Annotated in this window: 51 protein-coding genes and 1 pseudogene (1 of these 52 running past the window's edge); 22 read left to right on the forward strand and 30 right to left on the reverse strand. The window is 54.1% G+C overall.

What is annotated here, in order from left to right:
• From VFO10_RS20975 to VFO10_RS20985, 3 genes and pseudogenes are all read right to left on the reverse strand, one after another.
• Positions 1 to 539: pseudogene (locus VFO10_RS20975) on the reverse strand (ABC transporter permease); the annotation flags it as partial.
• A 13-nt stretch (positions 540 to 552) separates the two neighbouring features.
• Positions 553 to 1,221, reverse strand: coding sequence for an ABC transporter ATP-binding protein (locus tag VFO10_RS20980; RefSeq protein ID WP_325143872.1), 669 nt, complete (start codon positions 1,219 to 1,221; stop codon positions 553 to 555).
• A gap of 26 nt (positions 1,222 to 1,247) precedes the next feature.
• Positions 1,248 to 1,871, reverse strand: coding sequence for an arylesterase (locus VFO10_RS20985; protein ID WP_325143874.1), 624 nt, complete (start codon positions 1,869 to 1,871; stop codon positions 1,248 to 1,250).
• Positions 1,872 to 2,008: 137 nt separating this feature from the next.
• On the opposite strand from VFO10_RS20985, the gene lysA reads away from it, so the two are divergent.
• Positions 2,009 to 3,247, forward strand: coding sequence for a diaminopimelate decarboxylase (gene lysA / locus VFO10_RS20990; protein WP_325143875.1), 1,239 nt, complete (start codon positions 2,009 to 2,011; stop codon positions 3,245 to 3,247).
• Positions 3,248 to 3,304: 57 nt separating this feature from the next.
• Positions 3,305 to 4,288 (forward strand): YhdH/YhfP family quinone oxidoreductase, encoded by a 984-nt coding sequence (locus VFO10_RS20995; RefSeq protein ID WP_325143877.1) that lies wholly within the window; start codon positions 3,305 to 3,307, stop codon positions 4,286 to 4,288.
• Here VFO10_RS20995 and VFO10_RS21000 read toward each other — a convergent pair.
• The gene (locus VFO10_RS21000) at positions 4,281 to 4,697 is read right to left on the reverse strand and encodes a hypothetical protein (RefSeq protein WP_325143879.1); all 417 of its coding nucleotides are present in this window, start codon (positions 4,695 to 4,697) and stop codon (positions 4,281 to 4,283) included. The two genes, VFO10_RS20995 and VFO10_RS21000, sit on opposite strands and share 8 nt — an antisense overlap.
• 172 nt (positions 4,698 to 4,869) lie before the next feature.
• On the opposite strand from VFO10_RS21000, the gene VFO10_RS21005 reads away from it, so the two are divergent.
• Entirely contained in the window at positions 4,870 to 6,981 is a 2,112-nt protein-coding gene (locus tag VFO10_RS21005; protein ID WP_325143881.1) for an ATP-binding protein, read from the forward strand.
• A gap of 6 nt (positions 6,982 to 6,987) precedes the next feature.
• Here the strand turns inward: VFO10_RS21005 and pepN are convergent, their stop codons facing one another.
• From pepN to VFO10_RS21020, 3 genes are all read right to left on the reverse strand, one after another.
• Positions 6,988 to 9,600: an aminopeptidase N gene (gene pepN / locus VFO10_RS21010; protein ID WP_325143883.1), complete on the reverse strand. Its 2,613-nt coding sequence runs from the start codon at positions 9,598 to 9,600 to the stop codon at positions 6,988 to 6,990.
• A 30-nt stretch (positions 9,601 to 9,630) separates the two neighbouring features.
• Positions 9,631 to 11,037: a CFI-box-CTERM domain-containing protein gene (locus VFO10_RS21015; protein WP_325143885.1), complete on the reverse strand. Its 1,407-nt coding sequence runs from the start codon at positions 11,035 to 11,037 to the stop codon at positions 9,631 to 9,633.
• 158 nt (positions 11,038 to 11,195) lie between these two features.
• Positions 11,196 to 12,215 (reverse strand): MBL fold metallo-hydrolase, encoded by a 1,020-nt coding sequence (locus VFO10_RS21020; protein WP_325143887.1) that lies wholly within the window; start codon positions 12,213 to 12,215, stop codon positions 11,196 to 11,198.
• Positions 12,216 to 12,544: 329 nt separating this feature from the next.
• Here VFO10_RS21020 and rpsP point away from each other — a divergent pair, with 329 nt between their 5' ends.
• Genes rpsP through trmD form a run of 3 tightly spaced genes read left to right on the forward strand, consistent with a single transcriptional unit; the run spans position 12,545 to position 14,040 of the window.
• Positions 12,545 to 12,814: a 30S ribosomal protein S16 gene (gene rpsP / locus VFO10_RS21025; RefSeq protein ID WP_325143889.1), complete on the forward strand. Its 270-nt coding sequence runs from the start codon at positions 12,545 to 12,547 to the stop codon at positions 12,812 to 12,814.
• A 6-nt stretch (positions 12,815 to 12,820) separates the two neighbouring features.
• Entirely contained in the window at positions 12,821 to 13,351 is a 531-nt protein-coding gene (gene rimM / locus VFO10_RS21030) for a ribosome maturation factor RimM (RefSeq protein ID WP_325143891.1), read from the forward strand.
• Entirely contained in the window at positions 13,348 to 14,040 is a 693-nt protein-coding gene (gene trmD, locus VFO10_RS21035) for a tRNA (guanosine(37)-N1)-methyltransferase TrmD (protein ID WP_325143893.1), read from the forward strand. Before rimM ends, trmD begins: the two co-directional genes overlap by 4 nt.
• Here the strand turns inward: trmD and VFO10_RS21040 are convergent.
• Together VFO10_RS21040 and VFO10_RS21045 are read right to left on the reverse strand one after the other, a co-directional pair.
• The gene (locus VFO10_RS21040) at positions 14,037 to 15,392 is read right to left on the reverse strand and encodes a class I SAM-dependent methyltransferase (protein WP_325143895.1); all 1,356 of its coding nucleotides are present in this window, start codon (positions 15,390 to 15,392) and stop codon (positions 14,037 to 14,039) included. The two genes, trmD and VFO10_RS21040, sit on opposite strands and share 4 nt — an antisense overlap.
• Complete coding sequence (locus VFO10_RS21045) at positions 15,385 to 16,530, reverse strand: ABC transporter substrate-binding protein (RefSeq protein ID WP_325143897.1); 1,146 nt, start codon at positions 16,528 to 16,530, stop codon at positions 15,385 to 15,387. The genes VFO10_RS21040 and VFO10_RS21045 overlap by 8 nt, the downstream gene beginning before the upstream one ends.
• Positions 16,531 to 16,664: 134 nt before the next feature.
• Between VFO10_RS21045 and VFO10_RS21050 the strand changes: the two genes are divergently transcribed.
• The 5 genes from VFO10_RS21050 to galE are packed head-to-tail and all read left to right on the forward strand — an operon-like array spanning position 16,665 to position 22,706.
• Positions 16,665 to 17,288 (forward strand): methyltransferase domain-containing protein, encoded by a 624-nt coding sequence (locus VFO10_RS21050; protein WP_325143900.1) that lies wholly within the window; start codon positions 16,665 to 16,667, stop codon positions 17,286 to 17,288.
• Between the two features lie 2 nt (positions 17,289 to 17,290).
• Positions 17,291 to 19,219, forward strand: coding sequence for an NAD-dependent DNA ligase LigA (gene ligA / locus VFO10_RS21055; RefSeq protein WP_325143902.1), 1,929 nt, complete (start codon positions 17,291 to 17,293; stop codon positions 19,217 to 19,219).
• A gap of 6 nt (positions 19,220 to 19,225) precedes the next feature.
• Entirely contained in the window at positions 19,226 to 20,068 is an 843-nt protein-coding gene (locus tag VFO10_RS21060; protein WP_325143904.1) for a prephenate dehydratase, read from the forward strand.
• A 42-nt stretch (positions 20,069 to 20,110) separates the two neighbouring features.
• Positions 20,111 to 21,694, forward strand: coding sequence for a thioredoxin family protein (locus tag VFO10_RS21065; protein ID WP_325143906.1), 1,584 nt, complete (start codon positions 20,111 to 20,113; stop codon positions 21,692 to 21,694).
• A gap of 19 nt (positions 21,695 to 21,713) precedes the next feature.
• The gene (gene galE / locus VFO10_RS21070) at positions 21,714 to 22,706 is read left to right on the forward strand and encodes a UDP-glucose 4-epimerase GalE (protein WP_325143908.1); all 993 of its coding nucleotides are present in this window, start codon (positions 21,714 to 21,716) and stop codon (positions 22,704 to 22,706) included.
• A gap of 3 nt (positions 22,707 to 22,709) precedes the next feature.
• On the opposite strand, the gene VFO10_RS21075 is transcribed toward galE, so the two are convergent.
• The 8 genes from VFO10_RS21075 to VFO10_RS21110 form a co-directional block, all read right to left on the reverse strand.
• Positions 22,710 to 24,413 carry a phosphoethanolamine transferase gene (locus tag VFO10_RS21075; RefSeq protein WP_325143910.1) on the reverse strand — a complete coding sequence of 568 codons (1,704 nt, stop codon included), beginning with the start codon at positions 24,411 to 24,413 and terminating at the stop codon, positions 22,710 to 22,712.
• Between the two features lie 146 nt (positions 24,414 to 24,559).
• The gene (locus VFO10_RS21080) at positions 24,560 to 26,614 is read right to left on the reverse strand and encodes a M12 family metallopeptidase (protein WP_325143912.1); all 2,055 of its coding nucleotides are present in this window, start codon (positions 26,612 to 26,614) and stop codon (positions 24,560 to 24,562) included.
• A 214-nt stretch (positions 26,615 to 26,828) separates the two neighbouring features.
• Positions 26,829 to 27,710: an N-carbamoylputrescine amidase gene (gene aguB, locus VFO10_RS21085; RefSeq protein ID WP_325143914.1), complete on the reverse strand. Its 882-nt coding sequence runs from the start codon at positions 27,708 to 27,710 to the stop codon at positions 26,829 to 26,831.
• Between the two features lie 4 nt (positions 27,711 to 27,714).
• Positions 27,715 to 28,773 carry an agmatine deiminase family protein gene (locus tag VFO10_RS21090; RefSeq protein ID WP_325143916.1) on the reverse strand — a complete coding sequence of 353 codons (1,059 nt, stop codon included), beginning with the start codon at positions 28,771 to 28,773 and terminating at the stop codon, positions 27,715 to 27,717.
• A gap of 147 nt (positions 28,774 to 28,920) precedes the next feature.
• Positions 28,921 to 29,328, reverse strand: a complete 408-nt coding sequence (locus tag VFO10_RS21095; RefSeq protein ID WP_325143918.1) for a hypothetical protein — start codon at positions 29,326 to 29,328, stop codon at positions 28,921 to 28,923.
• Between the two features lie 21 nt (positions 29,329 to 29,349).
• A complete protein-coding gene (locus VFO10_RS21100; RefSeq protein ID WP_325143920.1) occupies positions 29,350 to 31,710 on the reverse strand; it encodes a bifunctional (p)ppGpp synthetase/guanosine-3',5'-bis(diphosphate) 3'-pyrophosphohydrolase in 2,361 nt (786 codons plus the stop codon).
• Positions 31,711 to 32,364: a guanylate kinase gene (gene gmk / locus VFO10_RS21105; protein ID WP_325143922.1), complete on the reverse strand. Its 654-nt coding sequence runs from the start codon at positions 32,362 to 32,364 to the stop codon at positions 31,711 to 31,713. It abuts the gene before it with no gap.
• A 35-nt stretch (positions 32,365 to 32,399) separates the two neighbouring features.
• Positions 32,400 to 33,320: a YicC/YloC family endoribonuclease gene (locus VFO10_RS21110; RefSeq protein ID WP_325143924.1), complete on the reverse strand. Its 921-nt coding sequence runs from the start codon at positions 33,318 to 33,320 to the stop codon at positions 32,400 to 32,402.
• Between the two features lie 208 nt (positions 33,321 to 33,528).
• Between VFO10_RS21110 and VFO10_RS21115 the strand changes: the two genes are divergently transcribed.
• Together VFO10_RS21115 and VFO10_RS21120 are read left to right on the forward strand one after the other, a co-directional pair.
• Complete coding sequence (locus VFO10_RS21115; RefSeq protein ID WP_325143926.1) at positions 33,529 to 33,945, forward strand: hypothetical protein; 417 nt, start codon at positions 33,529 to 33,531, stop codon at positions 33,943 to 33,945.
• 23 nt (positions 33,946 to 33,968) lie between these two features.
• Entirely contained in the window at positions 33,969 to 34,988 is a 1,020-nt protein-coding gene (locus VFO10_RS21120) for a hypothetical protein (RefSeq protein WP_325143928.1), read from the forward strand.
• On the opposite strand, the gene VFO10_RS21125 is transcribed toward VFO10_RS21120, so the two are convergent.
• Complete coding sequence (locus tag VFO10_RS21125; protein ID WP_325143929.1) at positions 34,957 to 35,853, reverse strand: alpha/beta hydrolase; 897 nt, start codon at positions 35,851 to 35,853, stop codon at positions 34,957 to 34,959. The two genes, VFO10_RS21120 and VFO10_RS21125, sit on opposite strands and share 32 nt — an antisense overlap.
• A gap of 88 nt (positions 35,854 to 35,941) precedes the next feature.
• Here VFO10_RS21125 and VFO10_RS21130 point away from each other — a divergent pair, with 88 nt between their 5' ends.
• Both VFO10_RS21130 and VFO10_RS21135 read left to right on the forward strand, forming a co-directional pair.
• On the forward strand, positions 35,942 to 36,385 hold the full coding sequence (locus VFO10_RS21130) for a hypothetical protein (RefSeq protein ID WP_325143931.1): 444 nt from the start codon (positions 35,942 to 35,944) through the stop codon (positions 36,383 to 36,385).
• Positions 36,386 to 36,487: 102 nt separating this feature from the next.
• Positions 36,488 to 37,426: a serine/threonine-protein kinase gene (locus VFO10_RS21135; protein WP_325143933.1), complete on the forward strand. Its 939-nt coding sequence runs from the start codon at positions 36,488 to 36,490 to the stop codon at positions 37,424 to 37,426.
• A gap of 25 nt (positions 37,427 to 37,451) precedes the next feature.
• Here VFO10_RS21135 and VFO10_RS21140 read toward each other — a convergent pair whose 3' ends face one another.
• Entirely contained in the window at positions 37,452 to 39,155 is a 1,704-nt protein-coding gene (locus tag VFO10_RS21140) for an acyl-CoA dehydrogenase (protein WP_325143935.1), read from the reverse strand.
• Between the two features lie 145 nt (positions 39,156 to 39,300).
• A complete protein-coding gene (locus tag VFO10_RS21145) occupies positions 39,301 to 40,155 on the reverse strand; it encodes a TIGR02147 family protein (protein WP_325143937.1) in 855 nt (284 codons plus the stop codon).
• Between the two features lie 227 nt (positions 40,156 to 40,382).
• Here VFO10_RS21145 and VFO10_RS21150 point away from each other — a divergent pair, with 227 nt between their 5' ends.
• From VFO10_RS21150 to VFO10_RS21165, 4 genes are all read left to right on the forward strand, one after another.
• Complete coding sequence (locus VFO10_RS21150) at positions 40,383 to 40,745, forward strand: hypothetical protein (protein WP_325143939.1); 363 nt, start codon at positions 40,383 to 40,385, stop codon at positions 40,743 to 40,745.
• Between the two features lie 192 nt (positions 40,746 to 40,937).
• Entirely contained in the window at positions 40,938 to 41,525 is a 588-nt protein-coding gene (locus tag VFO10_RS21155) for a hypothetical protein (RefSeq protein WP_325143941.1), read from the forward strand.
• A gap of 56 nt (positions 41,526 to 41,581) precedes the next feature.
• Positions 41,582 to 42,199: a DUF5819 family protein gene (locus VFO10_RS21160; protein ID WP_325143943.1), complete on the forward strand. Its 618-nt coding sequence runs from the start codon at positions 41,582 to 41,584 to the stop codon at positions 42,197 to 42,199.
• Positions 42,177 to 43,415, forward strand: coding sequence for a DCC1-like thiol-disulfide oxidoreductase family protein (locus tag VFO10_RS21165; RefSeq protein WP_325143945.1), 1,239 nt, complete (start codon positions 42,177 to 42,179; stop codon positions 43,413 to 43,415). The genes VFO10_RS21160 and VFO10_RS21165 overlap by 23 nt, the downstream gene beginning before the upstream one ends.
• A gap of 92 nt (positions 43,416 to 43,507) precedes the next feature.
• On the opposite strand, the gene VFO10_RS21170 is transcribed toward VFO10_RS21165, so the two are convergent.
• Positions 43,508 to 44,461: a hypothetical protein gene (locus tag VFO10_RS21170; RefSeq protein ID WP_325143947.1), complete on the reverse strand. Its 954-nt coding sequence runs from the start codon at positions 44,459 to 44,461 to the stop codon at positions 43,508 to 43,510.
• Between the two features lie 239 nt (positions 44,462 to 44,700).
• On the opposite strand from VFO10_RS21170, the gene VFO10_RS21175 reads away from it, so the two are divergent.
• Entirely contained in the window at positions 44,701 to 45,855 is a 1,155-nt protein-coding gene (locus tag VFO10_RS21175; RefSeq protein ID WP_325143949.1) for a hypothetical protein, read from the forward strand.
• Between the two features lie 208 nt (positions 45,856 to 46,063).
• Here the strand turns inward: VFO10_RS21175 and VFO10_RS21180 are convergent, their stop codons facing one another.
• The 3 genes from VFO10_RS21180 to VFO10_RS21190 form a co-directional block, all read right to left on the reverse strand.
• Complete coding sequence (locus VFO10_RS21180; RefSeq protein WP_325143951.1) at positions 46,064 to 46,960, reverse strand: hypothetical protein; 897 nt, start codon at positions 46,958 to 46,960, stop codon at positions 46,064 to 46,066.
• 208 nt (positions 46,961 to 47,168) lie between these two features.
• Complete coding sequence (locus VFO10_RS21185; RefSeq protein ID WP_325143953.1) at positions 47,169 to 48,779, reverse strand: ArnT family glycosyltransferase; 1,611 nt, start codon at positions 48,777 to 48,779, stop codon at positions 47,169 to 47,171.
• A gap of 15 nt (positions 48,780 to 48,794) precedes the next feature.
• Positions 48,795 to 51,011: an ATP-dependent RecD-like DNA helicase gene (locus VFO10_RS21190; RefSeq protein ID WP_325143955.1), complete on the reverse strand. Its 2,217-nt coding sequence runs from the start codon at positions 51,009 to 51,011 to the stop codon at positions 48,795 to 48,797.
• Positions 51,012 to 51,278: 267 nt separating this feature from the next.
• Between VFO10_RS21190 and hpf the strand changes: the two genes are divergently transcribed.
• The gene (hpf, locus tag VFO10_RS21195) at positions 51,279 to 51,689 is read left to right on the forward strand and encodes a ribosome hibernation-promoting factor, HPF/YfiA family (protein ID WP_325143957.1); all 411 of its coding nucleotides are present in this window, start codon (positions 51,279 to 51,281) and stop codon (positions 51,687 to 51,689) included.
• Positions 51,690 to 51,828: 139 nt separating this feature from the next.
• Positions 51,829 to 52,452: a molybdenum cofactor guanylyltransferase gene (mobA, locus tag VFO10_RS21200; RefSeq protein WP_325143959.1), complete on the forward strand. Its 624-nt coding sequence runs from the start codon at positions 51,829 to 51,831 to the stop codon at positions 52,450 to 52,452.
• On the opposite strand, the gene VFO10_RS21205 is transcribed toward mobA, so the two are convergent.
• The 6 genes from VFO10_RS21205 to tatC form a co-directional block, all read right to left on the reverse strand.
• Positions 52,406 to 53,062, reverse strand: coding sequence for a hypothetical protein (locus VFO10_RS21205; RefSeq protein ID WP_325143961.1), 657 nt, complete (start codon positions 53,060 to 53,062; stop codon positions 52,406 to 52,408). The two genes, mobA and VFO10_RS21205, sit on opposite strands and share 47 nt — an antisense overlap.
• Before the next feature lie 97 nt (positions 53,063 to 53,159).
• Entirely contained in the window at positions 53,160 to 54,074 is a 915-nt protein-coding gene (locus tag VFO10_RS21210) for a DMT family transporter (RefSeq protein WP_325143963.1), read from the reverse strand.
• A gap of 7 nt (positions 54,075 to 54,081) precedes the next feature.
• Entirely contained in the window at positions 54,082 to 55,488 is a 1,407-nt protein-coding gene (locus tag VFO10_RS21215) for a pitrilysin family protein (protein ID WP_325143965.1), read from the reverse strand.
• 13 nt (positions 55,489 to 55,501) lie between these two features.
• Positions 55,502 to 56,839, reverse strand: a complete 1,338-nt coding sequence (locus tag VFO10_RS21220; protein ID WP_325143966.1) for a pitrilysin family protein — start codon at positions 56,837 to 56,839, stop codon at positions 55,502 to 55,504.
• Between the two features lie 66 nt (positions 56,840 to 56,905).
• The gene (locus VFO10_RS21225) at positions 56,906 to 57,652 is read right to left on the reverse strand and encodes a hypothetical protein (protein ID WP_325143968.1); all 747 of its coding nucleotides are present in this window, start codon (positions 57,650 to 57,652) and stop codon (positions 56,906 to 56,908) included.
• A protein-coding gene (tatC, locus tag VFO10_RS21230) for a twin-arginine translocase subunit TatC (protein WP_325143970.1) crosses the window boundary here: on the reverse strand, positions 57,633 to 57,671 show its 3' portion. It continues 756 nt past the right edge of the window; the window shows 39 of its 795 coding nt (coding positions 757–795); its start codon lies off the right edge, out of view; the stop codon is at positions 57,633 to 57,635. The genes VFO10_RS21225 and tatC overlap by 20 nt, the downstream gene beginning before the upstream one ends.

Consider the following 57,671-nt stretch of genomic DNA (forward strand, 5'->3'; position numbering starts at 1 on the left):
CCGATCATGGCCGCGGAGCTATCATCCTGCACGACATCATCTATGACGAAATCCAGACTGCCGATGCGCACCGTCTCACCGGCTTTGACATCGAGCTGCACCAACAGCTCGGGCACCACCCAAACCTTGGGCGCGGCAAGGAGATCAAGGGGCTGGCTGCCCTGATAAATACCCTTCTTTTCCAGGGTCAATTCCCCGTAAAAAGGAAAACCCTGATCGATGCCTTTGAGTTCCACGAGAACGCTGCGCTTGGGACTCGTGACCATCGAATAAAGCGTCAGCATTTCGAGCTGCCGTGTTCCCGAAGGCAGGACCTCCTTCAGCTTTTGACTCTCCTCAGGTTTCAATTCCCGCCGCGCGGAAACTGTCAGGTCCGCAGCCATCATGTTTTTAGCGGACGACTGCAGCTTGTCTTCAAAGCTTCGCTTCATGGCATCAAGGGCGATGAAGCCGGTCAGGCCCAGGGTCATGTTCAAACAGAACAGCAGGCAAAAACGCGGGCTGTTGCGCAGTTCACGGAAAGCGTAACGGAGCAGCATGGATGTTCCTTGCTCAAGGTGTTTGCAGTTGGCCCTGAACCAGAGGCAGACGTTTTTTGCAGCGGGACGCCAGCTGCATATCATGCGTGACGAGGATGAGGGTCATGCCGCGTTGCGCCACGGCATCGAAGAGAAGATTCATCACCTTGTCCCCGGTGGCGGTATCGAGGTTCCCGCTCGGTTCATCCGCCAATAGAATGCGTGGCTCCACGACAAAGGCACGGGCGATCGCCACCCGCTGGCACTCCCCGCCGCTGAGTTGCTGGGGCAGATGCTTGGCGCGGGCTCCGAGTCCCATCAGGGTGAGGGCATCCATCGCTCTTTCTTCGGCGTTGGGAAGTCCGAGGATATCAAGGGGCAAAAGCACGTTTTCCAGAGCCGTGAGACTCCGCATCAGATGAAACTGCTGAAAGATAATCCCGATCGAGCGACCCCGAAAGCGGGTCAATTCATTTTGAGTGAGGCGGCCGAGGTCCTGACCATCGACGGTGATGGTGCCTTGCGTGGGTTGATCCAAACCCGCGAGCATGGACAGCAGCGTGGATTTTCCGGAACCGGATTGCCCGACGATGGCCACGGTGTCTCCGGCCTCAACGCCGAAACTGAGATCACGCAGCACGGGAATCACCGTTTCTCCCTGCTGAAATTGCTTCGATACCTGCCTGACTTCAACCAACGCCATAGAGGGTCCTATTTTTCATGTGAGTGTTAAAGAAGTTCTTTGACCTTGGGATAGATAAGGGCCAGGACCTGTTCATAACCCTTTTCGTTCGGGTGAATGCCATCGGCCTGATTCAGTTCCGCCTTGCCCGCGACGCCTTCCAAAAAGAAAGGAACGAAGGCCGGTTTGTATTTATCCTTCACCTTGATAAAGCTCGACTCGAAATCCTTCGGGAATTTCTCTCCGTAGTTCGGCGGCGCTTTCATGCCGAGGAGCAAGACCTTCACGCCCTGCGCCTGAATCAATTCCATGGCCGTGCTCAGGTTTTTCTGGGTCGTGGCGGGATCGATGCCCCGCAGGCCATCGTTCGCGCCCAGGGCGTAGATGATCAGATCGGGCTTGCCGCGCTTCAAGTGGAACTTCAGCGTGGAAACTCCGAAGGCTGTGGTCGCGCCGCTGGATCCCGCGTTGATGACTTTCACCCCAGGATATCCATCGGCTTTGAGTTTCGCCTCCAAAAGCGCGGGCCAGGTTTTGTCCGCGGGCACCCCAAGGCCAAAGGTCAAAGAATCGCCAACCGATAGAATGACAGGTTTGGCCGCCAGAGGACTGGCAATGGCGACCAAAGCCAGGCCGAGAGCGAACATCAACCTTCGAAAAAGAAGCAGCATGAACATCCCTCCGCATTAACGTTTTGACCTTGTCAAAGGCCCTCGCTATTATCACCAACGCCAGCATACTGATCCATCATTGATTTCAGAAAGCGACGTGCAACCCAAGCCCCTTGTGCTTTTGCAGGAGACGAGAAATGTCAGCATTCCACGACCGAAACGACCAGGCCTATTGCGAGGACCTGGCTTTGTCCACAATAGCCAAGGAAGTGGGAACACCCTGCTACGTTTATTCCAAGAGCAGCATACTGAACCAATGCAAGGCTATCCTTTCTGCCTTTTCGACCTATCCAACGATGCCTTGCTATGCGGTGAAAGCGAACAGCAACCTTTCGATATTAAAAGAGATCTTCAAGGCCGGCTTCGGCGCTGATATCGTCTCGCAGGGCGAGATGGAGCGGGCCCTGCGCGCCGGAGTGGATCCCAAGAAAATCGTGTATTCCGGTGTGGGCAAGCGCGCGGATGAGATCATTGCCGCGCTGCGAACGGGAATACTGGCGTTCAACGTGGAGTCTGTGGCTGAGCTTGAATTGATCGCGACGCTCGCGGCCGAGCGGAATCTGGTCGCCCCTGTGTCCCTGCGGGTGAATCCGAATATTGATGCCAAGACCAATCCCAAGATCACGACCGGACTCTTCAGCACCAAATTCGGCCTGATTGAAAGTGAAGCCCGGGCTTTGGCCGAGCGGGTGCGTCAGCTGCCGTCGCTGCGTTTGGTCGGGGTAGGCTGCCACATAGGAAGCCAAATTGTCGATGTTGCACCTCTTGCGGAAGCGGCCGTGCGCATGACTCAGTTCGCCGCTGGTTTGCGTGAGCTGGGGCATCAGCTTGAATTCATCGACCTTGGCGGCGGCGTGGGCATTCGTTACAAGTCGGAAGTGCCGCCGACCATGGAGAGCTATGCGCAGGCGATTTTAAGCGCTGTGAAACCCACGGGTCTTAAGCTTTTGATCGAGCCGGGACGCGTTGTGGTGGGGAATGCGGGTGTGCTTCTGTGTTCGGTGCTGCTGACCAAGCGCACGCCCGAGAAAAACTTTTTGATCGTCGATGGCGCGATGAATGATCTGGTGCGCCCGACGATGTATGACTCGTATCATGAAATCAAAGCTGTGAAAGCATCGCGTGGACCCACGGAGACCTATGACGTCGTCGGTCCTATTTGCGAGACCGGCGATTACTTCGGCAAGGATCGCGTGCTGCCGCCGTGCGCGCCTGGTGATCTTATCTATCTAGCCAGCTCGGGTGCTTATGGTGCGGCGATGGCTTCGAATTATAATAGCCGTCCACGCGCGCCTGAGGTTCTGGTGGATGGCGCGGATTATCGCGTGATTCGGCGGCGTGAGACGCTGCAGGACCTTTGGGAGCTGGAGCTTTAAGGGCTTCCTGGGACTGGTGATTCTCAACCAGTCCTTATTTCAGGGCAGGGAGGAAACATGACATTTCGTGCGTTGCGCGTTCTTAAAGACGGCGTCAATCAAAGTCAGCTGGTGACCATGGACTGGGATCAACTGGCGCCGGGCAATGTCCTTATCGAAGCGGAGTGGTCGAGCATCAACTACAAGGATGCCCTCGCGATCACCGGCCGCGGAAAAATTCTGAAAAAATTTCCATCCAATCCTGGCATCGATGTCGCCGGTCGTGTGAAGCAGTCGGATGATCCGCGTTATCCCTTGGGCATGCCGGTGCTCGTCACAGGCTGCGGCCTTGGGGAAAATCAGGATGGTGGGCTTGCTCAGTATGTAAAAGTTCCTGCGGAATGGGTGATTCCCCTGCCTCCGGGTTTAAGCCCGCGGGACGCGATGATCTTTGGAACGGCTGGTTTCACGGTCGGCATCTGTCTGCATCGTTTGCTGCGGAATGATCAGACGCCCGATAAAGGCCCCATGGTTGTCACGGGTGCCAGCGGCGGCGTGGGATCTTTGGCTGTCGCCATGCTCGCAAAACTCGGTTTTGAAGTCATCGCGGTCAGCGGCAAGGATGAACAGAAAGAACCGCTGCGGGCTTTGGGCGCTGCCCGTGTGATGCGTCCCGAGGAATTGGAGTTGGGTCAAAAACCACTGGAAACCGTGCGTTTCGGTGGAGCGATTGATAACGTCGGCGGGCCTTTGCTCGAAGGCATTCTGCGGCATGTGAACCTTTGGGGGAACGTGGCTTCGGTGGGATTGGCCGGAGGCCACACTCTTCAGGCAACCGTCATGCCCTTTATTTTAAGGGGCGTGAGCATACTCGGAATCAGTTCCACGAATTGCCCAAGACCCCTGCGGGAAGAGATTTGGAAAAAGCTGGCCGGCGAATGGAAGCCCAGGTCGCTTGATGCTTTTGTGAGCCGCGAGATCACTCTGGATGCGGTGACCATGGCGGCGGAAGAAATGCTCGAACGCAAGACCAGCGGCCGAACTCTCGTGAAACTTACCTGAAGGATTTTTGCAGACGCAGGAATTTGGGGCCGAAACGATCTGAGAATTCAAGACTCAGGGCGTCCCCATCCTGCTGAATGCCGTGAATTTCAAAGTTCATGACGAAGAGCTTGCGTTCCGCATAAAGGTGCAGGTAGCCTTTTTTATAGGACCAGGTGCCCCAGCCATCCCCCAGGCGTTTCAGGTAATAGTGAAAGCGCCCGTCCTTATAAAGCTGCAATTCAATCGGATAGCTTTGATCTTCCAAAACGATTTTGGATGCGCCCGCCTCATCATTCAGGAGGGGCTGAAAAAACCCGGTATCTTTCTCATAGACTTCATAATTCCGCTCGGCCTTGTAAAGGGGCTGACAACCCACGACCAGCCAGCAGGCGAAAAAACCGGAAAGAAAGCGCAGCGTATGGGACATCCCTTGGACTCCAGGTTTGGGTGAAACGGAAGGATCATAGCATGGTGATAAAGGCTGCCAAGGTGAAAAAGCTTCTGTTGCTGTCCGGCAGCAAGGGGCAGGACGACCCTGAACTTTGCGGCGCTCCGTAGTTTATGTATAGTGGATGAGGTACATTTCAGCGGGGGTGAGCGTGAGCTACGTAACTGCACTGGACAAGGATCGGCAGCGGGAACAAATGTTTCTGATTCGTTCTATATGCTTGATTGGCGGTATTGTCTATCCCCTTTGGAGCTTCATCTATCGCTACATCCTGCCCGAATCGCACGATCCCATCGGGCCCCGTCTTATGATATCGGCGTTGGCAGGGCTTAACATTGCGTTGACGTTTTTCAAAATTCAGCGGTCCAATCTGATTCCTTTTCTTTACGCTTCCATACTGGTCATGACGGGCCACCTCGTATGGATTTCGCTCATGAACGATTTTCACCCATTCTATCAAATGGGTATTATGGTTCTGATCTGCGTGTCCGTCCCTTTTTATGAAACCCTTCCCGGTCTTTTCACCTACATTGGTGTCAGCACGGCTCTGTTTTTGACCCTTCTTTTCCTGCGGCCTTTGCAGGAACTCCTCATCTTCTACATGGCCTGCGCCACCGTATTTGTCGTCTCGACCTACGCCCTTTTCATTCGACTGACCCTGATAGAAAAGCTGAGAGCCAGTCGGGTTCAGTTCGCAGCATCAGCGGATCGGATTGCAGCCATCAATCGTGACGTCTCGTCCATCATGGAAAACATTCAGCTCGGCGTTTTCACCATTGAATCGCAGGCTGGCGAGGTCGGAGCGCAGTATTCCCACGCTCTGGAAGACATCGTGGGCTATCGCATTCCTCCCGGGCACACGATTCACGATATTCTGCGCCACACGGATTTGTCCGATGATCACAGGGCACAGGTCCATTCCGTGGTGGCGTCCATCGGCGACGATCCCATCGCGTTCACGTTGAATTCCCATGTTTTGCCACAGGAATGTCAGTTCAAAACACCAGGGGGCGGGACGAGCGTCCTCGAATGGGAGTGGAGTGTGATCGTGGATACCGATCGCAATCAGATTCAGAAGATCCTGGTCTCTCTTCGCGATGTGACCGAGTTTCGAAACCTTATGCATCAGAATGAAGAAAAGAAAAAGGAACTCAAACTCATTCTGGAAATCGTGGCCATTGATAAAAGCAAGGTCGTCACCGTCTTTACGTCCATTCGCAAGCTGCTTGATCATGCGGCCCTGGAGCTTCAGGACCAGGACCGTGTGGCGCCGGAAACCCTAAGGTTCATCTTTCGCGAAATTCACACGATCAAGGGGCTGGCCCGCAGCTTTCACCTGGAGACCCTGGCCAATCTTTGCCATGGGGCCGAGGATCAGATGAATCCTTTGAAGGAGGAAAAGGCGATCATTGCCCGAAGCCGGGTGGAGCTTATGCTGCAGCCCCTGCACGAGATTTTCAGGGATTATACCACGATTCTTACAGATAAATTTGGAGTGGCGCTGGATTCGGAAGTGCATGTGTCGCTGACTTATGCCGAGATTGACTGGATCATTCACAACCTGAAAACAGCGCTGACTTCGGGCGAGGACTTCGTGGTCCATGTGCAGGAGATGTATGATTTCATCCTGAGCAAGTCTCTCCACTCGCTAACGTCTCTCTTGGCTCCGTTTCTGGGATCACTTGGAGAGATGGCTGCGCAGCTTGAAAAGCCGGCGCCGCGCATCGACATCCAAGGGGACGATCTTGGGTTTTTACCGGAAGCCCACGACCTTCTGCAGTCCGTCTTTGCCCATATCATCCGCAACGCCATTGATCATGGCATCGAGGACCCAGCGGAACGCCTCGCCAAGGGCAAGAGCCGGGAAGGCCTGATTTCCATCATGGCCGCGCATGAGGCGGATGCTCTGCATATTTATGTTCGCGACGATGGGCGGGGTCTTAATCTTCAAGGCATCCAGGATACGGCTGTGGCGAAAGGCCTCCTGGGTCCGCATGAAACGCCGACACGGGAGCAGCTGAGTCTTATGATTTTCAAAGCGGATTTTTCCACCAGGAAAGTGGTCAATAGCATCTCGGGCCGGGGCGTCGGGATGGAAGCGGTGCAGACTTATCTGAAGAGCTTCGGTGGAACCATCCGAATCGAATTCCTGGATGCCGAGACGGACTTCGCAAGCTTCCGCTTCCATATCACGCTGCCCCAAAGCGTCCTGGATCCCGCCTCACTCGAAAGGCGTATCCGGGATACGCCCTCCGTTGCGTGAGCTGATTCAGGCCAGGGATTTCGAAACGATCTCGAAGACGTCGCGGGACAAACCTTCCTTGGCCGCGATGCGTTCGAGCTGCTTACGGATCATGGCCTGACGCGTGGCATCAAACTTCCGGAAACGACTCAAAGCATTGACCAGGACCGAGGCGACCTGGGGATTGGTGGCATCAATCCGCAGCACGTAATCGGCGACGGTCGCATAGCCTTCACCGCTTTTGTGATGGAAGCCGTTGGGATTGCTCTTCGCGAAATGCCGGAAGACCGAGTACACGCGATTGGGATTGTGCAGATCGAAGTCCGGATGCGCGAGCAGGGCCTTCACGTGCTGAAGGACATCAGGGTGCTGCGAGCTGGACTGCACCTGAAACCACTTGTCGATCACCAGGGCATCGTCTTTCCAGCGGTTGTAAAAGTCCTGCAGCGTGGCTTCGCGAGCCGGAGTCTTGAGATGCACGATGGCGCTCAGGGCCCCAAAACTATCGGTCATATTCGTGGCGGTTTTATAGTGCTCCAGAATCAGATTCTGGGTCGCATCGGTCCGATGGGCCGCAAGCAAAGCGAGGCTGGCGTTGTTCAGATCGCGGCGGCCGATGGCCTCTTTGCCGGTTTTATAGGCGACTTCACGCGTTCTTTGATAGACAGCCAGAAGCTCCTGGCTGCATTGCTCGGCCAGCTGCTGCAGGAGCCACGAACGGGCCTGGAAAATAGCCTCCATGTCCGCGTTGTCTTCACGATTGATGATGTAATCGGTGGTCGGAGCCTGAATCGACATCGCGACGAGGCGCGGATCCACTGTTGTATCATTCAAAAGAGCCTTGAAAGCTTCGACATATTCCTTGTCCAAAGCCTGAAGCGTGCCTTTGGCCTTGCCCAGTATCGTTTGAAGGGCCAGGGTTTGTCCGGCTTCGTAACGATTGAAGGCATCCGTATCGGCCCGCAGGAGCGTATAAAGTTCGGAGCGGGTCAGCTGCGCATCCAAAATCACCGGCGCCGAGAAACCGCGCAGCAGGGATGGAATCGGCTGCTCATTCACATCCTGGAAGACGAATTCAGCCTTGCTTTGATCCAAAAGCAGAAGATGCTCATGGGCTTTTTTGCCAAGCCATGTCGTTTCCAAAGCTTTGCCATTGGCACCCAGGAAAGCGACGCGCAGAGGAATCAGCTGAGGCTGCTTCGACGTTTGACCAGGTGTGGTCGGCAGGTTTTGCTGCACGCTTAATTTCAAACTGCGAGCGGCCGCATCGTAGCTTCGCGTCACGGACACCTGGGGCGTGCCAGCCTGCTGATACCAGAGTTTGAATTGACTCATGCTCTGTCCGGACACTTCCTCGACAACGGCCAGGAAATCCTCGACGGTCACGGCCTGGCCATCGAACTTCGCAAAATACCGATCCATCGTTTTCCGGTAGGTTTCCGGACCGATGATGGTATGCAGCATGCGAATGACTTCCGCACCTTTGTGATAGACGGTCGCGGTATAGAAGTTATTGATCTCGATATAGCTTTCCGGCCGCACGGGATGGGCCATGGGGCCGCTGTCCTCGGGGAATTGCTGCTCGCGGAGCAGACGCACATCGGTCACGCGCTTCACCGCCCGCGATCCCTCATCGGACGAGAATTCCTGATCGCGGAAGACAGTCAGGCCTTCCTTAAGACTCAACTGAAACCAATCGCGCAGGGTCACGCGGTTGCCGGTCCAGTTATGGAAGTATTCATGGCCCACGACGCCGAGAATTTTTTCAAAGTCCTCATCCGTCGCTGTTTCGGTGCTGGCCAGGATATATTTGGAGTTGAAGATGTTCAGACCCTTGTTTTCCATAGCGCCCATATTGAAGTCACTGACGGCCACCACCATGAAAAGATCGAGGTCATATTCAAGGCCGTAGACCTTTTCATCCCAGATCATGGCCCGCTTGATAGCATCCACGGCAAAAGGCGTTTTGGGAAGGTTCACGTCCTCGACGTAAAGATGAATGTCCACTTTGCGGCCGGAGTGCGTGGTGAACACATCGCTGGCACGACTCAGCTTGCCGGCCACAAGCGCAAAGAGATAGCAGGGCTTGGGAAAGGGATCATGCCACACAGCATAATGCCGGCCGTCCGGCAAGGGGCCCTGGTCGATAAGATTGCCGTTCGACAGAAGCACCGGGCAGTGCTCCTTGGAGGCCCGCAGCGTGGTTTCATATTCGGTCATCACATCGGGACGGTCGAGGAAATAGGTGATGCGACGGAAGCCCTCGGGCTCGCACTGGGTGTAGTAATTATTGCGCGAGAGATAAAGTCCTTCGTAGGCGAGGTTCGCGCGCGGATTGATCTCGGTGACGACTTCGAGTTCGAAGTCCTCGGGAAGGGCTTTGAGTTCCAGATGCTGCGGACTATAGTCCAGATCCTTTAAATCCAGCGGTTTTTCGTCGAGGCGGACTTCGAGGAGTTTCAACTCCGAGCCTTCCAGACGAAGCGAGCGGGGCTGTCCTGGATTATGCTGATAACGGATGGCGGAACGCACCACAGTCTTATCAGGATCCAAATCAATCGTGAGTTTCACTCGCTTCACCCAATACGAGGGTGGCGTGTAATCTTTCAATAGTACAGCTTGTGGCGCTTCTGCTTTCATAGAGCTTTCCGATTCATCCAGGAATATGAATTAAAGAGACGCCCGCAGGGAGCGCCGCCGAAGATACAGGAGCATGAAGGTCGAGCCCATCGCTGCAAGAGTCAAAAGCAGCGACGGACGTTCCCGCCAGAATTCAATGACTATGACCGGCAGCCAAAGGACGCCGCGCGTGAGCGTGCGCAGAGTCGGGCGCGCGGCAATGAAATCCGCCAAAGGCGGGCTGACGTCATAGTAAAGCTGCACCAGCTTGTGACCGAATTCGGTGACGAGCAGAACATTGTCGCGGAACCAGCGCAGGGTGTTCAAATGCGGATCCAAAGGCGAACCATAAGCAGCTGTCGCTATGAAACAGCGGGGATCTTTCACGGTCGGTTCCGGGCCGCCGCCGAGCTCGCTCAGGGTGACAGCATCAGAGGGCTGGGCCACGATGCAGCTGCGTTTCAATCCATCCGGCTGACTCTGCAGAACCACGGCATAGACCTTGGTATTGTCGAGATCCGTGATCGAGAGATTGCCTGTATTGCCTGATGTGATAACGGGAATGTTGGCCGCTTTCAGGTCATCGACTTTAAGGTAATAATTGTCGGCGCCGGTCGCTCCTGGACAATCCACGGAGCAGGCCTTGGTTTCCGCGTTCGCCGTGACCTGGCAGGCATCAGGAATTGTGATTTCGGACTGGGGGCTCGTTTCATTATAGGTATGCAGCGGAATAAAAGCTTTGCCCCATTGATCCTGCTCCACCTGAAAAGCAATCGCCCCATCGGGCGTCGCCATCTCACCGTTCGCAAGGTTGATCTGCTCCTCTTCATTCCAGGTCGCAGTCAGCCTATTTTTCGAAGGAACCACAGCGAAGCTGTCAATGACATCATTGGCCGCGACGGCCAGCTTGGGTTGGACTTCAGCATCCTTGTAATCGCTGGTGTTGGTGCTGGTGCCGGGAAGAAGCCGCATGGCGATGTAGGTGCTGGTTGAAAAAGGTGTGCCGCTCGCGTTGATTTCGAGCGTGACATAGAGGTTGCGATAGGTCTGGGTCAGATCATCGGCGGGAATCTCGAAGCGAGGACTGCCGACGGCGAAGCTGATCGTATGCGAATTGTCGAATTCCAGTTCGGGAGTCTTATCGAACTGCGAGTTGGTCGCATAGCGGGCCTTTTTTATCGAAGGGCCTTCACTGCATTTTTTCCCAGGTTCCGTATTCACGCAGATATCAAGATAACGCGTGAGCGAGCGGATTCCGTCATCCGTTTCCGCCTTGCCCATCTCATAGGTGGCGAGTTCCTGGGCCGAGATATTGCTGAGTGTGAAGGAAAGAGTGACTTTGGAATAGGTGCCTCGCTGCAGAACAGCTTTGGGCGTGTCGAGACTGATCGCGGCGTATCCGTTCTGCGACGCGAGAGTCAGCAGGCAGCTGGTGAAGAGTAAGAATTTTCTAAACACGTGATTATCTCTCGTTGAAGGGGAAATCCGACTCCACGCATCATCTCCAGGAAGGCCTTCATCTGTCAAGCTTGGAGGGAAGGCTCCCAAGTCGAAAAAGCAGAAAGCTGATTCCCGGCGCGGAAATCAGCTTTATTTTGATGCGTGTCGCATTTCTATCAGGGGTTTTTGCGGTACTTCGGCAGCTGATGCCGTGGAGGCAGACGGGTCAGATCAAACTCCAGACCATCATAGGCCAGTTGGATGCGAGGTCCTTCCGGCTGGCCGAGGCTGACCCAAAGGTCCTTATGGAATTCCAGCTGCTTTTGGCAGTGGTTCATCGCCTGCTGCAGCATGCGCTCCTCTTTGGCTTCACTGGCGCGTGGATCATGATGGGTCATGATGATATTGCGAATGCCCTCGCGCATAGCCAGATCCACGCCAATCGGAGGCGAACAGTGCCCCCAATCGTAGCGGCTGGCCAGCTCGTCCATCTCATATTGACCATCAAAAACCAGAAGATCCAGGTCCTGATAGTAGGGAAGGTCCTTGCCTAGCGCTTCAGGCGTGATGCGCTTGTATTCACCGTCGACTCCGATCAGCAGGGAACAGCCGCTCGCGTCGAAGCGATAACCAAAGGAGCCTCCGGGATGATCCAGCGCCAAAGGCGAGACGGTGAGATCGTCGAATTGAAGCTTGTCGTAGAGTTTGATCTTACGGAATTCCACGGTCGCACCTAATTCCTCCCATTTGACGGGAAAATTGATGCCGTTGAACTGGATTTTGATGAATTCCGGCGCATGGGGATGCACGTGATAGATCACCAGTTTGGTGCCGGGAATATAGATAGGCACGAAGAACGGCAGACCCATGATGTGATCCCAATGAAGATGGGTCATAAACACGGTGAATTCCGTCCGGCCCTGGGCCATGACTTCCGACGAGGCATCGGCAAAGCCGGTCCCCATGTCGACGAAGAAGCGATGGTTCTTGAAGATGATTTCATTGCACGAGGTATTGCCGCCGTAAACCAAAGGCCGGCCCAGATCACCATCACGCAGAGCGTTGCGGAATTCGCTGATGGTGCTCAAACCGGCCTTTTCCGCACGTTTGGCGTAAGAGTCCACTAGATTCACAAAAGTGTCATGGGTAATCGCGCGCGGCAAAGAGCCGCGGGTACCCCACATGCGTAGCTTCACGGATATCCCCGACAATGAAGGTTCCTGATGTTCATCTTATCAAAATGGCCAGATAGGTGCTATATGTTGGAATTCTGACGGTTTCCAGGAGCAGGCCAGCCGGGTGAAGGACGGTTTCCAGGGGCAGGCCAGCCGGGTGAAGGACGGTTTTCAGGAACGCGCAAACCGAGCTAAATGCCTTTTTGGCGTTCATGCGGCATGAAGCATGGAAATTTGCTCTGGAAAGTCCCTCCGATCTTTGTTATAGCAAGTTTCCTTAAACGAAGACACGGCTCGATGTCTCCAATCGGCCTGTGCAGGAATTAAGCTCATCGGAGAATGGAGTAGGAATGCTGACCTTACGTTTACAGCGACACGGCGCCAAACATCGTCCCTTTTACCATATCGTTGCCACTGATTCGCGCAATGCTCGCGATGGTCGCTTCATCGAAAAATTGGGCTACTACGATCCAACACGCGATCCTTCCGTCATGGAAGTGAACACTGAGCGTTTGTCGTACTGGTATGGCCGCGGAGCGAACGTTTCCGAAGCTGTCGCCACCATTCTGCGCCAAAAGAAAATCGTTCTTGAGCGCGCCAAGACTCATAAGCAAGCCTAAGTTCTCGTGAAGAACACCTGGCTTCAGATCGGCATCGTGGGAAAGGCTCAAGGCCTCCGCGGTGCTTTTTTCGTTGCTCAACGCGATGAGGATCTGCCCGAGGGTTTGGTTCGCATCGCCGTGGGCCCCGATCCTGCCAAGGCGCGGGTTTTGACCGTGTCTGAAACCCGTCGGTCCGGAGATCGCCCTGTCATTCAATGCCGGGAGCTGACCAGCCGGGAAGCCGCCGAGGCCCTGAAGATGCAGCCGATCTGGTGTGACCGCGCCCTGGTTCCCCTGCAGGAAGAATCCGAATATCTTTGGTCCGATCTGGTCGGCAAATCGGTGCTCGATTCAGAAGGTCAACGTCTGGGACGCATCACCGCGGTCGGCAACTTCGGAGCCAGCGATATCGTGCGCATTGATGCGGATGATGGGCAGTGGATTGAAGTCCCCTTCGTAAGCGCCTATTTTGATATGGATTTTCGCAGTGATTCCCAGGACTTGCGACTGACTGTTCCGGCGGATACATTCGCCGAGACTTGGACCAAAGCGTGAGCCGCAGCCTGTCCTTTATCAGCATTCATCCCCAATTCATGGAAGCCTATTTCCGCTTCGGCGTTTTCAAGGCCGCAACGCGCCTGGATATCAATCTTTCGGCCATCAATCTGCGAAGCTATGCCGTGGATAAACATGGGTCGATCGACGACAGTCCTTTCGGGGGCGGTGATGGGATGGTGATGCGCGTGGAGCCTCTGGCCGCTGCGATCCGGGCCCTGCCGCGACCGGGTCGCGTGATTTATACAAGTCCCAGCGGTCGGCTTTGGACGCAGAAGGATGCCGAGCGTTATGCGGCTCTGGATGAAGACCTTACGTTTATCTGTGGACGTTTCGCGGGCATCGACCAAAGATTCGTCGATGAATTCGTGGATGATGAAGTGTCCATCGGTGATTTCGTCGTCTCAGGCGGGGAGCTTCCCACGCTTCTGATCGCCGATTCCATTCTGCGGCAGATACCGGGCGTTTTGGGCAATGAACGCAGCGCGCCCGATGATTCCTTTGGCAGCGGCATGCGCAATCTTTTGGAGTATCCGCTCTATACAAGGCCTTTGGAATTTGAAGGGCACAAGGTCCCTGAGGTCCTTCTTTCCGGTGATCATCAAAAAATAAAGGCCTGGCGTGATGCGGAGGCTCTGGAAAAAACCAGACGCCTGCGCCCTGATCTTCTTCTGCCGCGCAAACCTTAAAGGCTCTGCGCGCGCTTCAGTCGTTCCTCGATCCATTGCATACGGGCTAAAGGCAGCTTTTTTCGCAGCAGAATGCCTTCCATCTGCTTGCGCAGCTCAGGGGCATCCGTGAGCGACCGGGCCCCGGGACACTGCGGTGCCTCCATGGTGCTTTGCATGGGATTGAGCAAAAGCTTTTGCAGTTCGCGACTTTGAAATTGATCGGGAAATAAAGCCCCAAGACGACTCAATCTTTGCAAGGCCAAAGGCTCGATGCGTCGGGCCCAGCGGTCTAAAAATGAACTTTGACCCTGGAAAGTACGAGATAAAAACGCCTGCCAGAGCGGCCAGAGCTGACCGATGCCCAGCGATTTCGTCTCCGCATAACGCTGCCAGGCCAGAGGTGGCAGGCGGCGGCGCAGATTCAAAGGCGCGGCATGGACCCCGGCGCTTAAAGGGGGTGGGGCGTCCTTATAAAGATAAAATTCAAGATTGTTTTCAAAGCGAAGATCATCAATGCGAGCCTGCAGAAGATCGTCTGCCGGCATGCGAAGCAGGGGATTGGCAAGATCATCCAGCTCTGCATACCGATCCATCAAACCCAGAGGGATCAAGCCTGCCTTGTGAATGGCCTTCAGCCAGTAGCTCAAACCCAGCCTCGCTTCGCGCTCATGAAAAAATGCATCCACCAGTCGGGCTGGTTCCTGAATGATGCCCTTCATGCCGTCCAACCTATCCTGAAGCGCTGGCACATTCCGCTGCATGCTCTGCAAAAGCCTCACGCTTTCCTGCAGATCCGCGCGATCATAAGCTTTCAAACCAAGGAGCGCAAAAACCCGTGAAATCTGAAACATCCACTGCCGCGCGCGACTGTTATAAACCATGATGCGCATGGTGCCACCGGGCAGCAGGCAGCGGCTGAGTGTTTGCAGTCCCTCAGAAGGATTCGCCAGATGATGGAGCATACCGTAGGCATCAATGTGAGCATAAGGCTCACCAAGATCCACGCGGGGATCTTCAAGATTCAGCTGCTGTAGCCGCATGGGCCTTAGCATCATCAAGGCCCTGAGTTTAGCCTTCCTGAGGCTGGGGCGCGAAAGATCCACACCTACCATGCGATGTGATCGTGGCTCCCAGCGGCTGATAATCGCAGCCTGCACATCACCGCAGCCGGCGATCAGGATCCTTTTGCGTCCTTCCCCTAAAAGATTGTGACCCAGTTTCTGCCGCACAAGACCCTGAGCGAAAAGAGATCCACTGGCATACGCCTCCTGCCACCGCAGCGGAATGAAAAGGCTGTAGTCCGGATACGGAAAGGCCTCGTACATGCCCTTCACCGCAGCGTTGATGCCTTGGACCGCCAGCTCACTCATCGGCCACGATCCTCGACATGAGGCGCGCCTGGTTTCCGGTGGTGATCATGATCGGGTAGGGCCGCAGGAACACATGATCCTTGCTGAAGTGGCCCGCACCGTAAATGCTCGGGAAACGGGCTCCTTCAAAAGCCTTCTGAAGATTTTGCGTTTGAGCGGATTTGGCAACGACGAAGGCCTGGAGGGCTGCGCGCACCGCATCGTAACCGAGGGCGGCAAAGATATCCGGCTTTTGCCCATAGGTGGTTTCATAATCCGTCACAAAACTTTGGACGCCGGCCTGGGGATCGCTCGTATGAAAGTACGAGAAATAATACTGGCTGCCGAGGTCGCCCTGCTTATAAAGCCCCTCATGATCCCAGCCGTCACTGCCCAGGAACGTGGCCTTGACCCCGGCCTTGCGGGCCTCGACAAGCAGCTGTCCCACGCCCTGATAGTAGCCGGGAAAGACCACGATGTTCGGCTGCGCGCTGGCGATTTTCGTGAGCACGCTGCGGAGGCTTTCGCCATTGCCTTCGCTCCACTCGCCCAGCATCTGTCCCCCACTTTCCGTGAAGGCTTCGGCAAAGGCTTTTCCAATCACCTCGCTGTCGGGGGAACGGGAATCGATAAGGACGGCCGCGCGGTCGCGTCGCAGGGATTTTAAAGCGAATTGCGAAAGGATGCGGCCCTGTTTTTTGTCCGTCGCGCTCATGGAATAAACGTAAGGATAGGCCGTGAGATCGTCTTCCGTTCCCCTGGGCAGGAGAAGGACGACATTGGTCTTGCTGCTGACTGCGGCTATGGTTTGGTTGGCGACATTGCTCAAGGAGCCGATCAGAATGTCAGCTTTTTGCTGCTGAACAAGGCGTAAGGCGGCCTTTTCCGCTTCCGATGCCAGGCCATGGTCATCCGCGGCGATCAATGCGACCTTATCGGCCAGTTGCGGATTCTCGCTGCGAAACTGTGTCAAGCCCAGCTTGACCCCTTGTGAAAGGGAATTACCGTAAGAGGCCAGGGGACCGCTTCGGGGATGGATGAAACCAATCCGATACAGCACATGGTCCTTCGAGGGTTTGGCGAACAAAACGGGCGACGAAAGAGAGACGATGAAAGCGAACAGCATCACCGCAAACGGAGTTGGATTCCAGGCTTTCACAAAATTTCCTTTTCTGGCAACGTGACCTTTGCCTCAGCGTATAGTTGCCAAGGCTACCCGCATTCCCATGCCGGGAAAAGCTGCAAATTTATCCTGAGATTATATCAAGTCAAACGGACGCTCGCGAGGAAGTTATGACGCAAAGCCCGGTGGAAAAGATTGAACCCTGGAGAGAACGCTGGTTGGTCGGACGAACCGGCTGGGATCAAGGGCAGGCTCACGGTGAAATGGGACGCCTTCTGGAGCATGCAACGCGTGAGGGCCGACTTCCGCCGGGTGCCCGAATTTTTTCAGCAGGCTGTGGTCGCGCCCATAATGAAGCCTGGTTGGCCGGGCATGGCTATTCCGTGGATGCTGTGGATGCGGTCCCGGAAGCCATCGAAGGGGCCCGCGCACTTTATGGCAAGGTGCCCCAGCTGCAGCTCGCCGTCGCCGACGTCTTTGCTGCGACGGCTCCGGGACCTCTCTACGATGCTGTTTTTGACAGGGCCATGCTCTGCGCTCTACAGCCCCAGCATCGCCAGGCTTATGTTCAAAAAATAAGCGAAAAACTGAAACCCAACGGTCTGGTGATGGCCATCCTTTTCCGCCAGACGCGTTCGCCGGATGGCCCGCCTTTTTCCGTGAATGAGGACGCGGCCCGGGAGTTGTTCGCGGCCCAATTCGATCTGGTCCATGCGAGCAGCTGTCCACCGCCACCCAACCCTCAAAATGTTCTGGAGGAATGGCTTTGCATCTGGCGCAAGAGGAGTCTCTGAACATGTCCCGATCCGCACAGAAATCCGATCGCGTGGCGGAACTCGCCGCTGCGATTATGCATCACAAAAGGCTTTATTATGCGGGGAAACCGGAAGTTTCCGACGCTGTTTACGATAAGCTTGAGCATGAGCTGCGGACGCTGGATCCCGAACATCCGGCCCTGCAGTATGTCGGCAGCGCCCCGAGCAGCAGCGGCGCCAAACGGCAGACGCATGATATTCCGATGCTCTCGCTCAATAAAACCTACAAGGAGGAAGACCTTGCCTCCTGGATGGGGAAAGAGGCCATCGTCGGCACTCCGAAAGTCGATGGCAATAGCCTCAGTTTGATCTATCGTCAGGGGGTTTTGGTGATGGCCAAGACAAGGGGCGATGGACGGGTGGGCGAGGACGTGACGGACAAGGTGCGGTGGATTCCTGACTGTCTGAAAAAACTGGATCAGCCGGTGGACCTTGACGTGCGTGGTGAAGTCTACTGCACGACCCATCAATTCGCGGGCCTTGTGCAGGAGATGCTCGATCGTGGACTGGAGCGTCCCAACAATCCGCGCAATATCGTGGCCGGACTCCTGGGCCGCAAGCAGCACGTGGATCTTTGCCGCTTCTTTAATTTCTTCGCCTTTGAAGCCCTGGGTCCAGGCCTGGAAAAAATTCCCACGGAGATGGAAAAGTTTGATTGGCTTGATCAGCGTGGTTTCCGCGTGCCCTCGCATAAACTTCTGCAAAGCGCCGAGGATATTTCCGCTTATTTGAGCGAAGTGAAGCGCTGGATGGAAGAAGGCGAAATCGCCTATGATGGTGCGGTCTTTTCTTATAATCGCCTCGCCCTTCATCAGCAGCTCGGCAGCACGGGGCATCACCCTCGTTACAAGCTCTCGTTCAAATGGCAAGGCCAGACGGCGATCGCTGTGATTGATGAAATCGTCTGGGCCACATCGCGGCTCGGCATCATCACGCCGGTGGCTGTGATTGATCCTGTGAACCTGAGCGGAGCCAGGATCACCAATATCACGCTCCATAACGCCGAGCATGTGAAGGCCTATAACCTGAAAAAAGGCGATCAGATTGAAATCGTGCGCTCGGGTGAAGTGATCCCCAAATTCCTGCAGGTCGTCCAGGCGAAAAGCGGAAATTATAAATGGCCTGAGAAATGCCCCTCGTGCCTCGGCAAGGTCGAGTTCGATGGCGTTCGCCTGAAATGCGTGAATCAGGATGATTGCCCGGCGCAAAGATCCGGTTTTATTTTGAACTGGATCCGCGCGGCCGAGATTGATGATCTGAGCGAGAAGCGTTTGGAGCAACTCATTCAATGCGGGCTCGTCGAGCATGTGGCCGATCTTTACCGGCTGAAGGAAAAGGATTTTCTGCAGCTGCCCGCGACCAAGGAAAAGATGGCCGCGAAACTTTATAACAATATCCAGGCCAGCTGCCAGCTGCCGCTCGCGAAGTTCCTCAATGGACTCGGGATCGAAGGGGCCGGCATGCGCACCTGGGAAAAACTCCTCGAACATTACCCGACTTTGGATGCGATCCTGGGCATGACCGAGGCGGAGCTGACCGAGATCGAAGGCTTCGCTGAAAAATCCGCCGAACAGATCGTTCACGGTTTGAAGGTGAAAAAGCCTGTGATTCAGCGTCTTCTGAAAGTCGGCGTTCAGCCCCAGGCCCCGAAAAGGAAACATGCCCCGGGCAGCGGACCCTTGGCTGGCAAGCAGTTCGTCATCACCGGGTCCTTGTCGCGGCCGCGTGATGAAATTGAAAAAGCGATACGCGAGGCGGGTGGCAAGACCGGCTCCAGCGTTTCGAAGAATACCTTTGCGCTCGTGACCAATGATACGGACACGGGTTCATCCAAGATGAAAAAAGCCAAGGAGCTTGGGATTCCTATTTGGAGTGAAGACCAGCTCATGGCCATGATGGAAGGACAATAGAAGACCATGGCAAGGATCGTCGGATTTCAGGGTTTGCCCGGTGCTTACAGTGAACTGGCCATATTGCAGTATTTTGGAAAAAAGGCAGCCCTCCGATTTAAACCCTTGCCTGCGTTTGAAACTGTTTTTACCGAACTCACCAAAGGCCGCATCACAGATGCCCTTTTACCCGTGGAGAATTCCCTGGCCGGGACCATCCATGAAAACTTCGATCATCTGGCACGATTTCCCGTGCAGATTGCAGGCGAAGTGATCCTGCGCGTGCAGCACTGCCTTTTGATTCCGAAGAGCACAAAGCCCGCGGATGTCACGACGGTGATTTCCCATCCGCAGGCCCTGGCTCAGTGCGCCCAGTATATGCGCGAGCGTGGGCTTACGGCTCAGACGTTCTTTGATACGGCCGGGGCCGCTGAGCATCTGGGGCAGCATGCGCCGGCCAGGACCGCGGCGATCGCGAGTCTTCAGGCCGCGAAGCTTTATGGGCTGAAGGTGATGGCGCGCGACATCGCGGATCGCGGAGAAAACTACACCCGCTTTTTGCACATTCAAAAGCTGAGTAAAAAGGTCGAGAAGAAATCCCGCAAGGAGGGACGTACGTTCAGCCTTATCCTCCTTTATTCTGGCGAAGGCTTTGCGCGCATCGGCCCCCTCTGCGGAATTCTGCAGAGCCTCGGCATCGAGCTGGTGCACTGCGAAGCGCGCCCGACCAAGGATGCGGCCTGGACCTATTATTATTTTCTGGAAGTGGCGGCTGGACCTGAACATCCGGCCTGGGATCTGGCGCTCAAGACTCTGGCATCCATGACGCGGACGCTGAAAGTACTTGGCAGCTATGCATCGCAGCGCTAATTTAAAGAGCTTATTTTCCATCGACCCCCCAAGGAGTCCTGCATGAGACTGACTCAGTTTGCGCCTATTTTTTTGCCTCTTGGGCTGCTTTTTAACGCCTGTGCGACGACACAAGCACCCGAGGCTGTCGTGAAGGATAAAAAGGAACACGTTTTGCAAGGTCAGCCCCAACCGGAAGTTTGGTTTCAAGGTACTCCGGAGCAGGCTTTCGCTCAGGCCAAGGCCGACAACAAACTGCTGTTTGTATACTGGGGCGCGGTCTGGTGCCCGCCCTGCAATGAATTGAAGTCCGAGGTCTTTTCCAAGCCTCGATTTGCGGAACTGATGAAGAACTTTGTCCCGGTTTATTTGGATGGTGACACCGACCAGGCTCAGGTTTGGGGCGAACGCCTGTCGGCGTCCGGTTATCCCACGGTTCTGGTTTTAACGCCAGATGGGCGGGAACTGTATCGCCTGAGCACCAGTCTGAATGAAGACGAGTTCCATGCGGCGGTTCAGCCGGTCCTGAAAGAGAACCAAAACTTCGCGGAAGCCTTCAAACGACTGGAAAACCGTGAAACCAAAGCCGACGACTGGAAAATCCTTGCATACACCAGCTGGGATCAATTGCCGGAAGGCCGTTATACAGGCGACCGGCTTTTGAATGCAGCCAAACGCGCGGCCGATAAAGTTCCGGCGAACATGCCCAAGGAAAAGGCTATTTTCGCCGCCAATCTTTTGAATCTCGCCAACATGCAAAAGGATGACAAGGAATCGGCCAATAGCCTTGCTGATATTAAAATCGAATCGAAGCGCTATCTGGATGCGATTTTTGCGAACAAGGACACGATTCAGGCCGCTCGTTCCTTTGTGAATTACAGCGCCAAGCCCACTGTGGAATTTCTCCTGGGCAAGCCGAAAGGCAAGCCCTATGACGATCTGAAAAAGCGCTGGCTGAAAGCGGCGGCTGAAATCGCGGCCAACCCGAATAACTCCGTGGACACAAGACTTGCCGCATGGAATCCGGCAATTGAATTTCAAAAGCTCGAAGCACCGGATGCCGCTGTTCCCGCCAAACTCAAGGCGGATGTTCAGGCTGCTGCCGCCGAGGCTGATAAGAATGCCGAGACAGCTTTTGAACGTCATGCTGTGATTTCGTCGGCAGCGTATATGCTGCGGCAGGTTGGGGACTTTGATGGCGCGCGGAAGCTTCTGGAAACCGAAGCCGCAAAGACCGACACGCCCTGGTACTATTACAGCAGTCTGGCTTCATTGGAGCAGGAATTGAAAAACGAAAAAGCCGCACAAACCTGGGCTGCCAAGGCTCGCGAGTCCGTAGTGGGACGTGCGAGCAGGATTCAATGGATTACCAATGACATCATCCTGAATGCCAAGATCAAGAATGCTGACCAAAAGGCCTACATGTTGAACCTTACGAAGGAATACTATGAAACGGCCACAACCTTGGATGATGGTTTTTCAGGACGCAATTGGGCGCGCGCGAAGAAAGTGAGTGATTCCTTGAAGGATTGGCACAAGGATCCGGCTTTCACGGCATTATTTTCGACCTATGAAAAGAAATGCAGTGGACTTGAGAAGGAAAGCCAGAAAAACTGCGAGAAGCATTTTGCTGAATTAAAGGATTAACAAAACCGAAGGGGTGGCCATGCGATTTCTCGTGATAGGTGGAGCAGGATATATCGGTTCTCATTTTGTATGGGAGGCCCTGCGTCAGGGTCATAGCTGTGTGGTGTACGATAACCTGAGTCGCGGCCATCGCGCATCGGTCCCCCGTGAAGTGAAGCTGATCCAGGCGGATCTTTTGGACAAGGAAACTCTGCGGGCGACGCTGCGGGAAGATCACTTCGATGGCATCTTCCACTTCGCGGCCTTTGCCCTTGTCGGTGAATCCGTTCAGGAGCCCGACCTTTACTATGAAAACAATGGGGAAGGCGTACGCTGTCTTTTGAATGCCATGCGTGCGGAAAAATCCACGGCAGGGCTGGTCTTTTCCTCGACCTGCGCGATCTTTGGAACACCGAACAAGGTGCCGATGGTGGAGCATGATCCCAAGCTTCCCATCTCGCCTTATGGCCGCTCGAAACTCGTCGCAGAATGGTTGATAGAAGATGCCTGCCGGGCCTATGGCCTGCGTGCCATGGCGCTGCGTTACTTCAATGCCTGCGGTGCGGATCCGAGCGGTGAGATTGGTGAGGATCATCAGCCTGAAACGCATTTGATTCCCAATGTGATTTCCTCGGCGCTTTCCGGCAAGGAACTTTCCATCTTCGGCAACGATTTCCCGACTCGTGACGGTACCTGCGTGCGTGACTATATTCACGTGTCGGACCTTGCGGATGCGCATATCAAGGCTGCCCAGCATATTCTGAGTTTGAAACCTGGGGCTTTTGATGTGGTGAATCTGGGGACAGGCCGCGGTTATAGCAACCTTGAAATCGTGCAGGCGGTTGAACGCGTCCTTGGGCGGAAGATCCCTTACAAGTTCGCGGATCGCCGTCCCGGTGATCCAGCCGAGCTTTATGCGGATAACACCAAGGCCAAGCAGGTGCTTGGCTTTACAAGTCGTCACTCGGATCTGGAGACGATTATCAGCACGGCCCTGGCCTGGCACAGAAAACATCCCAAAGGCTTTGCCTAAGGTTTATTTTTGCAGGTAAGGTGGGCCGCTCCGAGACGATGAGCTGGCCCGCATCCCTTCCACGATATTATCCCTCGCATTCCAGGCGCTGCCTTCCAGCCCTAAAAGTCCGGCCACGGTCGGCGTCAGCTGAAAGGTCGAGAACGGCTTTGCAGCCTTCTGTCTCAGGAATTGGAGTTCCTCGCTCTCCTGCGCGGCATGAGCCTGCGAATAGCCGATGATGAAGGGGACTTCGCGCATGGCTGGTGTCACACGGTCTTCGCTGTGACCTGCGAAGTTATCACTGTTATAGACCTCTTCCCCATGATCCGAAAAATAGACGAAGAGAGAGTCCTGGGCCGCGGCGTTCAGCCGATCCATGATGGAACCCAGGACCTTGTCCTGATAGGCCACGGCATTATCATAGTGATTGATGATAGAGCGGGCTTTGGCGTCACGGGCGGCGTTTGGAATCGGGATGTCATCCGTATCGGTGAAGCGACGCTCGGCCTTGGGATAACGCTTTTCATAGATGAAGTGCGTGCCCATGAGGTGCACGAAGATCATCTGTTTTTCGCCGGTCTTTTGGGAGGCGTCGATGACCTGATGCAAAGGGTCGAGAACCTTTTCATCAAAGCTGGAGCTGTTGTCGGCTTCACCCGCGCTCGATACATCCTGATTCACAAAATAAGTGGTGTCCGTGGTGCGACCCAGTTCCACTATGAAATTATCCCCAAAACCGCTGGGAGCCTGGTTGGAAATCCAGGTCGTCTTATAGCCCGCGGCCCGGGCAATCTCGATCATTGTGGGCCCTTCGCAATGCAGCGAAGCGGGATCAAAGCCCCGGGAACAAAAGGCTCCGATGACTCCCGGCAAAGTGCTGGCGACTGGTGCCGTGCCTTGGGTAAAGACGACGAGTCGGTCCTTCATGGATTCAAGGGATGGAGTCGTCGGACGGTGATAACCATAAATTCCCATGTGACGGCGCGTGGTTGATTCGCCGATCACGACCACGACCAGGGACGGCAGCTTGGGTTTGGTGTGACGAAGCTCCAAGGGATTGCGCGCTTCGGACCTTTGTTTCCAAAAGGTCCGGGCCTTCTCACGCGCCTGCATAACCCCCTGGTACCGGGTAAAAGTTGTAGCCAAGCGATCAACGTACGCGAGTTCATGAAAATCGAGGGCGACCTGCTTGAGCTGGCCACCTGATCTTAAAAGGGAAGGAAGAGTCGCGACCAGCGCGAGGGACATAAGGAATAACGTGGGCTTTAACGTCTGAGGGCGCGCCGTGCGGAAATAAAGCAATGTCACGACAAGCCCAAGGATCAAGTAAAGGCCTGAAGTGAGTGCCAGGGAATAGCCATAGGTATTCAGAAATTCCGTCGTTTCACTGACGTTGGAATGAAGGGTCGTTGCAAAAGTAATGATCGAGATGGGGCTTTTGAAGATGCCGATATTCATCACATTGGGCAAAGACATAAGGAAGCCAAGGATAATCACAGCGCCCCCGCACAAAGCCCCAATTCTTCGCGGCAAGGTCGTCACGGCCATCTGCAAAAGAGTGAGGCTGGCGAGAATGCTCCAGCCATGGAAATCGAGTGAGAAGACATTATCCATCCAGGATTTGAATAGGACAGGGATCGCCTGGATAGCCAAGGCTGCCAGAAGACTGATGAGTATGAAGGAGTACTTGTTATTTCTTGAAGGAATTGAAGAACCCGTATTCACTTTATACCTCAGGAGAATATTCTCTTTATAGGTTCTGAGGTCTTACAAAGTTTTACGGGAAAACGCTGTCCTGGAGTTGCGCTTTTCAGAATTCTTTAAGGTATCATGTCCGCACTTGGCCTGGATTGCGCGTAGTAGGGGAAATACTAAGGCAACAGCTCAAAGCTCCCGGCAGGCAGGCCGCCTGTCAGCAAGCCTGGATTCTGCGAATCCATCTCATAGCGGATGCTATTACCAAAACGATCCACGATCGTAATTTCGTAAATGTGGAAACGACCTGACGGATGGCGCGCATCCAGATTCAATTCCACACGCCTTTTCCCAGCCACTTCCCCAAGGTCGATGCCATAGATCGTCTTATAGAAACCCTGATCTGTCGCATGACGCAAACTCAGCTGGACCTGCTTGATACTGGATTCATCCTTTATATCCAGATCGACGAAGGCACGCTCGTTACGCTTTTGCTGGGGGGTGATGAAGGCAAGGCCCATCAATTGCGGCGCCTGGCTTTCCTGCTTGAGCCCCTGATAAACGGTGAAACGAGGCGCTGGTATCTGGGTGTCGGCAAGCAGGTTCGAATTTCCATCCAGACTGTAATAAGTGCGGTTATCCATCGCGTCTTCAAATCCCAGGCTATCCAAACGATACTCGCCATCGACAGTCAGATGCGGAATCTCCATATCAATCCGATAATTTTGACCGTCGAGCTTCTGCCACTGAAGGATGGGTTCCAGGCTCTGAGCCCCGGACCGCATGACCAGGCGTATCCGCTGCAGCTGGGAATTCTCGTCAATCACCATGTTAAACGAGAGTTTGCCGCCCGCTTCGATAAGCTCAGGCAGTGCCGACATCTGAAGTAGCACGGGACCGCGGCCATCGTTGTCATAGGACCAGTTCACCATGGACGCAGGACTCAGCCACGGATGCCCAAAAAACTCGGTCCAGGCTCCTACGCTGAACAGCGAAAGCTTGTGACCGAGAATATCCGTCAAATCCAGGTTACTTACATAAACTTCGCCGTTGGCAGGAAAGGCATCCACAGGAAAGACCAGCTGATAACGCCCAGCCCCCAGATCACGGCTCGCAAAGGGTTCGCTATTGATGCGCCGGTAGATCGAGGAATCCGCATAAGCAAGACTCGCAAAGAGCGAGCGGAGGGGCAGATCCGATCCCACAGTGATCTCCAGGACCAGGTGTTGATCCTGCCGATAAAGAATAGGGTTCTGGGTCAAGGCCAGCGGCGTGGTATTCGAAGCCTGAAAGAAGTTCAAGATCCTAAAATCAATCGCACTGTAAACGTTCACATCCTGGCGATCACTTGCGTTTTCACCGAGCAAACAAAGACTCCAGACTTTGTCAGGTTCAGTACTGATCATACGCGGATCAATGGTGATCGCCTGATCCAGCGGAAGACTTGAGCTGTAAACGCTCAACTGGTCACAGGCGAGTTCATCCTTGGGGCCGAGTGCATAACGGTAGGCGGTTAAAGCGGGGCCCTTCACGAAGCCGGTCCAGGTCTCCTGAAGAGTCATGGGCACAGTCTGATCGAGGGAGGCAACGAGGCCCTTTTTCATGACGCGGAGAGCCGCCACATCCTGATCGCTTAAACGCAGGCGTTCCATGCGATCATTGGCCGCATAAAGAAAACAGTAATCCATAACCGAACGGGTATCATAGGTACCGAGCTGCAGCGCATCCTCACCTTCGCCGGAGGTTTGATCCTGCCCGCAGCTTTTATTATCACGACGATTCATTTCATGATGAAGACCCAGAGCATGACCAAACTCATGCAGGGCAATATTGGATGCGCAGACGCTGCCGGAAAAAACACCAGCGCAGCGGCTTTTCAAACCCATGACAAGGTTTTGCGTCAAACCCGAATTCTCACGACCAATCTTGATGGTCTGACTGACCCCGGCATTTTCATCGAAGCTGATGCGGATGCCAGCGTCGCTTGCGTTACATAGGTTCCAGCCTGAAAATTGGATGCCAGCCCGCGCATATTCGGAGCTTACAGCCTCTTGAATGATGGCACGATCGCGTTCAAAACCCCGGGCCTGTTCGAAGCAGACAGGAATCATATCCTGAAGCCAACGATCATCCTCGCGGCTCACGTAGGCATCGAGTTCTGCATGATTGTGGGGGCGTTCACAGGCGGCCACGAGCAGCAGGAATAAAGCCAGGTTGCGAAGATGATTCATGAAAATCCATCCATGAAATGCGATGTTTATGACGCGGAGCTTATCCTTGTGAGTCATTTTGCTCTTGACCGGAATTGTGGGAGGCGCAAAAAAATTCCGAGATCCTGATGCGAGGGATCATGGCAGATTGAGGCTGAATTGCAGACAGAATTCAGGAGTTTGGGCGCGAACGGTTCGCATTTGTAACCGGGCGCCCGTCGGGTCAAAGAAGGCCTTAGGACTTCACCTTGCCATCCAGAGTCAGAAGACTGCGATAGAGTTCGGGTCGGCGATCGCGGAAGAATCCCATGCCGGCTCGAAAGGTCCGAGCCGCAGCCAGGTCGAGTTCTGCGGTCAAAAGCCCCGAATAGTCCGCTTTCTTTTCCACCAGCTTATCCCCACGGTAATCACAGATAAAACTGTGGCCGTAGAAATCACAGCGGCTGTTTTCAAAACATTCGGTGCCGATGCGATTGGCGGCCGCCACATAACAAGAGTTATGAACGGCATGACCAATCATCGCGCGCTGCCACATATCAGGTGTGTTCGGAGTCTCCACCTGGTCCGCGGGTTCCGAACCAATGGCCGTGGGATACAGAAGGAGATCCGCTCCCTGCAGGGCCATCGCGCGAGCGCACTCGGGAAACCACTGATCCCAGCAGATGCCGACACCGATCGAACCATAGCGGGTATTCCAGGTTTTAAATCCTGTGTCACCGACGTTGAAATAATATTTTTCCTCGTAGCCTGGGCCATCGGGAATATGACTCTTCCGATAAATGCCCATCAAAGAGCCATCCGCGTTGATCATCGCAAGGCTATTGAAATGGGCCTGGCCCGCACGCTCGAAAAAGCTCACCGGCAGCACAAGTTTATGCGCTGCGGCCAGCTTTTGCATCTGACCCAGGAAAGGATGACCTTCCACGGGATGGGCCCAGGCGAAGTATTCCTCGCGTTCCAGCTGACAGAAGTAATGGTTTTCAAAAAGTTCGGGCAGAAGAACCACCTGGGCTCCCTGCTTCACGGCTTCCAGAACATAGCTTTCGGCCTTGGCCACATTCTCGGCCATATCCCGGCTCATGGACATCTGGACAAGGGCCAGTTGCATTCGGCTCATGAGTTTATCCTCTTGGCTGCTGCTGCGTCAGACAATGAAAGCTTCCACCGCCCATGATGATGTGCCGTGATGCGAGCCCAATCACCTCGTGCCGAGGGAAGACAGAGCGCAGGACATCAAGGGCGGCGGCATCGTTGCGGTCACCATACTGGGGCACCAGCACAGCGCCGTTGGCTATATAGAAATTCGCATAGGTCGGCGGCAAACGGGTGCCGTCTTCCAGGAATAATTTTTCATCCGGCAAGGGCAGTTCGACAACGCGCATGTCGCGGCCATTTTTCAGACGCGTGCTGCGAAGAATGTCAAGGTTCTCCTGCATGCGGCCATAGTTCACATCACTGCGATCGGTCGTCACAGACGTCAGCACCGTGGCCTCATCCGCAAAACGCGTGATGGTATCGACATGACCATCGGTGTGATCACCTTCGAGTCCATCCTTCAGCCAGATCACCTGATCAAGGCCGAGATACTGCGACAGGAGTTTTTCAAGATCCGCCTTGCCCAGCTTGGGATTTCTGGTCGGAGTCAGAAGACACTGCTCGGTCGTGATGCAGCTGCCTTCACCGTTGATTTCGAGCGAACCGCCTTCCATGATGTAAGGCGCATCGAAACGCGGCAATTTAAGGATCTCGGCCAGGGCCAGCGGCACCTGATTATCGAGTTCGTAATCGTATTTGCCGCCCCAGGCGTTGAAGCCCCAGTTCACAAAGCTCGAGGCCGGAGCCTGAGCGCTGCTGTTTTTTCCCTTCAAAAGGAAGAGGGGACCGTTATCACGCATCCAAACGTCGTTCAGAGGAATGCGATGCAACGTGATATTCCGCACGCCCTCAAGGGCGGCTTTGGCCGTCGACTCGGCCTCGGCATCGCGCACGAGGAGGTGGACGGGCTCAAAGCGGGCCAGGGTTTTGACGAGCGCACTATATTCCTGACGCACCTGGGTCAGGTGGTCGAACCACATTTCTTCATCAAAGGGCCAGCTCATCCAGGTTGCGCTATGGGGCGCCCATTCTGCTGGCATGGAAAGACCAAGATCACGGGGCAGACCGCTTAAAACCTGGGACATTGTTTGGGACTCCTCGGGAAGACTCTGCTTGCGAAGGTAGTTTAATAGTGCGAGTTGGGCAGGCTTGCAAGGTCCAATTAGGCAGAGGGATGGAAATCTGGCCCTAAGTTGACGTGGTCAAGCGAGAGGGCCAGAGGGAAGAGATTTTTAGATTTTTTTCCACTCAAGACTGCCTTTGTGCAGCTGAGGGTAGCAGTGTTTTTTGTCGTCCGAGCAGACGAAGGCTTTCATCGTATAGTCGACTTTGCCGGTTGGGGCGGCGCCGTCAAGCTCGGCCTTGACCTTGAATCCTGGAAGCTTTTCATCGAAGGTCTTCGTTTCGAATTTGCCGTCCTTGGTTTCCAGCTTCAGGCCTGTGGTGTTGACGAGCTGGAGCGACCAGGGGCCGTCCTTGCTGATCTGCATGCCCTTGTCGGGCTTGATTTTAAATTCCATCTCCACCGCTTTTTCTTTCACGGCGCTTTGCGCTTCCACGCTGGAATGTTTTTGACCAAAACCAGTCAGGAAAAAAAAGCTGCCGGAAAGGAGCAGAGCCGAACCCAATAGTTTACGCATGATAAACCCTCAAATGAAACGTCAGTGCATCGAAGTAAAGCGGCCTCGACGCAGAGCCCTTTTCTTGACTATATTTTTTCTTTGAACCGAAAGCACCGAAGGCAAAGCTTCCAGACGGGAAATCACCGTCTCCAGATGAGCCAGGTTTTTTACACCGAGTTCGAATTCAAGAATACCCGTCAAATCATTTTCAACCTTGACCTCGGCCTTGTGAACGTTGACCCCGTTGTTGCTGAGCACGGTCGTCACTTCCGCCAGCACACCCGGCTTTTCCTGGGTTCTGAGGCTGATCGAACAGCGATGATACGCAGCATCCACCTGAGCCTTCGACCATTCCACCTGAATCTTCCGGGCCGGATCCATATCCAAAGCGCGGGGACAGGTGCTGCGATGAATGGTCACGCCACGACCACGCGTGATGAAACCAATGATGGGTTCACCCGGCAGCGGCGAACAGCATTTGCCGAGACTCACCAGCACATCATCATAACCGGAAACCAGAATGCTGCCATGCGAAGTTTTAATCGGCTTGTCGGGTTTCGCCGGCTGATCGAGTCCCTGACGGTGAATCTGCTCCTGGATCGTCTCTTTGGGTTCAGGCGCCGGCAGAGCCTTGGCCAGAATATCCTTGGGATTCAGGCGTCCGTAGCCGATCGCAATCAGAACGTCTTCCAGGTTGCTTTCCCGCGCGACCTTCACAAGCTTCGCGGCATCGCCGGACTTTTCGAGTTCATCGAGCGTCATGCGGCGTTTTTCGAGTTCCTGCACCAGGAGGTCGCGACCGAGCTTACGGCTCTTCTCGCGCTGTTCGCTGCGAAGGAAGGATCGAATCTTGTTCCGCGCCTTGGACGTGACGATGAACGCCAGCCAGTCCTTGCTCGGTCTTTGGTGGGGCGAGGTCAGAACCTCGACGATATCCCCTGATTTCAGGCGCTTTTTGATCGGCGACATCTGGCCGTTGACCTTGACGCCGATACATTTCGTTCCGATATCGCTGTGAACGGCAAAGGCAAAATCCAAAGCCGTCGCGTTCTGCGGCAGGGACAGTACGTCCCCTTTCGGTGTGAAGACGAAGATCTCTTCATCGAAAAGGTCGACCTTAAGGGCTTCGAGGAATTCATCCGGATCCTGAAGCTCGGTCTGCCACTGCATGATCTGCCGCAGCCACGAAAATTTCTGCGAGTCACTGGCGTGAACGCTCTTATCCTTGTCCTTATAGGCCCAGTGCGCGGCCACACCGTATTCACAGGTCTCGTGCATTTCCTTGGTGCGGATCTGAATCTCGGCCGGCTCTCCGTTGGAACGGATTACGGTCGTATGCAGCGACTGGTAAAGGTTGGCCTTGGGCATCGCAATGTAGTCTTTAAAACGCCCAGGCATCGGTTTCCACATCGCATGCACGACACCCAGGGCCTCATAGCAGTCCTTGATGCTCGGCACGATGATGCGGAAGGCAAAGAGATCGTGGATGTCCTCGAATTCGAGATGACGTTCGATCATCTTTTTATAGATCGAGAAGAAATGCTTGGGACGGCCATAGACCTGAATCTCGGTGAAGCCGTACTTCTTCAGTTCCTTCTCAAGGACTTCTTTCACTTCATTGATATACGCCTGGCGCTGGGATTTCTTGGACGAAATCTTCCGACGGATTTCCTGATAGACTTCGTACTTCAGCGTGCGCAGGCACAGATCTTCCAGCTCGCTCTTGATGCCATAGATGCCAAGGCGGTTGGCGAGCGGCGCATAGATGTCCAGGGTTTCCTGGGCGATCCGCTTTCTTTTTTCGAGCGCAAGATTATCCATGGTCCGCATGTTATGCAGGCGATCGCAGAGCTTGATCAGGATAACGCGCAGATCCTTGGCCATCGCCACGATCATCTTGCGGAAGTTTTCCGCCAGCTTTTCCTCGTTCGAACGGAACTTGATCTTGCTGATCTTGGTCAGACCATCGACGAGGTCACGCACCTCGGTGCCGAAGAGCTGTTCGATTTCCTCGAGGGTGGCGTTGGTATCCTCGACCGTATCATGCAGGATGGCAGCCACGATCGAGGGCGTATCGAGCTTGAGGGTGGCCACGATGCTGGCGACGGCCAGGGGGTGTGTAATATAAGGCTCACCCGATGCCCTTTTTTGAGGCGCATGACATTTGGCAGCGTATTCGTAAGCCAGCTCGATCGGTTTTTTGTCGATCTGAGGCATATAGGTTTCAAGACTCCGAAGGAGACCTTGATATTCTTCCTCGGGAGTTGTGGGGGTCTTGAGCGGCAATGTGCTGTTCGGATTCGGTATTTCTTTTTTAATTCGATCGGTTGTCATGCTCTCGACCTGGCCCGGAACCGCATTGATTTCGCGACCTTTGGATGGTTGCCGGGCTTCTGACATTCAGCCGCCCAGTTGCTTCTTAAGTCCCTTTATCCAATCGGCAGTTTTGAACTCTTCATTGAGTTTCTCACAGAGAAGCAATCCTTCCTGCTGTCCCCTATGTTCCGGTTTATCACTCAGGACGAGGGTTTTCAACTCGGCAAAGGCTGTTTCGAGGTCACGATTGATAAGGAACACATCGTAATCTTTAGCGTTTTTTATTTCATCCATGGCGTTTTGAAAGCGAAGCCAACGCTGCGAAAGATTATCGGATCCCCGCGATTCGAGCCGTTCCCAAAGGTCCTTTAAAGTGGGCGGCAGGATAAAAATACTGACCGCATTGCTCAAAAGGTGCCGCGCCTTCTGCCAGCCCTGAACGTCGATTTCCAAAAGAGGGTTTTTTCCCGCTTTTTCAATGCGTTGCAGCTCTTCAAAGCTGGTTCCGTAAAGGTTGCCGTGCACCTCGGCCCATTCGATGAAGGCCTTGCGCTGGATCATCGCTTCGAAGTCATTCCGCGAGACAAAATGATAGTGGTCGCCTTCCTTCTCGCCCTTGCGCGGGGAACGGGTCGTGTGACTGATCGACATCTCCAGCTGAGCGCATTCTTTCAGCAGCCGGCGGTTGAGAGTTGTTTTCCCTGCACCTGATGGGGCGGACACCACAAATACTGTCATGATTCGAAAATACTCCTGCACAAGCTGTCTGTAACTTATTCGATGTTGGCGACCTGTTGCCGAAGACGCTCGACAGCCTGTTTGAGGCTCAGCGAATGCTGGGCGACCTCAAGCTGCGTGAGTTTATTCGAGATCGTGTTCACTTCTCTATGCATTTCCTGGCATAGAAAATCCATGCGCCGACCGACTTCCTCGCCGCCTTTCAGCAGTCTTTTGAATTCCACTTCATGCGCGTTGAGCCGGGTCAGTTCCTCTTCGATATCGGATCGATCGACCAAAAGGGCGACTTCCGCGAGCACGCGCTCTTCAGGCAGCATGCTGCTGATTTTCTGTCCTGTGTCCTCAAGGGAGCTCAGGAGACGATCCAGACGTTTTTTATAGTTGTCGAACAGATGTTTCTGTATGGGCTCCCGCTTGGCCACGATTGCCTCGCGATCGCTCTGCATGCCCTCGATGATTTTCAAAAAGGCCGGCTCCAGAGCCTGGCCTTCGCTTTTCCTTTGCACCAGAACATTGCTGAGGGCCTTATCCACGGCCGCAAAAATTCCGGCTTCGTGAGCGCGCACCTGCTCCTCGCTATTGACAGCGAATTGATTTTCCAAAACGCCGTCGAGTCGCAGAAGTTCATAGGTGCTTAAGGGTTTCAGGTTCACTCCAGCGGCCTGAGCCAGAGCCTGGCTGCTGGCCAGGTAATGGGACACCGCCTTGGCATTCAGTTGAGGCAGTCCGGCGTTGCGGTCGTTCGGCACCAGATCGAGGAAGACATCGACTTTGCCGCGCAGAATTTTTTCTTTGACGCGATTGATCAAAGCCGGCTCCAAGGCAATTAGGCTGCGCGGCATTTTGATGGAGATGTCGCAGAAACGCGAATTGAGCGTGCGAATCTCACAGCGATAGGTGGTGGTCGGACTGGTTGACTCGCCACTGCCAAAGGCTGTCATGCTTTTCAGGCTCACGATGACTCCATGGGTGATTCTTGGGGCGAGAATCGCAAAAAAACTCTTTCATTCGATCAACTTTTGGAAAATACCCGCCTGGAAGTCTTTGTTCAACCCATCTTTCGGCCAAGGACACGCTGTTTTCCTGCTGGTGGAATGGGGCCGTTTTGAGGTACCATGAACCAAAGAGGCTTTTCCGGCCTGGGTTTCAGGAAGAGAGAGGAACGTGGTCAGCTTCAACCTGGTCTTTCATGTCGCGTCCGCGCTCGCTTGTGTGCTTCTCATCTATGCTTTGCTAAGACTGCAAAGCCTTGTGCGCTTTCATGGTCAGCTTTGGCAAAGCCTGGATTCGGCCCGGCCGCTGATTCAGTTGGATTGGCCGGCTTTGTTTCTTTCGAAGTTTGGCAAAGCCCTTGCGATTCCCGTGGAAGGCCCGACAGAAAAAGGCCAGCCTTGTCGCATTGAAATGGGAACCTGGACGGCCGCGCATCTGGAGCTGCATTTCACGCGTATCCATTGGTCATCGCCTCAGGAGCTGGTGATCGAAGCGCGAAATCACGACCGGACCGGATCGTGGAGCCAGCAGTTGGAAGAAGCCCTGGGTGGTGCGGTTCGTGTTCATATCAAAGCGCCCCTGCGTTAATTGAGTAAAGGAGTAGGATGACGATGGCTGGACAGTGGAGCCGTCTTTTGGTTTTGGCAGGTCTGATCGGAACGGCGGGTTGCCAAACTTTGGAAACCGGAGCCCCGACGGAAAAACCCCAAATCACCCGCGATATGAGCCTTGAAGATGCCTATCGCAAAGCCGTGAGTTACGGCGCCGAAACTCTGCCGGAACTGCGTGAGCTGGCCAAGGATCGCAATCAGATGCCGGAGCTGCATAAGATCGCGGAAGTCGATCTTTTGAAAGAGTACGATAGTCTGCCGACGCCGGTGCTTTTGAATGTGGCTCATGTTTATCGCGTGAGCGGCAACAGCATGAATCCTGAAATTTTGAATCGCCTGGCTCGCTCGAAGCAGGAAGCGGTCCGTCGGGTGGGTTGGCGTCTGGCGGCTACGCGTCCATCTGCAGAAGTGGGGCGCGCGATTGAAAGTCTTTTGAGCGATGCTCTGACCCGCGGTCGTGAATCGGATATGCTGGTGCCGGACATGGCGAGTGCGATTCAGGAAAACGGCATCAAGAACGCTTACAGTTTCCTCGTCCTCGGTCTGATGCAGCAGGGTGCTCCTGAGTACGCGAATGCGATGCTGGCTTTGGATGCCAATCGCGCGTCCTCTCCCTTCATTGATTATCTGAACAAAGCCGATCTTGAAGATCTGCGGCAGCTGAATCAAAAGACGATCAATCTTCTGACCTGCACGGTGATCTTCCGCTTCTTCTCGGAAAATCCTTTGCCTTTGAATCATCCTGGTCTGCCGGTGATTTTCCAGTATGCCGTCTCACGCAACCGGGCTCTTTCGGAAATGGCCTTCGCGGTTTTGGAAAAGCATATTCCCGACAATCGATTGGCTTTGGCTGTGCTGCTCTCGCGTCAGCCGGTTCCAGTCCAGGTGGCCTTCATCGAAAGCTCGCAGCGCGAATCGACCGCCAACATCCGTCTATTCCTGGATGATATGAAAGAGGTCGCGCAGCAGAAGGAAGTGATCGAAGAGCTTAACTCGCAGCAGGGCGCTGTCGAGAAATAAGCCAGCCGACCAGTCTTTTCCTTGTTTCCTCGGCCAGGGGCAGAAGAAAATGATTCGCCCCCTGGATCAGCTCACAGCGCTTCCCCAGACTCTGACCATATGTTGCTGTCGCGAGACTGTCTCGCGTTCCATACAGCAATAGTATCGGAAGCAATAAGTTCTTCAATTCCTCTTTCACATTTCTATTTTTAAAAATTCCGTCGACGAAGGCGGGATAGCTCATACGAATGTCCGGGTCCAGCCGAATGGGAAAGCGGGCGCGCCGCACAGGACCAAAGGCCGGAAAGCTTGCATCCCAACCGAAGCCACGGACCTGCCGCCACCAGGTCTTCTGAAAAAAACTCAGAGCCTCGTCGACCAGAAAAGCCGCCGACAGTTCCACTCGCTCCGGTACAGCCATCAGCACAAGCGCCCGCCAGGGCATGGCAGCTTCGGAAACCTGCTGCAGAGCTGCAAGAGCGCCGAGGCTATAGCCAACCGCTTCCACCTCTTTTAAAGCGGGAAGAAGCTCGGGAAGTAGCCTGGGAAGAAAGGATCCGGCCCGGGCGAAGCTGGCTTCATGAAGGATCGTGCTGCTTGACCGGCCGTGGCCAGGAAGATCGAAGGTGAAAACCGCGCGGCCTGTTTTCAAAAGATCAAGGATTAAATATTCCCAGCAGAATAGGGCATCATTGCCCGTGCCGTGAAAGAGGACGGTGACCGTTCCCGAGAACGCGGGACCGGGATGAAAAAGGTGATAGCTGGTGCGCGCGTCGCGAGTCGGATCATCGCATTGCCCAGAGGTATACGAAGCACCGCGTGTGGCAAGCTCGGCTTGCAAGGCTTTGGGCAGAGGCATTCCTGTTCGCAGCACGATAGGATTCAAGTTCAACATTCTCCAATTTACTGCAGTTGACGAAGTCAAAGATCCTCGATAGCCTGATAAATATATTATTAAAGGGGCTAGGCTAGCAATGGAGCGATGTACTGGTCCGTTACTGGAAAACTATCTGGCGACCTACGGCTGGACGTATCGAAGTAGCGGCACTCATGAATGGACGACAGGATTCCAAGGGCAGGATCGCAGTTTTCCCCTGCGCATCAGTCTTTCGGATACGTGGATCTCGTTTCACATCGAGCCCTATCTTGGTCTGGACATCGACTGGGAAGCCTGGCCTGAAATCGCCCGCTGCCTTCTGGAACTCAATGGCCGCAGTTCCATGGTGCGTTTGAGCCTTTGCGATCAGGGCCGCATCGAGATGAGCCTTGAAGTCTTCAACAAGCAATTCTGCTATGAATCTTTCTGCACCTGCATGGGTCTTTTGGGGTTTTACGCTGACCAGTTCTATGATGAGATCCTGGGCCGCCTGGATAGCATCGGGTTTAACTATACGGAAAGCTTGAAACTTCTGACCTGACTTGCCCCACTTCCCAAAGCCCTGACATGGATACCCCCTTAACTTAACGGGGAAAGCTCCGATAAAGACGGTGAGTATTTCCGTAGCAGGAGCACAAGGTCCATGTCGTCACCGGAACCCGTGACAAAAATCGGGCCCTACGTCGTCGAATACGAGGTCGGATCAGGAGGCCTCGGGCGCGTATTTCGTTCAACCGATCCGAAGACCGGTCGGGCTGTTGCGGTTAAAATCCTGCATGATCGTTATCAGGAGAGTCGGAAATTCCTCGGCATCTTCCATCGTGAACTTCTGATCGTCGCACGGCTGAAGCATAAGCACATCGTTGAGTATATAGATGCGAGCTTCGATCCGCCCAGCTGTTATATCGTCACGGAATTTATTGATGGCTGGTCGCTCTATAAAATGATGCGGCACTTCGGGAAGGTTCCGCCTTTGGTGGCCCTCTGCGTGGCGATTGATATACTGCAGGGTATTGATTATCTGCATCTGCACGATACGATACATTCCGATCTTTCCAGTCCCAACGTATTGATTTCCAATACCGGGAAGGTGCTGCTCACCGACTTCGGTTTGGCTTGCAACGGGGAAGTGGAAAACTATAAGAACTATATGGTGGGGACGCCGGGGTATTATTCACCGGAGCATGTGGTGGAGTCGTCGATCACCCCCCAATCCGATCTTTACTGCGTGGGGCTTTTGCTGTTTGAAATGGTCACGGGTGAAAAAGCCGTGAAGGCCAGCAAGAAGCGGGATGAAATCCTGTCGTCCATGAAGAATATAGATTTCTCGGCGATTCGCTGTGATGATCGCCGTATGCAGTCGATGCTTCGGAGCCTTCTGAAAAAAGCTTTGAAGTTTAAGCTCGGCAGCCGCTATAAGAACGCGGAATCCATGATCGTTGATGTCTATAAGATCCTGAAGCGCTTTGATATCCGCTATTCCCGATATGCCATCCGCCAGTTCCTGGCTGACGGTGAACTCGCCGCGCCCCTGCCTGAGAAATACATCCAGGATATTTATGCTGGCTACGAGCGCAAGTGAGATGGCTGCCTTTCCAGAGTGAAAATCAGTTCTTCATGCGATAGGCCTCTTTCAAGGGTAGAACGCTCTGGGTCCAGACCTCCTGAAAGCCGGATGGATCGGCATCAGCTTTTATGATCATCTGCTGGTAGATGGCTTCCTGAGCCGGCTCGATGCTGTGATTCAGAATCATCTTCAAAGCGTATTCTGAGAAATCCCGAATCAAAAAGCCGAAAATTTGATTTTTTAGAGCCGGTTTAACTGCATAAATTCGTGCATTTTCCAGGATCAACTGCCCATAGGCGATCAGCGTGAAAAGTTCACCGTTGGCCAGCATGAAGTCGACGTTCTTCTGCTGTGCTTCCGTGGGCGGTGTTTCGCTGATGAGTTTTTTGAAGAGGCTGATCTGCTTTTGGAAGAGCAGGATATTGGACAGGTCTTCGCCTTCGAATGCGCGGCGATAGTCACCAAAGCGAATCTCTCCCAGACCACCGGAATTCTGTCGGAAAAGATAGGCATCATCGACCGCCTCGCTTTTCTGCGGAACATCGGGATAGGACACATGACCGAAGAAATAATTTTTGATGAATTTGATGATCAGGGCCATGTTCACATGTGTGGTGCCTTCCAGCTTGGGCAGCATGCCGATGTCACGAATGGCCATTTCAAAATAGGTGTCCTGCTCGAAACCCTTGGCGGCGATGATATCATGCAGCATGCCAACCACTTTCTCGCCCTGGCCCGTCACCTTCATTTTCATGATGGGGTTGAAGAGGAGATAGCGGCGATCCTCGGGTGAAGCGACGCGCATATAATCACAGGCCCTGAGTCCAAACAGTTTCATGGCCACAAGGCGCGCATAGGCTTCGGTAAAGAGTTTCTTCACATGGGGAAAGTCCGTGACCTGACGCTTGTAAAGCTCGCGATTCGCCGCATGATCGATCGCTTCATAAAAGGCGTGTGTCGCGATGCCGATCGAAGCAAATCCCAATTCAAACTTGCCGATGTTCACGGTGTTGAGAGCCGCATTCCAGGCCTGTTCCCCACGGTGGAGAATATCCTTGTCCGTGACCGTGTAATCCTTCAGTTCATACTCCGCGACAAAAGCCGGACGCACGCCTGAAGTCGCAATCTTCTTTTTAACTGTGTATCCGGCTTGTCCAGGGCGCGCGACGAAGAACACATAATCGCCGGTGGCAGCGAATTTGCCAAAGGTGGACACCATCGCGGCTTTATTGCCGTTGCCGATATAATATTTGGTGCCATTGGCTTTCCAGCGACCCTCGCCATCCTGGGTTAAAGTCATGTCTGTGGAATAAATATCAGCACCGTGGGCCTTTTCTGAAAGACCGAAGGCAAAGATGCCTCCGTCCTGCAGAGCTGCAGCTGCTTCATTCCTGGCGTTTTCGTTATCGCTCATCCAAATGGGGCCCAGGCCCAGAATCGACACCTGCCACGCATACCAATAGGAAAGTCCGTAAAAGCCCAGGATCTCGTTAAATTCACTGATCCGCCACATATCCCAGCGGCTGTCTTTGGAACCATAACCCGCACGGGTCAAAAGTTGGGCAAAGATTTTTTCCTCACGAACGAACTGAAAAAAATCATCGTGCCACGTCGAATTTTGGTCATCATTTTTTATTGCGGCCAGACCCTTCTGTTCAAAAAAGCTGATGGTCTTTTCGATCAGGGCCTTGGATTTAGGATCTGGATGGAAGCGGTTATAGTGCTTGGGATTCAAGAGCAACATGAGGTTCTCCCGTCTGTCTGCTGTGATGGAGCCTCAGGTTAGCCTGCTTTGCGAATGACGCAAAGTTATTTTTCGTCGCCTGGTTTCTTTTTTCTTTGGCTGCAGCGTTTTACCGCCGCTCATACAAGACGAACCATTCGGCTATTCACGATCCTGGAACGCCTTTCTCACCCACCGGATAGATCTGGTAGTCGATGCGAATGAGCATGTCGCCGTCTTCCGTAGCCATTTCATTTTGCATCCGCAGCATTTCATCGCGCAGAGAGTCGAGTTGTTTTATGTAGGCTTCCTTGCGGACGCTGACATGGGCGCTGCGAAAACAGGCAAGGTCCCGCTGCGTGGCCCAGGTGTCCATGGCAAGCTTGCTCTGGTCCAGGCCCTGCTTTAGGAAATCCAAAACTTTGCTGAGTTCAGGCTGAGGGCCGAGCACCATCACATGCCGCGCTTCATCCTTGAGTTGGTAATGATCGTTCAAACGAATGACCATGCCTTCGCTGATCAAAATTTGAAGGGCATGATCCACTTCGATCGCATGCTGACGACCGAAGAATTGGATGAGTTCACGACGCGTGGGGCGATTTTTATAAAGACCGAAGACGGAGTGGATCTGCAGGATCAGCTGATGCGTCACCAGCCGGTCCGAGGCTCGATGAATCTCGCCCTGGAGACTTTTGCGCAAAGCTTCGAGATGCTCATAGCGGGCAGGATCCACGTCCTCGCCCGCGTCGATGCTTTGCTCGATCTCCAAAAGAAGTCGGCAGTACTTAAGAGGGAAGCCCTTCACCCCCATCATGGCGAGGCAGGGCTCCCAGAGGCGCGGGACGAGGACGCGGCGTCCGCTCAGTATATCCGCGATATGTCCTTTCGAACTGAGCCCGAGCTGCTTCGCAATCCAGGCATAGGAATACTTGCTATTCTGCTGGCGGTGCCAGGTGAGAAGCCGCCGCAGGGCTTCTGTGCCGCTTCCGGCGGAGAGGAGGAGTTCGATTGTTTCGCGCATCCCTTATCCTTCAATAAGAAGAAAGGTTCGCAAAACTTAGTGTTTTTGCGAACGCCTTGGCCCGTTTAGATTGCGGGGCTGAAAACGAGTATTCTTTCATTTCAATATCTTAAGGCAACCCTGGGCAAAATGGGGCAACTCAGCGAACGCAAATCCAGGTCTCTTCCGTCTTGACCATGCACACATGTGTGCATACAAGAAACAGACTATATTCGAAAGGGGTTAAAATGTTCAGTAAAACTTTGCGACGCACCTTCCTGGTCCCTCTGCTTTTGGCCAGTCCGCTCATGGGTCAAACCCGAACGATATCGGCGGCCAGCACCTTGCACCCAGCCATCAAATTCAACTGGGCTGAACTCCTGGAAGACTACCAGAACCGTTACGTGCAAAACCGTTTGACCTGGAAGGAATTGGACTATGCAAAGAAATTTGTGTGCCCCTGCCTGCCTCCACCCGTTGGACAAACATGGCATCTTTGCAATTCCAGTGTCGTCGGCACCAGCGACCAGACTCCGGACGACTTCGTGATCTATAAGCCTGATCTTTTAAAATCCTCGATCTGTGTGAAGTGTATTTTGATCAAGCCTTGATTTCTGTTTGCCACTCAAACTCTGAAGCCCGCGTCCTGCGGGCTTTTTTTCGTCCGCCATGAGGTTCGCAAGATCCGCTTCCTCTGCGAACCTTTTCCCGAGCTTTCCTTCATTCTGCATCGCAGCTTTCCGAGCCCTTGTCTAAACAGGTCATGTGAACGGAATATTCGACTACAAAATTGGAGAAAAAAAATGTCTCGTTTCGCAAAGAAAGCTGTGATTGGTCTCGCCCTCGCGTCCAGCATGATGTCAAGCCTTGCATCGGCTGATTTTCTGAAGAATCCCATCCTGGTTAAGCCACCTGTCCTCAAGTTTCCCATCACCTGCCTGTCCTGCCCTGATCTCTCCAAACTGCCGAAGTTCGAAGAGGAACTTACGGTGGAAGACAAGCGCGAGGTGCTGGGAATGATGGACGAGGCCTTCCGTAACTTGAAGGATCTCCCTGCGACTCCTGCGGATGTTCGCACCAGTGTTGATTACTGGGAGCGTCTGACGCTGAAAGAAAAGCAGAACATCCTTGACCACCGCTTCGGTGACAACATGAATTGGGCTGCTGCCGCTGTGGTGGTGGGTGCCGCTGCCTTGGCCTGGGATGTTTACAAGGACTATCGGGATACCAAATGGAACCCGGCTGATTTAGGCTTCGACCGCATTCGAACTTTGGGATCCCTTGATTATGTCAAGTCCCCCGCGATCCGTTTGGAAGCCATTCGTTCCCTGCAGTTCCGTCTGAGCGCCTTCCAGGGGCTGGGGCAGGTGGCGCAAGGCCTGAACTATTGATCGATCCGTCAGGGGGCCGAAGCCCCCTTTTCTTTCTACCGTCAGAGGAAAATATCATGAAATATCGCATCGCAGGCTCGTTGGTGGCTTTGCTGCTGGGTTTTCATTTGCTCATGATCGCTACGTATCTGGGACCACCGAATCTCCTCCAGTATCACATTGGTCCTTTGTCGTTCCGTTATATGCAGAATATTTTTTATCAGAACTGGCATCTCTTCAGCCCCAATCCGGGCATCAATTCCGTTAAATTCGCCGTCCGCTGCGGCGATGCCAATGGTCATTGGACCAGCTGGAAAGATCCCTTCGCGGGCGCCTTGCATCGTCATCAGCTGACAAGGATTACAGGTTACAGCAAAGTCATCGCGCTCTTTGATGACATCGCCCAGTCTTTGAAGAAAGATATTGGCAAGAAGGATAAGACCTATACGGAGCTGCAGGAGACACCGAAGCAGCTGGCGCGACGCTTTTCCGTGGACTATTGCCTCACCCGTCATCCGGAAAGACCGTCGCGTCTGGAAGCGATTCAATTCAAGGTGATGGAATTTTCACCTGTGCCCTTTACCAAGGTCAAGGATGCCAAACTCGATTGGGATCGCGTCGTCGAGATCCCCTTTGAGCCTATTTACCGTCGCCATAGTCAGGAGGTTCGTCATGATACAAAGATTGGCTCGTGAGGAGCTTTTTCTCAAAACGGCCCAGCTTTTTCGCATCGCCCTTCTGGTCTGGCTTGGCCTGCATTCCATCCTGCTCCTGCCCTTCCATGAAACCATTTTTGGGCCGCACGCTTATGTCATGCGCACCCGATTCGATGGCAGCATCTGGTCGTGGATTTTCCATCTGGGTCAGCATTCCGCTGTGGGGCCTTACTACCTTTGGTTCTTCGTGGTGCAGCTCGGTGCGATCGTGCTGGGAATCCTGGGGATCTGGCCGCGGATAATGATGATCCTTGCCTATGTGAGCACGATGAATATCTATAACCTGAGCGGCGTGATCCTGGATGGAGGCAACAACCTTTCTCAACTGCTGCTCTTCTATATGATGCTGGTCAATACCAGCGGCCGTCCGTCTGGACCGGGGTGGCTCGGAGCTTTCAACCGCGCTTTGTCCAATGGCGCTTTTATTATGTGTCGCTTGCAGATTGCCATTGTGTATCTGACAGCGGGACTTTTGAAGCTTCAGGGGCATCTTTGGCAAAATGGTATGGCCCTTTACTATCTCTTTCAATCGGAAACCTACGGTCACCCTTGGATCGCATACCTCATGCGCAAGTGGCCCTTCCTTTCGCTCATCGGTACATATACGACCTTGGCATTCCAGTATCTCTTTCCTTTGGGCATCTGGCTCAGGAAATGGCGCAAACCTCTTATTATCGTCGGTTGCATGATCCACTTGGGAATTGCATTTGGTATGGGCCTTTTCACATTTGGCCTTGTGATGTGTCTCTCGTATATCAGCTTTTTCCCGGAGGATTGGTCCGAACGAGTTCTGCGGTTCATGCCGACCGACGAAACCCTTGTGATTGCATTTGACGAACAATGCGCAGTTTGCATGCGCATCGCGTCCCTCGTTTCGGTTCTGGACTGGCGGAAACTGATCATTGTGGATCGCGCTCATGATCCGAAGGACCTTCGACTTCTTGATATCCCGCTTGAACAGCGATTGACTCGTATTCAGGCTATTGACGGAGCGCGAAACCGGGAGGGGTTTGATGCGATGCTGGAACTTCTGCGGCGCGTGCCATTGCTTCTTCCCTGTCTGCCTCTGGCTCTCCTGATGAGAGTCAATGGCTGGGGCCAAAGACGATATGACTATCTTGCCACGCGCAGCTGGCGGCAGGCCTGTCGCAAGGGAACTTGCGTCCTGGATGCCCGCGGGCACTCGCGAAGCTGATAGAAATCCCTGACGGATATTGGGCAAGGGGCCGGCATGGTCCCTTGTCTTTTTAGGATTCATCATCCTGCATGATCAGGAAACCAGTCGCTTCATTCCCATTCGAACGTGGAAAGACGCGTGGTATCGACATTTTCATAAAGACTGCCCTTAATAAGCGTCCAGCTCAGATCATCCTGCGATCCTTCAATATAAAATGCATCAGGAGAACCTTCCGAACCATTGGTGTCCTTGCTGTCCCCTCCATCAAGGCGAATTCCCTGCAGGGCTATGGGATAGTCCTTGAGGTCGATTTTTAACCATTGTGGAGTGCCTATGGCATTATACTGCCCGGTGGTCTCATAGGTTCGAAAAGCTGTTTCCCAAATATTTCCCTGCGGTCCCCGCTGAAATGCGAAGTAAGGGAAGCTGCTTCGATCGCTGGCATAGCTGCTGGCCGAGACAAGAGCCTCATAAGGACCCAGACGTCCGGAATATTCGCTGAACACGCCCGCACGCCATTGATTTTCCCATTTCAATTCCAGGTGCTCGATATCCAGTTCCTGGGTATCCATCCAGGGTTGCCTCAATGAGGGAAAGCTGATGCGGATATAGCGATATCGAGGGGCCGAGGAAATATCGGTCAACCGATCCCGCGTCTCATCGAGAGTCACCATGCTCACCTGGTCGTTAAGGCGAAGATCCAACTTGAACTTTGTGCGCATGGCTAGATTCAGAAGCGCTTCCCGAGGTTTACCCGAAAAACGATAGACGACATGCTGAGGATTCTCCTGGGGCAGCTCCGTGATGGTGACGAGAGTGCCAGGAGTTGCGTCCTCCGGCAGGACGAAGCGAAAGTTCCAGGAACTGGCCAGGGCCGGGAGATTGGCTTTGCCTTGACCGTCCTGGGCCACACAGGAACTATAAACGTCCATGCCTTCGTCAGTGAAGCCAAGCCGGCATCCAAACGTCAGATATCCAGGTACACCGCCTGAGCTATCTGAAGGGCGATCACTGGCTTTGAGGGCGTCAGCCGCAGCGGAACTCTTGGCTTTATCCGATGTCATGAAGCCATTCAGCCCGCTCTTGCAAGACAGGAAAAATGCAGACGAAATCAAAATTTTCAACAGCAAGCCGCGCATGTTCTCAGACATAAAGGATCCCTTTTATCCGGCCCAAACTGGACGACGAAACTCTCGCTTTAAAAAACTGAAATGCAAGGAATATGCCGGAAAACTGTATCATCTCTAGATTTTTATTGTATAATCAGCTCACTATGAGATCCCGAACCAGAGGAGTCTACGCCTTGAGTCGCTCGCTTTGGACTTTTCCTGAAGTGACCGAGATAAAAAAGCTCATCAAAGCCGAGCTTGATCGCAAGCTGCAGGAGGTTGGGGTCGCCAGCAAGCTGGAGTTCATTCTCTTACGAATCAACCAGCTCAGCGCCAGCGAAACACCCACAGATGGAATCAGACTCTTTGTTTATGCCATGAGCGCTCTGGCTCATCATGAGCGGCATGGAGGCCTGCAATCGAGTCAGGTCAAGGATCTCATGCAGGTTGCCGAGGCCACTCTTAAAGTATTCCAAGTCACTCCCCAAAAGTCGAAGCTCGCCTTTCTCTATGGAGAGCTGGCTATGATCTCCAGCCAGATCCATCTGAAAGACGGCCAATTCTGGAAGGCGACTTGGGAGCAGTATGTGTCGATCCAACTCTCGGGCAATCAACCGCCGGGTGGAAAGCAATTCGTCGACCTGCTCTTTGGAATCAAATATCTGCGGCTTGGTCATGGTGAAAGAGCGCTGGGGTATTTTCATGCCGCCGAAAGCAGTGAGACATCGGCAGACGTTTGGATGCTGGCCCGCATCAATCGGATTCGATCCCTGCGATTGACCGGCAGATTCGCCGAGGCTCTCTCCCTCAATCAGGAAACGTCGGGATTGCCCATCGACCCCAACCTTCAGTTGGAACTCGATTGGGAACGATGCTGCTGCGAGGTGCATCAGACTCAGAATCTGGATGAACTGTTCAAGTTGGTGCAGAAAGGATCGACCCATTATCGCGCGAGCTACGTTCTCGAATTCTTCCTGTGGGCGCTTGCGGCACCGACTTTTCAGTGGCTCAAGAAGCTTCCTAAAATTCGTACGCTCCTTCGTGATGACAGCCTTGAACTGAAAGAGCAGGGCTTTTACTATCCCATCGTCAGAGACCTTGAACGTTCCTATGACGAAAAAGTTTTGCTCCTCACCCGACTGCAGCTGTTGGGAGGAATCCTGGAAAAGCTGAATCAGTGTCACAGTGTGGATAAGCAGATTCTTATTCTGGGAGCCGTCAGTCGCTGGCTGCATCGAAACAAAATCAAAGAGCTCTCTGGAGTCATCCTGCTTGAGTATGTCTCGCTCTGCACCAAAGTGAGTCAGGGTCGGTCGAGCGACCTGCTTGGTCTGATGAGGGACTGCTAGACAGACTGCGCAGCTCATGATCCTATCCATTTAAGATTCATGCTCAAAAGAGGGCTATCAAGACTTTGGCTTCGAAACGGAGCAAAAAAATCGCTATTTCAACTGCAACCAATCAAAAACATTGAAAAACCATATAAACATCCAAAGAAAAGGCCCTCTTAAGGGGATCCTTAAGAGGGCCAAGACGGGGGAGAGGGAAAGACCCGGCTTATTTCTGCTCAGAAGGCAGCAGATTTGGATCCAGACTACGAAGATAGGGAACGATTCCAGCCTTGGCCGCAGCCGTGGCGAACGTCATCTTATGGGGGCTTTTCGTCTGATAATTATCATCCGAATTCACGCCGGTTTCGATCGTCGATAACAAGACGGCATCTGTGTACTGAGCCATATAATAAGGTGAGTGATCAATGCCGGTTGCTGACCTATGGCAGGTCGCGCAGGCCGCCGAAGGCGTCGCTCCAGCGACCGCAGTTTCATAGCGTTGCTTGCCCGCAGTGACCTGGGCTGCAGTATAGGCGGTAACTTGAATGGCCAAGGGTATTTCCGTGCTGCCCCAGCTTGCTTTGGCCATGCCGCTTCCCGCTTTCAATGTCGTGAGCTCGAAGACTCGTCCTTCGTCGTATTCCTCGGAAAGCTTTGTTGAAACCAGAGTCGCATCCGCAGTGAATTTGATTTTGGCCGCTTCCACGGCAGCTGCTGCGAGATATTCAGGACTATCGTAAACGGCATTGGCCTGCTCTTCCGTGACCTTAATAGTGGGCGGAAGATCGCCGAATACAGCAATATCAATAAGAATTTTATAGGAGTTGGTGCCGTCGTAGCCACTAAAGACTTTGTTGTTTTGGTTGTTGGCGATTTCCGCCGTCCAGGTTAATTTGCTCACCAATTCCGGAACTGAGTAAGTTGGATTGGAAGCGTCCTGTTTCGCTTGATCAGCCTCCTTTTGATCGGAAGACTTGGTCTCAGACGCGGAATCTTTCTCTGCACTTGCCGTTTCCCCATGCTCGGGTTTGCTATCGGTTTGCTTGCCCTGAGAGCAGGCTCCTATCAAAGCGATAGAAGCGAAAAGAATGTGACATCGAATAACCTGCTGCGACATGACCATGGGATACCTCTTGCGAAACGTGAGGCCCTATTGCCTGATAGGTGATCTGGCTCAAGGTGCTCTGTGTTTGTTGGAAGGCTTCAATGCACATTCCCTGCCAAGGAGAAAACTGCCCCTGCACGGGACAGCCATGGGCAGCAGCCATTTCAGTCTGAATGCCGCGGCCGTCATCACTCGTCAATGCAGTGGGGAAATTTGAAATTGTTCGTCAGGACGCTGCTATTCGATAGCGACCCAGAATCCAGCGATGGATCCGCTTCGGGCAGGGACGGGTATATGTTTCACTGGAAAATGCCACAGTGGTTTTGAGGCCATCCCCATAGCAATCGAGAACCTCGGTGAGTTCAATCAGCTCAGCACCGGGAATTCTTTGCGGCACGAAGTTATCCATCAAAAGATAGAATTCGCCAGCCTTTTTAAGTTCCTCCCACCGCCACGGATTCATGCCTTCGCGGCGAATCAATTCGGAGGTGCGAGCGATGCCGGGCCACTGTTGAACTTTCAACGAGGGCGCGTAGAAGGCCAGCTGGCTGACGTTTTGATAGGTGTCCACAAGGACGGGAGCGGGTAGGGTTTGGAGATAGGCGCTTAATTCCTTATAGCCATGTGTTTCTTTGAGTATGCGATCCTTATGCGGTTTGGTGCCGGGCAAGGGATGATGGTTATGGAGCGTGAGAAGAAGCGTGATCAGAAGGTTGAGAGAGGCGCCTACGATCAAGGCTTTATCTGAGAAACGGTAGTATTGGGTCAGGACGATGGCGGCTCCGATCAGATACATCGCCGGCCAGTTGGCTTCAATGAATTGAAAGGGGCTGAGCAAGGCGAAGAGGCCCACGGGAACCAGAGCGGCTGCCCAGGCCAAGGCTTTGAGTTCGGGCTTGGGCCAACTGGGGGTTGCGCGACGGCGTTTGAAGATCGCCATTCCCAGGGGGACGAGCAGAAGACCCCAAAGTCCGATCTGGCCTCCGATATAGCCTGTGAAATTGTTCAACCGCTTTTGCCAGGGTGGGACGGGTGGTTTCGGCTTCTTGACTTCGTCGTCGGGCAGTTTGAAATAGTTGGCGAGGCGATTCTCAACGCCATCTTTAGGAGCTTCCATCGCAGGCGGTAAATCGGTGCCCTTCTCCATATCGACTGTATAGACACTCATGAGACCACGGCCGAATTGAAAACGCAGCGTGATCCAGTCATGATTATTCAGCCAGAGAAGATGTGGCAGCATCCCGATCAGGCACATCAGTCCCCCGAGGTAAGGCCATGGACGTTTCAGATGCTGAGGCCGGGCCAAAAGCCCGATCAGGAAAACAGGACCAATCAAGGCCATCGTGTATTTGCCCATAAAGCCCAGACCTGTGAATAGACCTGCACTGAGCCAGCGTTTGGGATTGTCATCCAGGGCGGCAGCCGCTTCATGCAAGGCAAGGATCCAGCAGAAAATCATGGGAATATCAGGCGTTGTTATATAACCCTGAATCACAGCCGCCGCGCTGCAGCTGGCGAGAACCAGGCCCTGAACAAGACGGGAACCTTCCAGACCCATGCGGCGGAACAAGCTGATGAGCACCGGCAAAGAGAGAAGGCTTAACAGGAAAGTCCCGAGCCGTGACATCACCGCAGACCCTGGAATGAGCTGTCCCGCAGCAGAAAGAAAGGCTACAAGCGGGGGATGATCGAAGTATCCGCCATCCAGAAAGCGGCTCCAAAGAAAATAATAGGCTTCATCCTGAGCTGGCGGCAACCAGATGGCATTGATCAAACGGGTCAGTGCGAGGGCCACGAATAGAGTAATAAAAGCCTTGCGAGGCAACGCTGCGGACAAAATAATTTCCTTCCTTCACACCGGGGGGAGGCGGCGGATGAGCCGGTGAATGAGCTGGGTTTGACGCTTTAAACTGGTCTGCGTGCGAACGGCTTGAGTCAATGCCCCGGACGTGCCGACCAGAATCGCCAGACGCCGTGCCCTGGTCAGCGCGGTATAAATCAGGTTGCGCTGCAGCATGATGTAGTGCTGCATGCTGACCGGAATGATCACCACGGGAAATTCGCTGCCCTGCGATTTATGAATGGTGATGGCGTAGGCGAGTTTCAAATCATAGACCTGGTCTTTGGTATAGGTCACCCTGCGATCGCCGAAGTTCACAAGGACCTGCCCACCATCAAAACCCGCGTGCTCGATAAAGCCAATATCACCGTTAAAGACGTTGAGTTCGTAGTTATTGACAGTTTGGATCACCTTGTCCCCGGGTCGGAAGCTCGTGGTCTCCGTCTCCAGTTTCTCGCCGAATTTCTGCACCGGGTTCAAAAGATTCTGCAGCTCTTCATTCAAAACGCTGGTCCCCAGAGGACCTTTGTTCATCGGCGTAAGGACCTGCACGTCGCGCATGATGTTATACGGCGTTTTCTCGGGCAGAGTTTTCGCCAGGAGTTCCTTGATCGCTTCCTTCACCGCTTCCGGGTCATTGATCGTAAGGAACTGACAGTCGCTCGGACCCTCGGGGAAAACAGGCGTTTCCCCACGGTTGATGGCATGGGCCATCTGAACGATATGCGAGCCCGCGGCCTGGCGGAAAATCCGATTCAGTTTGGTATAGGGAACCACACCGGATTCAATCATATCGCGAAGGACGTTGCCCGGACCCACCGAAGGCAGCTGATCCACGTCACCGATGAAGATGACCTGGGCATCATCCTTCACGGCCTTCATCAGCGAAGCGGCCAGGTGAATATCGAGCATCGAGGCTTCGTCGATAATAATAACCTGAGCTTCGAGAGGAGTGACCTCATCCCGCAGAAAGGTGTGCTCTGTCGCGGACCATTCCAGCAGGCGGTGGATGGTCTTCGCTCCGATCGCCGCCACTTCCGACAGACGCTGGGCCGCACGGCCTGTGGGAGCGGCCAGGGCCACTGATTTATTCATCTTGATCAAAAGACGAATGATGGCGTTGGCCGTGGTTGTTTTCCCGACACCCGGACCACCCGTCAGCACGAAGACCCGATTGCAGACGGCCTTGCGGACAGCATCCAGCTGCTCCTCGGAAAAGGAGGCGCCCGACATGCTCGAATAGCTTTGCAGCCAACGGTCGATGCGCTCCACCTGATCGCCCATATCCAGCCGATTGCGCAGAAGATCACTCAATTTTTCGGCAACGCGTGTTTCCGCCTGAAATGTTCGGGCCGAATAATAGATATCCAGCGTCGCCCCATCATCCAGGATGGATTCATCGAAGACGAGTCGGCCTTCATCAATCAAACCATCCAGCGCCACTTCCATCAGCTCTTCGATCCGCGGCTGCGGCAGGCGCAAAAGACGGCTGAGCCCCTCAGCGATTTGAAGACGATTCTGATAGCAATGCCCTTCCTCTTCCGCCTGCTCCAGTTGAAAGAGGATGGCCGCACTGATCCGCGGCGGGGCATCGGGTTCCAGGCCCATCTTCAACGCTATTTCATCAGCCGACAGAAAACCGATGCCATCAATATCCCGCGCCAGGCGATAAGGATCTTCCTGAATGACCTTGCGCGTGTCATCGCCGTAACTTTGAATGATGCGATTGATGAAATTCGGGCTGATGCCGAGTTCTGTCAAAAACATTTCCGTATCGCGGTGACGCTTCCTTTCATTCCATGATTCGATGATCTGCTTTTTCTTCTTGGTGCCGATGCTGTCCACTTCCATGAGCCGCTCGGGATCATGGTCAAGGACGTGGAGGGTCCGCAGCCCGAAATGATCGACGATGCGCTTGGCCGTGACCTCGCCGATGCCGCGAATCAGGCCCGATTTCAGATAGCGCAAAATCCCGGAAACCGAGGCTGGATGGCTCGATGTATAGCGGGAAACCTTGAATTGACGGCCATATTTCTGATTTTCGACCCAGCTGCCCCACATCTGGTAGGATTCGCCCACGGAAATGCGGCCAAACTGGCCCGTGGCGGTGATCATGCGGTCATCACTCTCCACACGCAGACGAATCACGGACCAGCCGTTTTCCTGATTTTGATAAGAGATTTTCTGCAGTTCGCCCTGCAGAGACTCCCCGGATTCGTTCTCGATCACCCGTGCACCTTTTTTTGGAGGGACCATTCGACCTGGATGGCCATCTCAGATTTTTAAAAAAAATTCAGGAATTTCGCAAGTTGTGCCTCATCAGGAGGCTTTTTTTCCGGGTTTTCAGGGCGGCAGCTTTGGGCCCTTCATCCCGTCGGCCCATCAGCCGATAATAAGGTTATGAGCGGAGAAAAGGATTTCTTACCTCAAGGAAATCACGGCCTTTCCCCAAGGGGTAGGCAGTCCGCGTGCAACCCGTTCTTTGGAGCCCAGCCTATGCAGTTTCGTTTCTCCTTCAAACACATGGAAACCTCCCAGGCACTGCAAAACTACGCAAAGGATAAAATTAAAGTCGAGGTGGAGAAATTCGTCACCAAACCCATTGAGGCCCATGTGACGTTTTCCGTGGACCGCCACCAGCATCAGGTGCTTTGCACGCTGGCCGGTGGCGATGGATTTACCGTCAACGTCGAGCATTCCTGCGACGACATGTATGGTTCGGTGGATCACATGATTGATAAGATGGTCACCCAACTCCAACGCAAAAAAGAAAAACTGAAAGATCATAAGCATCATAAAGCGCCGATTCCTTTTGGTGTCGTTCCCGCGGAAGATGATATCGAAGCTGTCCCCATCGACGCTGCAGACATCGTGAAGTTTGAAAAAGTCGCCAAGCAGCGCCGCTAAGCTCATCACCAGGAGCCGCAGCCCACGCTGCGGCTTTCATGAATAATATCCAGCCTCTGCCAAGCCTCCGTTGACCTTTGCCTCATCGAACGCTATCGAAAAGACAGCTGCTGCCATTCGTCGCGCCAAGGAGCTTCCCATGAATCAGCCTCGGGTCCAGGGACTTTTTTTAAGCGGGGGTCAAAGCTCGCGCATGGGGACGGATAAGGCGCTTCTGGAATATGCCGCCGGATCGCCCGAGGTGCTGCGCTGGAAAGCCAGCTTCGATAGCCTCTCGCTGCCTTTTTATTGGAGCCAGCGGCCGGGACAGTATCCGGATGGCTTCCTGCCCCAGATCATGCGTGTCATGGATCAGAATCCCGCTTCCGGGCCTTTGGGAGCCCTCCTATCCGCGCACCACCAGGACCCCGATGCCGCATGGCTGGTGCTGGCCTGTGATTGGCCGCTTCTGGGAGCTTCTGATATTCAGCACCTTCTGAAGCAAAGACATCCCGAACGTGCGGCCACCACCTATCTTCATGAGGGCTTTCGGCAGCCTTTATTCAGCGTCTATGAGCCGGGCTTTTTACGGACGGCAGCCGAGGCCTGGGACAGGGGCCAACAGAGCCTCTATCGGCTGCTGCACGCTTCTGATGCCTGGGAGGTCGCGGTTTTGGATGCTGGGAAATTTTTGAATGCGAATGATCCCGATCAGCGCGCGCAGGTGCTGACACAGATCAGGACGGGTCTGTCTCCACACCACTTTCGTCAAAGTGACCATTGAAGCAGGATTCCGTTTCCATCTTGGTGAAGAAAAGCTTCTTGCAGTAACAGCACTGGTATTTGGCATCCATGCGGATCCATTGTTTGGGAAAGTCCGCCTTGGTCTTGCGCGGAGGCGGGGGAGGCGCGTCGTCGTCGGGCATCTCAACTTCTGACACGCCTTCGTCCTGCGTTTCCACCGTCTCTTCCACTTCTTCTTTGGCTTTGGGAAGCGAAGTCTTGAGCGGTGCTGCCTTCAAGGCGACAAGACGCAAGCGTGAGGGCCGATGGCTGGGCGCTTCGATGGGCAGATCATTCAAAAGCTGCTCATGAACGTGCAGCTGATTGCGATCGCCCTGACAGCGGCGCGCGCAGCTCAAAGCATCGGCTTCGTCCTTGTAATCACGGCAACAGAAATGACAGCGAAAGACCACGTGACGGCCGTTGAGTTTCCGCAGAACCACCGGATAAAGATTCTGCACATCATACCAGCAATGATTCAGACAGTTATTGGCTTCGACCTTGGATTTATATTCACTGCGGCAGATGCTGCAGATATAGGTATCATCGCGACAGATGACCTTTCTGATCACGGGAAGGATAATGCCTGAACTGGTAAGCTGACGTCCCATCGGTTCCCCCGATGGGTTCCATCGGCAGTCCCCGCAGGGGCTTGAGAAAATTGCGGAATAATCGAATATTATTCAATAAAAACAAATGGTTAAATGTCTAAGCGAGGCGCTTCGCTTCCCAGTAGGGAAGGGCCAAACCAAAAATTATGACGACCGCCATTCCGAAGAGAGAGACGGGCGGTATGGTTTCCTGCAGGAAGCAATAGGCTAACATTCCGGAAAAGAGCGGCGCGGAATACTGCAGCGGCGCAACCTGTGTCGCAGGTGCAAGGCGAAAGGCCATGGTCAGAAAAAGCTGGGCCGCCATCGCAGGAAAGATGGATGCGATCAGCCAGGTCCAGCCGATGCTCGTCGTGGGAAAGTGCGAACCCAAAATAAGGAGCATGATGATGCTCAGAATGGATCCTGCCACGCCCAGGCTCAGCATAATCTGTTCATTCCTTACGTTTTTTAGCATGCGTATCGAGAAATACGCAGCCGCCGAGAGAGGACCGCTGAGCATCGCGATCAGAACGTCATGAAATGCAATCGCATGACCGGAGCCGATATTGATGCCCAGTCCCACCAAGGCCACACCGGCAAAACCAATCAGCAGAGCCACTCCGCGCGTTCGCGTCACGGCCTCATGCCCCATTAAAAGCGCGAGAACGGTGACATAGAGCGGACTCGAATTGGAAAAGAGCGAGGCCATGCCCAAGGGGATGTGAAGAACTCCGTAGTAGTACGCGGTAAGGCTCATGACGCCGGCCATGCCGCGGGCCCAGATCCAGAAGTTTTCACGGGGCTCCAGCTTGCGGGCCGGATATTTGCGCAGCATCATGATGCAGAGCAGAGAAAGAGCGAGCGAACGCAGGAGCATGGGCTCCCAGGGCGTCAGCTTAAAAGCCTGCCCGGACACCTGGGATTCCGCGCGTTCGCTGAGGCGGATCAGGAGGATGTTGCTGCTGAAACTGAATTGAGCCAGCAGCATGTAAAGAAACGCCCGCAGCGGGCGATCGGATTTTATGTCCACGGATGTCTTACAAACGTCCTTCCTGGGCTGAGACGATATCGGTCTTGATCACAGACCCATATTTTTTGGCAATATCCTGGATTTTGGAGGCCTGCCCGATCAGAAGCACATCGAGTTTTTCCGTCGGGAAATGCTTTTTGATCAGCTCATTGGCCCGGTCTACAGTCAGTCCATTCACTTCCGCTTCGAAGTTATTGATGATGGCATCGGACAGGCCGTAAACCCACATTTCCACCAGAAGACCGCTCAGTGCCGCCGCTGTTTCGTAACGGGGTGGGAACTGGCCTTTGACATAAGCCTTGGCGGAATCGAGCGTCGCGGCATCCACGCCGGACTTCACAAAGCCCTTGTAGGTCTTGAACGCAATTTCCAGGGCTTTTTCCGTATTTTCCGTCGCGGTAAACGAAGAGATCGCGAAGGTGCCGGAGTTTTTCAGGCCTTCAAAACGGCTGCGGGCACCATAGGTCAAACCTGTTTTGACCCGAAGCTCTTCATTCAGAAGCGAGGTGAAGCGTCCGCCGAGGATGGTGTTGACCACCTGAAGGCCGATCCAATCCTGACTGTCGCGTCGCACGCCAAGGCCACCGATGCGGAAGGTGGTTTCATGAGCATCGCTTTTATCCACGAGCAGGACCCGGCCGGTGGGAGCCTTGGCTTGAACGGCCGCGGCTGGCGTGGGGGCCGCGTTTGCTTGTCCTGGGGACCAGGATCCGAAGGTGTCGGCCAGAAGTTTTTTCATGGCCGTGGCATCAAAATCACCGACGACGCTGATCGCAGCATACTGGGGCCGGTAGGCCCTGGTATGGAATTTCTGCAGATCGTTGCGATTGAGTTTGCCGATGCTGAGCGGCGTTCCTTCAAGAGGCGAGCCGTAGGGATGCTTTTCAAACACGAGGCGATTGAAGAACTGATCAGCAACTTGATTCGGGCTTTCCTTGGCCTTCTTCAGTTCTGATACGGTTCTCTCACGCAGCTTGACCACTTCCTTATCGGGGAAGGTAGGGGCGATCACGATCTCGCTGAAAACCGGCAGGAGTTTCGCGGCGTCCTTGGCGGCCAGCGAGAGCTGGACGGTCGTGAAGTCCTGATCAATGCCAGCCCCAAAGTAGGCGCCATGAAAATCGAAGAGGTCTTCGAGCTTGTCTTTGCTGTAATTTTTTGTTCCGAGGTCCAGCGCTTCACCCGTAAAAGACGCGAGTCCATACTGAGCGCCATCATTCGCACTGCCTGACTGTATGCCAACCGTCACATGCAGAAGGGGAACTTCCTTCTGCGGCATCAGGTAGACCTTCAAGCCATTCGACAGCGCATAGGATTCATAAGCGGGCAGCTTGAATGTCTCGGCGGCGGCAGGGCCCGCGAGGGTCAAGGCTATGGCCGCCGAGCTCACGATTCGACTGAATATCTGCAACATGGGAGCCTTCCTTTCAGTAACGGAAATCAGCGGGTTCCTGTTTATCCTGCACACCCACTGTGCGATTGCTCTTCAGGAAATAGGTGTTCATCACGCGGGTGATGTCCGCGGGGGTGACCTTTTCATAGGAGCCGGCCGCATCGAAAAGTTTTTGATAGCCGCCGTGGAAGACTTCAAAATCACCGAGCAGCTGGGATTTGCCGTTGATCGTTTCCATGCGCCGATAGAGGTCGACGACTTTCTTATTCTTGGCCTTCTGGAGTTCCTGCGCGGACACCGGCTTTTTCCTCATCAGGTCGATCTCGCTCAGAAGGAGCCGCTCCATTTCCCTTGGATCCTTGCCTTCCATGCCGGATACGAAGATGGCGAAAAAAGTCGGATCAAAGGCCTGAGGCAGATCGGAGCTGACACTCGAGGCTATCCGCTTGTCATCCACCAGGAGCTTCACAAGGCGCGATGAGGGGCCGCCGGTCAGGATTTCCGTTAGAAGATCGAGCGCGTAGAAATCAGGATGTTTGGTTTCGGGCACGTGATAACCGACCATGACCTGGGGCGCCGTGGTCGCTTCCTTGGCGATGAAGACCCGCTTTTCACCCTGCTGCGGCGGTTCCTTGGTGCGAACTTCAGGGACCTTTTCATCACGGGCGATCACTTCAATCTTATCAGCGAGCAGTTTTTTGACATCGGCGGGTTTGATATCGCCGCTGATCACCATCACCGCATTGCTGGGATTATAGTAGGTGCGGAAATAACGTTCGAGGTCCGCGCGCGTCCAGGCTTTGATATCCGATTCAAAGCCGATGACCGGCCATGTGTAAGGATGAGCTTCAAAAGCTGCCGCCTTCGAGGCTTCATACAGACGTTCCCAGGGATCATTCTCAAGACCCGTGGAGCGTTCGGAAAGGACCACGCCGCGCTCGCTCTCGGTTTTGGCGTCGTCAATCTTCAGATGGGCGATACGGTCGGCTTCGAGGTCCACGATCGTGGGCATCGCCGTGGCGGTGAACCAGTTCGTGTAAACGGTAACGTCCGCAGTGGTATAGGCGTTGTTGGAACCGCCCGAGGCTTCCATGACCTTGTCGAAGGATCCGGGTGGATAGTTTTTCGAGCCATTGAACATCATGTGCTCAAAGAAGTGCGAGAGGCCGGTGATGCCGGGCACTTCATTGCGTGAGCCCACTTTCCAAAAGGTATACATATTGGCATTTGGAATGGAATGGTCTTCCAGCAGCAGGACTTTCATGCCGTTCTTCAGCTGCAGAACTTCCACGTCGCTGCTTTGCATGACAGCCTGGGCTGAACCCGCAAAGCCAAAGAGAGCGCCCCACACAGCGTATTGCCAAGCTTTCACAAAAACCTCCTTGTGACCGAAACTCCACGAGATATATGGCAGACGACTGCCGGCGGGAGCAACAGCTTAAATGCCGAGCCATGATGTAACAGACAAAAACGCCAGAGTTCCCTGCCAGTGATCGGTCACGCTCTGCTTTTCGCCGGCTTTTACATAGCTGGCCTGCATCTGCGATTGAACCGGAACACTGAAGCCCAGGCTGAAAACCACGCCTTCAATGCGGGTGGTGATCCATTCGGGTTTGTGACCCTGGGGACGCGGGGCCTGCCAAAGGCTATAAAACAAGGCCGGTTGCACAAAGATCCAGCGGCTGCGAACGACCCAGCTGCTGGACACGGATCCGTCACTCAGGGTGCGATCCTGATAGGAACGGGCGATCCATTCGTTGTATTCAACGCCAAGTTCCAGGCCCAGATCACCCCCGGGGCTGCGCAGCTGGCGTCCAGGAAGGGCATGGCCAGCACGGAAGCGGAAACCGGTGCCGATAAAATCGAGCGGCGGACTGTCGAGCAGGCGCTGGCCGTTGGGGCCCAGCATCAGACTGATTTCCACAAGGCTCCACCACGCTGGGCGCACCCAGCCGCGACCGATGTCGATGTTGGGGGCCAGGGCTTTGATCTCATAATTGTAGTCCGCTTGAATATCGAGACGGCGGAGGCTGGCTCCGATGCTCCAGGCATGTTCGCGCGGGGTGAATGACGGGGCCCCGGACGGTGGGGCCGCAGGTGGAGGAGCGGTCTCGGCTTCTGCGAAGAGGCCCAGGTTTGAACCGAGCAGCAGAAGCGCGAGGCTATTACGAATTGATGCTTGCATGACGTTTTTTATCGATAAA

The sequence above is a fragment of the Oligoflexus sp. genome (genome assembly GCF_035712445.1).
In the GTDB taxonomy this organism is placed as follows: domain Bacteria; phylum Bdellovibrionota_B; class Oligoflexia; order Oligoflexales; family Oligoflexaceae; genus Oligoflexus.

What these genes read in the sequence shown, in the direction of transcription:
- VFO10_RS21160 (WP_325143943.1), top strand. Translation starts at nt 41,582, where the DNA reads ATGAAATATCGCATCGCAGGCTCGTTGGTGGCTTTGCTGCTGGGTTTT.
- VFO10_RS21165 (WP_325143945.1), top strand. Translation starts at nt 42,177, where the DNA reads ATGATACAAAGATTGGCTCGTGAGGAGCTTTTTCTCAAAACGGCCCAG.
- rpsP (WP_325143889.1), top strand. Translation starts at nt 12,545, where the DNA reads ATGCTGACCTTACGTTTACAGCGACACGGCGCCAAACATCGTCCCTTT.
- VFO10_RS21145 (WP_325143937.1), bottom strand. Translation starts at nt 40,155, where the DNA reads ATGCGCGAAACAATCGAACTCCTCCTCTCCGCCGGAAGCGGCACAGAA.
- VFO10_RS20980 (WP_325143872.1), bottom strand. Translation starts at nt 1,221, where the DNA reads ATGGCGTTGGTTGAAGTCAGGCAGGTATCGAAGCAATTTCAGCAGGGA.
- VFO10_RS21095 (WP_325143918.1), bottom strand. Translation starts at nt 29,328, where the DNA reads ATGCGTAAACTATTGGGTTCGGCTCTGCTCCTTTCCGGCAGCTTTTTT.
- VFO10_RS21065 (WP_325143906.1), top strand. Translation starts at nt 20,111, where the DNA reads ATGAGACTGACTCAGTTTGCGCCTATTTTTTTGCCTCTTGGGCTGCTT.
- VFO10_RS21170 (WP_325143947.1), bottom strand. Translation starts at nt 44,461, where the DNA reads ATGACATCGGATAAAGCCAAGAGTTCCGCTGCGGCTGACGCCCTCAAA.
- VFO10_RS21060 (WP_325143904.1), top strand. Translation starts at nt 19,226, where the DNA reads ATGGCAAGGATCGTCGGATTTCAGGGTTTGCCCGGTGCTTACAGTGAA.
- galE (WP_325143908.1), top strand. Translation starts at nt 21,714, where the DNA reads ATGCGATTTCTCGTGATAGGTGGAGCAGGATATATCGGTTCTCATTTT.
- ligA (WP_325143902.1), top strand. Translation starts at nt 17,291, where the DNA reads ATGTCCCGATCCGCACAGAAATCCGATCGCGTGGCGGAACTCGCCGCT.
- VFO10_RS20995 (WP_325143877.1), top strand. Translation starts at nt 3,305, where the DNA reads ATGACATTTCGTGCGTTGCGCGTTCTTAAAGACGGCGTCAATCAAAGT.
- VFO10_RS21225 (WP_325143968.1), bottom strand. Translation starts at nt 57,652, where the DNA reads ATGCAAGCATCAATTCGTAATAGCCTCGCGCTTCTGCTGCTCGGTTCA.
- VFO10_RS21130 (WP_325143931.1), top strand. Translation starts at nt 35,942, where the DNA reads ATGGAGCGATGTACTGGTCCGTTACTGGAAAACTATCTGGCGACCTAC.
- VFO10_RS21215 (WP_325143965.1), bottom strand. Translation starts at nt 55,488, where the DNA reads ATGTTGCAGATATTCAGTCGAATCGTGAGCTCGGCGGCCATAGCCTTG.
- VFO10_RS21040 (WP_325143895.1), bottom strand. Translation starts at nt 15,392, where the DNA reads ATGAGTGAGCTGGCGGTCCAAGGCATCAACGCTGCGGTGAAGGGCATG.
- pepN (WP_325143883.1), bottom strand. Translation starts at nt 9,600, where the DNA reads ATGAAAGCAGAAGCGCCACAAGCTGTACTATTGAAAGATTACACGCCA.
- lysA (WP_325143875.1), top strand. Translation starts at nt 2,009, where the DNA reads ATGTCAGCATTCCACGACCGAAACGACCAGGCCTATTGCGAGGACCTG.
- mobA (WP_325143959.1), top strand. Translation starts at nt 51,829, where the DNA reads ATGAATCAGCCTCGGGTCCAGGGACTTTTTTTAAGCGGGGGTCAAAGC.
- VFO10_RS21180 (WP_325143951.1), bottom strand. Translation starts at nt 46,960, where the DNA reads ATGGTCATGTCGCAGCAGGTTATTCGATGTCACATTCTTTTCGCTTCT.
- VFO10_RS21155 (WP_325143941.1), top strand. Translation starts at nt 40,938, where the DNA reads ATGTCTCGTTTCGCAAAGAAAGCTGTGATTGGTCTCGCCCTCGCGTCC.
- hpf (WP_325143957.1), top strand. Translation starts at nt 51,279, where the DNA reads ATGCAGTTTCGTTTCTCCTTCAAACACATGGAAACCTCCCAGGCACTG.
- aguB (WP_325143914.1), bottom strand. Translation starts at nt 27,710, where the DNA reads ATGAGCCGAATGCAACTGGCCCTTGTCCAGATGTCCATGAGCCGGGAT.
- VFO10_RS21150 (WP_325143939.1), top strand. Translation starts at nt 40,383, where the DNA reads ATGTTCAGTAAAACTTTGCGACGCACCTTCCTGGTCCCTCTGCTTTTG.
- VFO10_RS21000 (WP_325143879.1), bottom strand. Translation starts at nt 4,697, where the DNA reads ATGTCCCATACGCTGCGCTTTCTTTCCGGTTTTTTCGCCTGCTGGCTG.
- VFO10_RS21120 (WP_325143928.1), top strand. Translation starts at nt 33,969, where the DNA reads ATGGCTGGACAGTGGAGCCGTCTTTTGGTTTTGGCAGGTCTGATCGGA.
- VFO10_RS21080 (WP_325143912.1), bottom strand. Translation starts at nt 26,614, where the DNA reads ATGAATCATCTTCGCAACCTGGCTTTATTCCTGCTGCTCGTGGCCGCC.
- VFO10_RS21140 (WP_325143935.1), bottom strand. Translation starts at nt 39,155, where the DNA reads ATGTTGCTCTTGAATCCCAAGCACTATAACCGCTTCCATCCAGATCCT.
- VFO10_RS21100 (WP_325143920.1), bottom strand. Translation starts at nt 31,710, where the DNA reads ATGTCAGAAGCCCGGCAACCATCCAAAGGTCGCGAAATCAATGCGGTT.
- VFO10_RS21090 (WP_325143916.1), bottom strand. Translation starts at nt 28,773, where the DNA reads ATGTCCCAGGTTTTAAGCGGTCTGCCCCGTGATCTTGGTCTTTCCATG.
- VFO10_RS21135 (WP_325143933.1), top strand. Translation starts at nt 36,488, where the DNA reads ATGTCGTCACCGGAACCCGTGACAAAAATCGGGCCCTACGTCGTCGAA.
- VFO10_RS20985 (WP_325143874.1), bottom strand. Translation starts at nt 1,871, where the DNA reads ATGCTGCTTCTTTTTCGAAGGTTGATGTTCGCTCTCGGCCTGGCTTTG.
- VFO10_RS21050 (WP_325143900.1), top strand. Translation starts at nt 16,665, where the DNA reads ATGACGCAAAGCCCGGTGGAAAAGATTGAACCCTGGAGAGAACGCTGG.
- gmk (WP_325143922.1), bottom strand. Translation starts at nt 32,364, where the DNA reads ATGACAGTATTTGTGGTGTCCGCCCCATCAGGTGCAGGGAAAACAACT.
- VFO10_RS21205 (WP_325143961.1), bottom strand. Translation starts at nt 53,062, where the DNA reads ATGGGACGTCAGCTTACCAGTTCAGGCATTATCCTTCCCGTGATCAGA.